The 53,457-nt window shown below is 65.4% G+C and carries 41 protein-coding genes and 2 pseudogenes; 14 read left to right on the forward strand and 29 right to left on the reverse strand.

Features of this window, described 5'->3' with window-relative positions; translation table 11 throughout:
* Positions 1-142: 142 nt before the first annotated feature.
* The 4 genes from C7C56_RS13650 to C7C56_RS13665 form a co-directional block, all read right to left on the reverse strand.
* On the reverse strand, positions 143-871 hold the full coding sequence (locus C7C56_RS13650; RefSeq protein ID WP_106757932.1) for a GntR family transcriptional regulator: 729 nt from the start codon (positions 869-871) through the stop codon (positions 143-145).
* A gap of 101 nt (positions 872-972) precedes the next feature.
* Entirely contained in the window at positions 973-2,238 is a 1,266-nt protein-coding gene (locus C7C56_RS13655; RefSeq protein ID WP_106757933.1) for a glycerate kinase type-2 family protein, read from the reverse strand.
* Positions 2,239-2,288: 50 nt separating this feature from the next.
* Positions 2,289-3,185 carry a 2-hydroxy-3-oxopropionate reductase gene (gene glxR / locus C7C56_RS13660; RefSeq protein WP_106757934.1) on the reverse strand — a complete coding sequence of 299 codons (897 nt, stop codon included), beginning with the start codon at positions 3,183-3,185 and terminating at the stop codon, positions 2,289-2,291.
* Between the two features lie 193 nt (positions 3,186-3,378).
* Entirely contained in the window at positions 3,379-4,149 is a 771-nt protein-coding gene (locus C7C56_RS13665; RefSeq protein ID WP_106757935.1) for an aldolase/citrate lyase family protein, read from the reverse strand.
* A 228-nt stretch (positions 4,150-4,377) separates the two neighbouring features.
* Here C7C56_RS13665 and C7C56_RS13670 point away from each other — a divergent pair, with 228 nt between their 5' ends.
* Together C7C56_RS13670 and C7C56_RS13675 are read left to right on the forward strand one after the other, a co-directional pair.
* Positions 4,378-4,968, forward strand: coding sequence for a ComF family protein (locus C7C56_RS13670; RefSeq protein ID WP_106757936.1), 591 nt, complete (start codon positions 4,378-4,380; stop codon positions 4,966-4,968).
* On the forward strand, positions 4,965-5,618 hold the full coding sequence (locus C7C56_RS13675; protein WP_106757966.1) for a hypothetical protein: 654 nt from the start codon (positions 4,965-4,967) through the stop codon (positions 5,616-5,618). The genes C7C56_RS13670 and C7C56_RS13675 overlap by 4 nt, the downstream gene beginning before the upstream one ends.
* A 254-nt stretch (positions 5,619-5,872) precedes the next feature.
* Here the strand turns inward: C7C56_RS13675 and C7C56_RS13680 are convergent, their stop codons facing one another.
* Entirely contained in the window at positions 5,873-7,822 is a 1,950-nt protein-coding gene (locus C7C56_RS13680) for a family 43 glycosylhydrolase (protein WP_106757937.1), read from the reverse strand.
* 301 nt (positions 7,823-8,123) lie between these two features.
* On the opposite strand from C7C56_RS13680, the gene C7C56_RS13685 reads away from it, so the two are divergent.
* Positions 8,124-10,421, forward strand: coding sequence for a TonB-dependent receptor (locus C7C56_RS13685; RefSeq protein WP_181373176.1), 2,298 nt, complete (start codon positions 8,124-8,126; stop codon positions 10,419-10,421).
* A gap of 267 nt (positions 10,422-10,688) precedes the next feature.
* Here the strand turns inward: C7C56_RS13685 and C7C56_RS13690 are convergent, their stop codons facing one another.
* Entirely contained in the window at positions 10,689-11,495 is an 807-nt protein-coding gene (locus C7C56_RS13690) for an NAD-dependent epimerase/dehydratase family protein (protein ID WP_106757939.1), read from the reverse strand.
* A gap of 383 nt (positions 11,496-11,878) precedes the next feature.
* Here C7C56_RS13690 and C7C56_RS13695 point away from each other — a divergent pair, with 383 nt between their 5' ends.
* The 3 genes from C7C56_RS13695 to C7C56_RS13705 are packed head-to-tail and all read left to right on the forward strand — an operon-like array spanning position 11,879 to position 14,836.
* On the forward strand, positions 11,879-13,171 hold the full coding sequence (locus C7C56_RS13695) for a rhamnogalacturonan acetylesterase (RefSeq protein ID WP_106757940.1): 1,293 nt from the start codon (positions 11,879-11,881) through the stop codon (positions 13,169-13,171).
* A gap of 7 nt (positions 13,172-13,178) precedes the next feature.
* Positions 13,179-14,141: a glycoside hydrolase family 43 protein gene (locus C7C56_RS13700; protein WP_229458764.1), complete on the forward strand. Its 963-nt coding sequence runs from the start codon at positions 13,179-13,181 to the stop codon at positions 14,139-14,141.
* Entirely contained in the window at positions 14,138-14,836 is a 699-nt protein-coding gene (locus C7C56_RS13705; RefSeq protein WP_106757942.1) for a GDSL-type esterase/lipase family protein, read from the forward strand. The genes C7C56_RS13700 and C7C56_RS13705 overlap by 4 nt, the downstream gene beginning before the upstream one ends.
* Before the next feature lie 184 nt (positions 14,837-15,020).
* Here the strand turns inward: C7C56_RS13705 and C7C56_RS13710 are convergent, their stop codons facing one another.
* The 7 genes and pseudogenes from C7C56_RS13710 to C7C56_RS13740 form a co-directional block, all read right to left on the reverse strand.
* Positions 15,021-16,460, reverse strand: coding sequence for a glycoside hydrolase family 88/105 protein (locus tag C7C56_RS13710; protein ID WP_229458765.1), 1,440 nt, complete (start codon positions 16,458-16,460; stop codon positions 15,021-15,023).
* A gap of 11 nt (positions 16,461-16,471) precedes the next feature.
* Entirely contained in the window at positions 16,472-17,152 is a 681-nt protein-coding gene (locus tag C7C56_RS13715) for a DUF6250 domain-containing protein (protein WP_106757943.1), read from the reverse strand.
* Between the two features lie 13 nt (positions 17,153-17,165).
* The gene (locus C7C56_RS13720; protein ID WP_106757944.1) at positions 17,166-19,967 is read right to left on the reverse strand and encodes an exo-rhamnogalacturonan lyase family protein; all 2,802 of its coding nucleotides are present in this window, start codon (positions 19,965-19,967) and stop codon (positions 17,166-17,168) included.
* A gap of 447 nt (positions 19,968-20,414) precedes the next feature.
* Positions 20,415-21,944 carry an SEL1-like repeat protein gene (locus tag C7C56_RS13725; RefSeq protein ID WP_106757945.1) on the reverse strand — a complete coding sequence of 510 codons (1,530 nt, stop codon included), beginning with the start codon at positions 21,942-21,944 and terminating at the stop codon, positions 20,415-20,417.
* Between the two features lie 118 nt (positions 21,945-22,062).
* A complete protein-coding gene (locus C7C56_RS13730; protein WP_229458766.1) occupies positions 22,063-25,767 on the reverse strand; it encodes a TonB-dependent receptor in 3,705 nt (1,234 codons plus the stop codon).
* A 297-nt stretch (positions 25,768-26,064) separates the two neighbouring features.
* Positions 26,065-27,456, reverse strand: a pseudogene (locus C7C56_RS13735) (enolase C-terminal domain-like protein).
* Between the two features lie 89 nt (positions 27,457-27,545).
* A complete protein-coding gene (locus C7C56_RS13740; protein WP_106757947.1) occupies positions 27,546-29,183 on the reverse strand; it encodes a rhamnogalacturonan acetylesterase in 1,638 nt (545 codons plus the stop codon).
* Between the two features lie 139 nt (positions 29,184-29,322).
* Between C7C56_RS13740 and C7C56_RS13745 the strand changes: the two genes are divergently transcribed.
* Both C7C56_RS13745 and C7C56_RS28895 read left to right on the forward strand, forming a co-directional pair.
* Entirely contained in the window at positions 29,323-30,219 is an 897-nt protein-coding gene (locus tag C7C56_RS13745) for an alpha/beta hydrolase (protein WP_106757948.1), read from the forward strand.
* Positions 30,220-30,800: 581 nt separating this feature from the next.
* On the forward strand, positions 30,801-31,757 hold the full coding sequence (locus C7C56_RS28895; RefSeq protein WP_181373177.1) for a hypothetical protein: 957 nt from the start codon (positions 30,801-30,803) through the stop codon (positions 31,755-31,757).
* Positions 31,758-31,996: 239 nt separating this feature from the next.
* Here the strand turns inward: C7C56_RS28895 and C7C56_RS13755 are convergent, their stop codons facing one another.
* The 5 genes from C7C56_RS13755 to C7C56_RS13770 all read right to left on the reverse strand — a co-directional run bounded on the left by C7C56_RS13755 (position 31,997) and on the right by C7C56_RS13770 (position 37,387).
* Positions 31,997-32,311 carry an L-rhamnose mutarotase gene (locus C7C56_RS13755; RefSeq protein ID WP_106757950.1) on the reverse strand — a complete coding sequence of 105 codons (315 nt, stop codon included), beginning with the start codon at positions 32,309-32,311 and terminating at the stop codon, positions 31,997-31,999.
* Positions 32,308-32,472 (reverse strand): hypothetical protein, encoded by a 165-nt coding sequence (locus tag C7C56_RS28900; protein WP_181373178.1) that lies wholly within the window; start codon positions 32,470-32,472, stop codon positions 32,308-32,310. Before C7C56_RS28900 ends, C7C56_RS13755 begins: the two co-directional genes overlap by 4 nt.
* 1 nt (position 32,473) lies before the next feature.
* Positions 32,474-33,904 carry a glycoside hydrolase family 28 protein gene (locus tag C7C56_RS13760; protein ID WP_106757951.1) on the reverse strand — a complete coding sequence of 477 codons (1,431 nt, stop codon included), beginning with the start codon at positions 33,902-33,904 and terminating at the stop codon, positions 32,474-32,476.
* A gap of 10 nt (positions 33,905-33,914) precedes the next feature.
* A complete protein-coding gene (gene rhaI, locus C7C56_RS13765; RefSeq protein ID WP_106757952.1) occupies positions 33,915-35,210 on the reverse strand; it encodes an L-rhamnose catabolism isomerase in 1,296 nt (431 codons plus the stop codon).
* Positions 35,211-35,272: 62 nt separating this feature from the next.
* Complete coding sequence (locus tag C7C56_RS13770; RefSeq protein WP_219933159.1) at positions 35,273-37,387, reverse strand: bifunctional rhamnulose-1-phosphate aldolase/short-chain dehydrogenase; 2,115 nt, start codon at positions 37,385-37,387, stop codon at positions 35,273-35,275.
* Positions 37,388-37,706: 319 nt separating this feature from the next.
* Between C7C56_RS13770 and C7C56_RS13775 the strand changes: the two genes are divergently transcribed.
* Positions 37,707-38,465, forward strand: a complete 759-nt coding sequence (locus C7C56_RS13775; RefSeq protein ID WP_106757953.1) for a sulfite exporter TauE/SafE family protein — start codon at positions 37,707-37,709, stop codon at positions 38,463-38,465.
* Positions 38,466-38,610: 145 nt separating this feature from the next.
* Here the strand turns inward: C7C56_RS13775 and C7C56_RS13780 are convergent, their stop codons facing one another.
* The 6 genes from C7C56_RS13780 to C7C56_RS13805 form a co-directional block, all read right to left on the reverse strand.
* A complete protein-coding gene (locus tag C7C56_RS13780) occupies positions 38,611-38,931 on the reverse strand; it encodes a type II toxin-antitoxin system PemK/MazF family toxin (protein ID WP_106757954.1) in 321 nt (106 codons plus the stop codon).
* Complete coding sequence (locus tag C7C56_RS13785) at positions 38,925-39,173, reverse strand: AbrB/MazE/SpoVT family DNA-binding domain-containing protein (RefSeq protein ID WP_106757955.1); 249 nt, start codon at positions 39,171-39,173, stop codon at positions 38,925-38,927. The genes C7C56_RS13780 and C7C56_RS13785 overlap by 7 nt, the downstream gene beginning before the upstream one ends.
* A 94-nt stretch (positions 39,174-39,267) precedes the next feature.
* The gene (locus C7C56_RS13790) at positions 39,268-40,101 is read right to left on the reverse strand and encodes a DODA-type extradiol aromatic ring-opening family dioxygenase (RefSeq protein WP_229458767.1); all 834 of its coding nucleotides are present in this window, start codon (positions 40,099-40,101) and stop codon (positions 39,268-39,270) included.
* A gap of 114 nt (positions 40,102-40,215) precedes the next feature.
* Positions 40,216-40,779: a substrate binding domain-containing protein gene (locus tag C7C56_RS13795; protein ID WP_106757957.1), complete on the reverse strand. Its 564-nt coding sequence runs from the start codon at positions 40,777-40,779 to the stop codon at positions 40,216-40,218.
* Entirely contained in the window at positions 40,780-41,094 is a 315-nt protein-coding gene (locus tag C7C56_RS13800) for a LysR family transcriptional regulator (protein ID WP_106757958.1), read from the reverse strand.
* Between the two features lie 105 nt (positions 41,095-41,199).
* Positions 41,200-41,790: a hypothetical protein gene (locus C7C56_RS13805; protein WP_106757959.1), complete on the reverse strand. Its 591-nt coding sequence runs from the start codon at positions 41,788-41,790 to the stop codon at positions 41,200-41,202.
* Between the two features lie 247 nt (positions 41,791-42,037).
* Between C7C56_RS13805 and C7C56_RS13810 the strand changes: the two genes are divergently transcribed.
* Entirely contained in the window at positions 42,038-43,918 is a 1,881-nt protein-coding gene (locus C7C56_RS13810; protein WP_106757960.1) for a GGDEF domain-containing protein, read from the forward strand.
* Entirely contained in the window at positions 43,897-44,316 is a 420-nt protein-coding gene (locus C7C56_RS28195) for a hypothetical protein (protein WP_146204477.1), read from the forward strand. Before C7C56_RS13810 ends, C7C56_RS28195 begins: the two co-directional genes overlap by 22 nt.
* Positions 44,317-44,391: 75 nt before the next feature.
* Here the strand turns inward: C7C56_RS28195 and C7C56_RS30490 are convergent, their stop codons facing one another.
* From C7C56_RS30490 to C7C56_RS30315, 5 genes are all read right to left on the reverse strand, one after another.
* Positions 44,392-46,041 carry a methyl-accepting chemotaxis protein gene (locus C7C56_RS30490; RefSeq protein WP_106757962.1) on the reverse strand — a complete coding sequence of 550 codons (1,650 nt, stop codon included), beginning with the start codon at positions 46,039-46,041 and terminating at the stop codon, positions 44,392-44,394.
* 144 nt (positions 46,042-46,185) lie between these two features.
* Entirely contained in the window at positions 46,186-47,349 is a 1,164-nt protein-coding gene (locus C7C56_RS13825) for an alpha/beta hydrolase fold domain-containing protein (protein ID WP_106757963.1), read from the reverse strand.
* 41 nt (positions 47,350-47,390) lie between these two features.
* The gene (locus C7C56_RS13830) at positions 47,391-48,263 is read right to left on the reverse strand and encodes a MurR/RpiR family transcriptional regulator (RefSeq protein ID WP_106757964.1); all 873 of its coding nucleotides are present in this window, start codon (positions 48,261-48,263) and stop codon (positions 47,391-47,393) included.
* 82 nt (positions 48,264-48,345) lie between these two features.
* Complete coding sequence (locus C7C56_RS13835; RefSeq protein ID WP_146204478.1) at positions 48,346-50,154, reverse strand: type 1 glutamine amidotransferase family protein; 1,809 nt, start codon at positions 50,152-50,154, stop codon at positions 48,346-48,348.
* On the reverse strand, positions 50,151-50,279 hold the full coding sequence (locus tag C7C56_RS30315; protein ID WP_267874700.1) for a hypothetical protein: 129 nt from the start codon (positions 50,277-50,279) through the stop codon (positions 50,151-50,153). The genes C7C56_RS13835 and C7C56_RS30315 overlap by 4 nt, the downstream gene beginning before the upstream one ends.
* A 406-nt stretch (positions 50,280-50,685) precedes the next feature.
* Between C7C56_RS30315 and C7C56_RS30855 the strand changes: the two genes are divergently transcribed.
* The 3 genes and pseudogenes from C7C56_RS30855 to C7C56_RS30865 form a co-directional block, all read left to right on the forward strand.
* The gene (locus C7C56_RS30855) at positions 50,686-50,985 is read left to right on the forward strand and encodes a DEAD/DEAH box helicase (RefSeq protein WP_441295173.1); all 300 of its coding nucleotides are present in this window, start codon (positions 50,686-50,688) and stop codon (positions 50,983-50,985) included.
* Positions 50,982-51,599 (forward strand): annotated as a pseudogene (locus C7C56_RS30860) (helicase-related protein); the annotation flags it as partial. The gene C7C56_RS30855 and the pseudogene C7C56_RS30860, both read left to right, overlap by 4 nt.
* Positions 51,600-51,793: 194 nt before the next feature.
* The coding region (locus C7C56_RS30865) for a DEAD/DEAH box helicase (RefSeq protein ID WP_502506511.1) at positions 51,794-53,457 on the forward strand (1,664 nt) is incomplete at its 3' end.

Consider the following 53,457-nt stretch of genomic DNA (forward strand, 5'->3'; position numbering starts at 1 on the left):
CTGAATTTTGATGCAATTGCCCTGGGCCGACCCGCGCTATCTTGATTTGCTCGCGCGCGGCGTGCTCTGGGCCACCGGGCATCTGGCCGCGGACGGCGAGGTGGAACCTGGGTACGCACACACCAAGTGACGGATGCGGCAGTTAAGCCGAATGCTCCCGGGGCGAATAATCCGCCGGCAGGACGCGGTCGAGATGCTTGTCGCGCAACGCGTTGAGGACATTGAGCGTGCCGGACAGGTGTTCGCGCACGCTGTCGCGCGCCTTGGCCGCATCGCCGTCGCCGATGCTTTGCGCGATGACGGTGTGCTGCCCCATGATCGACTGCGCCTTGCCGACGATCGGCAGATGCAGCCTGCGCAGGCGGTCGAGATTGCCGCTGCTGCTGCGCATCATCGTCCACAGATCGCCCAGTTGCGCTTCCTGGTAAAGGGTCTTGTGGAATTCCATGTCGATGCGGGTGAAGTTCTCGAGGTCGCCCGCGTCGAGGCAGCTGCGTTGGCGCGCGACCAGATCGAGCAGCTTCTTGCCGAGCGCGGGATTGGCCGGCTGCGACAGCACCGACACGATTTCGAGCTCGAGCGACATGCGCAAGAAGTGCGCCTGGCGCGCCGAGGTCAGGTCGATGTTGGCGACGAGCGTTTGATGTTGCGGGAAAATATCGACCAGCCGCTCCTCTTCGAGGCGCGCGAGGGCCTCGCGGATCGGCGTCAGTGACAGCTTGAAGTAGTCGGCCAGCTGCGTTCTCGGCAACACCGTGCCCGGCTTGATCGCCAAGGTTACGATCATCTCGCGCAGATGTTCAAAAACCTGCACCGTCGCGTTGCGCGAACGGTCGAGTTGGAACCTGCCTGGGAGTGTGTCGACGGTCATGTTTACCAAGCGAGAAGCGGCGAATTCGAATGGTAGGATACTAACACATCAGCACCCCTCCCACGCCCACGAGAGGCCCCTTCCAAGGCGCAGGCCGGCGGCTACTTTACGCCTATGTACAGCGCCCTGAAATCGTTCACATTGGTCAGCGTGGGCCCGCACACGACCGAGTCGCCCAGCGCCTGGAAGAAGCCGTGGCCGTCGTTGTCGGCCAGGCTGTCGCGCGGCTTGATGCCCAGCTCCCAGGCCCGCGCCAGCGTCTCCGGCGCCAGGTGGGCGCCGGCGATCTCCTCCTGCCCGTCGACGCCGTCGGTGTCGCAGGCGATCGCGTGGATGCCCGGTTCGCCGCCCAGCGCGATCCCCAGCGAGAGCAGGAATTCGACATTGCGCCCGCCGCGCCCCTGCCCGCGCACGGTGACCGTGGTCTCGCCGCCCGAGAGCAGGATGCACGGCGGCGCAAACGGTTGCTGGCGCCGCGCCACCTGCAGCGCGATGCCGGCCATGACGATGCCGACGTCGCGCGCCTCGCCCTCGATGCTGTCGCCCAGGATGTGCACCGGCACCCCGGCCGCGCGTCCGACCGCGGCCGCCGCCTCGAGCGCCATTTGCGGCGTGGCGATCATGCGCGCCTCGCTGGCGGCCAGGCGCGGGTCGCCCGGCTTGACCGACTCGCCGCGTCCGCTCTCGAGCAGCGCGCGCACCTTGTCGGGCACGTCGATGCGGTAGCGGCGCAAAATCGCCAACGCATCGGCGCAGGTGCTGCGATCGGCCGCGGTCGGGCCGCTCGCGATGTCGGCCGGGTCGTCGCCCGGCACGTCGGAAATAAGCAGCGTGACCACCTTGGCCGGATGGCAGGCCGCCGCCAGGCGCCCGCCCTTGATGGCCGAAAGGTGGCGCCGCACGCAGTTCATCTCGCCGATCGTCGCGCCGCTTTTGAGCAGCGCCTTGTTGATCCGCTGCTTGTCCGCCAGCGTCAGCTCGTCGCCGGGCAGCACCAGCAAAGACGAGCCGCCGCCCGAAATGAGGCAGATCACCAGGTCGTCGGCCGTCAGGCCGGACACCAGCGCCAAAATACGGCCGGCGGCGGCCAGCCCGGCCTCGTCGGGCACCGGATGGGCCGCCTCGACGATCTCGATGCGCTCGCACGGCACCGCGTAGCCGTAGCGCGTGACCACCAGCCCCGACAGCTCGCCCGGCCAGTGCCGCTCGAGCACGCGCGCCATTTCGGCCGAGGCCTTGCCGGCGCCGACCACCAGCGTGCGCCCGCGTGGCGGCGGCGGCAGATGCGGCGGCAGGCAGTGGGACGACTGCGCCGCTTCGACGGCGGCGTCGAACATCTTGCGCAACAGCAGGCGGGAATCGGTCATGGACGGCTCCGTAGGGTTATTGAGGGACTGGCGTTATTGAGGGACCGGCGTTATTGGGGGACCGGCGCGCCGATTTCGTAATTGGCCATCATCTCGAGCGCGCGCACCAGTGCCGAATGATCCCACGCCTTGCCGCCGTGGGCCGCACAGCTGTTGAACAATTCCTGCGCCGTGGCCGTGTTTGGCAGCGACAAGCCCACCGCACGCGCGGTGGTGAGCGCCAGGTTCAGGTCCTTCTGGTGCAGTTCGATCCGGAATCCCGGGTCGAAGGTGCGTTTGATCATGCGCTCGCCGTGCACCTCGAGGATGCGCGAGGCGGCGAAACCGCCCATCAGCGCCTGGCGCACCTTGCCCGGATCGGCGCCCATGCGCGAGACGAACAGCAACGCCTCGCCGACCGCCTCGATGTTGAGCGCGACGATGATCTGGTTGGCCACCTTGGTGGTCTGGCCGTCGCCGTTGCCGCCGACCAGGGTGATGTTCTTGCCCATCAACTCGAACAGCGGCTTGACGGCGCCGAAGGCCCGCTCGGTCCCGCCGACCATGATGGTCAGGCTCGCCGCGCGCGCGCCGACCTCGCCGCCCGACACCGGGGCGTCGAGGTACTCGCAACCGAGCGCGTTGACGCGCTTGGCGAACTGCTTGGTCTCCATCGGCGAGATCGAGCTCATGTCGACCACGATCTTGCCCGACGACAGGCCCTGCGCCACGCCGCCCTCGTCGAACAGCACCGAGGCCACGTGCGGCGTGTCGGGCACCATGATGAAGATGATGTCGGCCTGTTGCGCCACCTCCCGGCCCGAGGCGCAGGCGACCGCGCCCTGCCCGGCCAGGTCGGCCGGCAGCGGCTTGCGGGCGTGCGCGAACAACTGGTGCCCGCCCTTGAGGAGGTGGGCCGCCATCGGCGCGCCCATGATGCCAAGACCGATAAATCCTACTTTGCTCATGATGTTTCCCTTTTTTGGTTGTTGACGGCTGGCTTAGGGCTCGTAAGACAATAAGTTGGATTTTTAGCGGCCGCAGCCGGATGCAATGCAAGGCGCCTGTCGCGCCGCAGTGCGAGCACTGCAAGCGGCCGGCAACGCCGCAGTGCGCCGGCTTCGGCCAGCTAAAAAGTCCAACTTATTGTTTTATGAGTCCTTAGGCCGCGGCCTTGAATTTGGCGGCGAGGTTTTCGGCGCCGCGCGCCAGGATGCCGACGTCGCTGCCGACGGCGACAATGGTGCAGCCGAGCGCGATGCAGCGGCGCGCCAGCGCCTCGTCGCTGGCCAGGATGCCGGCGGCCTTGCCGCAGGCGAGGATGCGCACGATCGCGTCTTCGATAGCCGCCACCACCTCGGGGTGTTTGGTGTTGCCGATGTGGCCCATCGAGGCGGCCAGGTCGCCCGGGCCGATAAAGACGCCGTCGACCCCGTCGACCGCGGCGATGGCCTCGATGTTGGCGAGCGCCTGCGGCGTTTCGGCCTGCACCAGCACGCACAACTCGTCCTCGCACAGGGTCGGGTAGTCCTTGACCCGGCCGTAGTTGGACGCGCGCGCCGCCGCCGCGTAGCCGCGCACGCCGAGCGGCGGATAGCGGGTGGCGGCGACGGCGCTGCGCGCCTCGGCCTCGTCCTGCACGAAGGGAATGAGCAGGGTCTGCACGCCGAGGTCGAGATAACGCTTGATGACGACGGTGTCGTTCCATTGCGGGCGGACGATCGGATGCGCCTTGCCGTGCGAGATCGCCTGCAGCTGCGAGTGGACCTGCGGCAGTTCGTTCGGGGAGTGCTCGGTGTCGAGCAGCAGCCAGTCGAAGCCGGCGTTGGCCAGCACTTCGACGGTGACGTTGTTCGACAGGCCGGACCACAGGCCCAGTTGCAGTTGGCCGCTCTTAAGACCGCGCTTGAAATCGTTGATCGGTAGCTTCATTGAATTCCCCGGAAATTGATGAATCGAACACGACGCCCTTCGGCTAGCGCATGTCTTTAATTAGGTCATACGATATCGTACAACATGGATGGATAAAAAGCGAGCATCATTGCAATTTAGTCACTCTATTGAGCGTTCGCGTACTGGTCCGCTTTGCACTTGAATAACGATCGGCAGCAACTTCCAAACAACTAGAACAGGTAGTCAGGCCAACAAAGGGGGAATGTCATGCAGGTACAGTTGAAAAAAATTCAAGGCGAATGGGACGCAGGCTTTGTTTTAGACCAACATTCCACTGGCGGGAGACCCGATGGTTTTTATGCGAACGGCCATCAAAAATTCGACATGGATTACACAGAGATGGGCGCGGCGGTCAATCAGCTAAAGTACCATGGCGACTTTAGTCAAGTTCCCGATTTGGCTAAAGCGGTCTATGCCCATATCCTGCCGCTTCTTCCTGCCATCGCCCGCGTGGTGCCAATGGCCTCCAGTACACCAAGGACGAGGCAGCCAGTGAACGCGGTGGCGGCCTATATCGCGGCGATGCTGAGGGTACCTGTCGAAAAAGGCTTTTTAATCAAGGCCGCCGGTTCCAAGTCTTTAAAAGATCTCCCCACACGAGCTGAAAAGGATGCCGCTTTGCGCGGAAAGCTCAGCTTGGCGCGTGACCTCGATGGAGACGGCAACCAGAATATTCTTCTGGTCGACGATTTGTTCGAAACCGGCGCGTCTCTGGATGCAGCGTGCCGTGTCCTACGCAACTGTGAGAAAATAAGCCACATTTATGTGGCCGCATTAACGTGGAGGCGCCCAAGATGAGCACAGTCTTTGTTGCAGGATCGATAGCCATAAAGAAATTGGACCCGGTGGCGCAGGTGCGATTGGTGAACATCATCGAACTGGGCCATCATGTGCTTGTGGGCGACGCCGACGGCGCCGACACTGCCATACAGCAGTTCCTGCATGAAAGTGGCGCCAGAAACGTCACCGTATACTGCGTAGGCGGCCGGCCGCGTAACAACCTTGGCGACTGGCCTATCAATAGCGTGGCCACCTATCACAAGCCCGGATCCCGCGCTTACTTCACGGCCAAGGACATCGAGATGGCCAAGGACGCCGACGTCGGCCTGATGATCTGGGATGCCAAGAGCACCGGCACGCTGAGCAACGTGATTGAATTGCTGACGCGTAAGCGAAATTCCACCGTTTTCATCAATAAAGACAAGGCATTCCACAAGGTGGTCAAGGTCGCCGACCTAGAGTCGTTAGTGGCACATATGGCCGACGCTTCCCGCCTGAAGGCCGACACCAAGATCGGTCTGCTCGACAAGATTGCCACGCTACGCTCGCGCGAGTTACAGTCGCGAATCCTGCTATGCAAGGAGGAGGCGGCGGCATTGGCCAACCAGGCAACCGCGACTTCGGCAAAGCAAAGTGTTGATTCGGCGATTGAGCCAGCCGCAACTTAACGAATCAAATATGCCGTGATTCGGAGGCGGTGTCGCCCCATCATGAGCCGTTGAAAATATCTGTAACAATTGGATCGAGTCGGGCCGGCGTGTTGCCGCCTCGGCGTTCTTGCAGACCGCCCTCGTCGGCGCCATAGCGCGTTATGACGCCCCTTCGCGCCGTGAATCGCTGCGAATAATTTGCGGTGCCCGGATTGCTTTGCAATCCGTCCGACCAAAGCCTCCCGGCAAAAACTGGACATTCCGTGACGCGGTCAGTTGGCGCGCAAAAGCACGTTGGTCGGCTGGTCGCGCTCGACGTGCAGCCACTCTCCCGCCGGCAGCAGCTCGGTAACCTGGATCGCGCTGCGGCGCTGCTCGAGACCGTCCTTCTTGGCATCGGCGCCGCGCCGGCCCGGATGCGTGAAGTAGAACAGGAAGGCGCGCCCGCCGCTGACGACCACGTCGGCGTGGCCGCCGATGACCTGGTCGTCTTTGCCCTGCCCCGGCCGCTGCAGCAGGTTGTCGGGCTGGCGCGTCCAGTTGCGCGCGTCGGCGGAGCGGTACACCGCCAGCCCGCGCCACACGTCGCTGATCATCCACCACGCGCCCCGCCATTGGAACACCTTCGGGCCCTCCCCGCTCTGGTCGGCCACCGCGCGGCCCTGGTCTTCCCAATGCGACAGGTCGGCGCTGTCGGCGTAATAGATCGACTTGCGGTCGCGCTCGTTGTTGTACCACATGCGCCAGCGGCCGTCGGGCAGGCGGGCGACGCCGGCGTCGATCACGCGGTCGGCCGCCAGCTTGAGCGTTTCGGCGTTGCGCCAAGCGCGCAGGTCGGTGCTGGTCAGGTGCACCATGTGGCGCGGATGCTTCCAGTCGGTGAACACGCCCGGCACCACGGTCAGGAACATGTGGTAAGTTCCGTCGTCGGCGCGCACGATGTCGGGCGCCCAATGGGTCGCGTCCCGCCCGCCCAGTTCGGGCGGCAGCGCGATGTCGGCGGTGCCCAGATACTGCCAGCTCGCGCCCTCGTCGTTCGACTCGGCGATGCCAAGGCGCGTGCCGTGCACCCACGCCACCCCGGGCAAACCGGTGGCCGTGGCGCGGCGGTTGGTGTAGAACATCCACCAATTGCCGCGTTCGACGTTGCGCACCACGACCGGATCGGCCGCGCCGTCGAACACGGGGTCGCGGAACAAGGGCTTGGCGGCGACGTGCCCGCGGTCGGCGACCGGGGCGCCAAAGTCGGGGCTGCCGTCGGCGCGCCAGTCGATCACCTGGGCGCGCGTGTGGCGGTTCGGGTCGCGCAAGGAGTCGCCCTTGATGTCAAGGTAGTTGCGCGCGTGGTAGAGCAGGACATCGGTCTTGCCGTCCAGCGTGGTGGTGAAGGCGTTGTGGCCCGGCCCGAACTGGCCGTTGGCATCGCTGGAGCGGAACACCGGCTCGGCCGACTTGTGCCACGAAGCGGGGTCGAGCAGGTCGGCCCCGGCGCCGGCCGTGAGCAGTCCCATGCTGTAGCTGGCGTCGGTCGCGCTGGCCGAATAGGTCAGGAACACCCTGCCGTTCTTGACCAGCACGGCGGGCGCCTCGTTGACCTGGTACTTGACCTTCTCCCACGCGTGCTGCGGCGTCGACAGCAGCACCGGCGCGCCGCTGATCGAGGTCGGCGAGTCCATTTTTGCGATGTAGATGTTGGTCGCCTTTTGGTCCTTGCCGGCCGGGCGCTGGGTCCAGACCAGATAGCGCTGGCCGGCGTGCGCGAAGGTGGTGGCGTCGAGCGCGAAGCTCTCCCAGCCGGTCTTGAGCTGGCCGCGCTCGGTCCACTCGCCCTCGAGCGGATTGGCGGCGCCGTTGACGAGCGTGTAAAGACGTATCTCCCAGATCGCGTCGGCGCGCCCGGCGGTGAAATAGATATGCCATTTGCCGTCGATGAAATGAAGCTCGGGCGCCCAGATGTGGGCGCTCATCGGACCGCCCGCGTGCTTGCGCCACACCACGCGCGCCTCGGCCTTGCCCAGTTCGTCGAGCGTGCGCGCGCGCCGCAGTTCGATGCGGTCGTACTCGGGGACGGTGGCGGTGAAGTAGTAGTAGCCGTCGGTGTGCAGCACGACATGGGGGTCGGCCCGCTGGCGCACCAGCGGATTGGCGAAGTCGGTTGCGAGCGCGGCCGCGCTGCTTACCAGTATGAGCGCGCAGGCCAGCGCGCGCAGCAATGCTTTCATCGATCAGGCTCCCGTGCGTGTCGGCCAAATATTCGGCCTGTGCTTGTCGCTTCAACCACCGCGATATTTTACGCATCGAAGGCGGCTGGCCGGATGCCCGACACCAAAGAATCAATTACTTGACCAAAGGCGCGCGCGACAAACCGGTGTATTGATTATTCTCAAATGGCTGATTATTCTGCGTTTTCTTCCGTCGCGGACAGTTTCACCGTATACATGGCGAACTGTTCTGTTTATCCTCCTTGCGATGAACCCTGACCTGCTTGCGCCCCACTCCCCCCTCCCTTTCTCGCGCGCCGTCGTGACCCTCGCCGTCACCGGCGCGCTGGCCTGCCTGGCGCTGCCGGTGGCCGCGCAAACGGGCGCGCTGCCGGTTGTCGTGGCCAAGCCCGTCGTCGTGGCCAAACCCGACAAGAAGGACGCCGCGACTGCCGTGAAGGCCGAGGACAAGGTCGAAGCCAAGCCCGAGGCCCCGGCAGTGCCGGTGGCGGCCGAGGTGGCTTCCGATGCGACGGTGACGGTGTCGGCCAACCGCCCCAGCAACCGCATCGACCGCCAGGTCTACGACGTCAAGACCGACGTAGGCGCCAGCAACGGCTCGGCCGCCGACGCGCTCAACAATGTGCCCTCGGTCGCGGTCGACCCGGATGGCACGGTGACGCTGCGCGGCAGCACCAACGTCCAGGTGTTCGTCGACGGCAAACGATCGGCGATGATGCAAGGCGATAACCGCGGCGCGACCCTGAACTCGCTGCCGGCCGAGGACATCGAGTCGGTCGAGGTGATCAACAATCCGGGCGCCCAGTTCGGCAACGACGGCGGCGGCGGCCCGATCGTCAACCTGGTCATGCGGCGCACCCGCAGGGCGGGCGGATTCGGTTCCGTCAGCGCCAATGGCGGCACGAACGGCCGCTACAATTCGTTCTTGTCGGGCAGTTACAACACGGGCCGCTTCGGCGTGCAGGGCGCCGCCTACCTGCGCCACGAGGTGCGCACCCCGGACAGCTTTGCCGACCGCCTGCGCATCGACCCGGTCAAGGGCACATCGACCCGCAGCACCCAGGAAAGCAAGGGCGACGAAGCGCACGACACGGCCGGATTCAACACCTCGCTCACCTACAACCTCGGCGACAAGGACACCTTCGGCGCGGGCCTGAGCTACTCGCGCAACAGCAACGAGCGCGACGGGACCGACCGCTACGTCAGCTACGGCACCGACGGCGCGGCCTACCGCGACTACGTGCGCAGCACCCGGCGCGACGGCGGGAACGACAACCTGGGCTTGAGCGTGCGCTTCGAGCACAGGGGGGACTCGCGCGGCGAGGTCGGTAAGATGGACCTGCGCGTGTCGTCGGCGAACAACGAAAACGACAACGCGTTCGCGAATTTGTACGCGATCGGAAGCGCCACGGGGGCCCAGCAAAGCCGCCAGGCCAACGCGTCGGAAACGCGCCTCGTCGACCTGACCGGCGACTACGAGCTGCCGGGCGAGAGCGGCATCTTCAAAATCGGCTACAAGGCCGGCAGCGACCGCAACACCATCGACACCCGCCTGGCCGACATCGATCCGGTGACCGGCGCCGAGCGCCCCAACGCGCTGCGCAGCAACAGCTTTGCGCTGCACCAGACCAATCTGGCCCTGTATGGCTCGTATGAGCTGCGCATCAGCCCGAAATGGGGCGTGCAGGCCGGCCTGCGCGCCGAGCACACCACTATGGATGTCAAGCAGCTCACCAGTGGGACCGAGGCGAGCAACAACTATCTCAATTTCATCCCGAGCATGTTTGTCTCCTACGTGGCATCCGAGGATACCGACATCCGCTTCACCTACGCCCACCGGATCCGCCGTCCGGGCGCGAACGACCTCAATCCCTTCGTCGTGTACCGGGACGAATTCAACGTCTCGTCGGGCAACCCGAACCTGAAATCGACCCGCACCGATTCCTTCGAACTGGCCTTCGAGAGCAAATTCGGCGCGATCGACACCAACCTGCGCGGCTACTACCGCAAGGACAGCGGGATCATCTCCGAGCGTAAGGTGTTCATCAGCGACACCGTGCTTCTGACCACGCGCGACAACGCCGGCAGCAACCAGTCCGGCGGACTCGAATTCAACGTGCGCGGCAAGCTCACGCCGCAACTGACGCTCAACGCCTCGGGCAATCTGGTCTACACCGAGCAGCGCATTTTTAACGCGACGGCCGACTCGGACGCCAAGCGCAGCACGCCATCGCAGAGCGGGCGCTTGCGCCTGAACTACCAGCATCCGACGATTGGCCAGATGCAGTTCGCGCTAAACGCGCAAGGCAAGACGCTGGCGCGCCAGGGCTACCGCCAAGCCACCACGACGGGCAACTTCAGCTACCGCCGGCCATTGACGCCGGCGCTCAGCCTGGTGGCCAACGTGACCGATGTTTTCGACTCCGGCAAATCGGAGACGGTCACCGACACCGACACGATCAAGGACACCACGATCTCGCGTTCGAACGGGCGGGTGATGTATCTGGGGCTGATGTACAGGTTTGGTGGCGTGGGCGCCGGCCAGGGCTTCGGCCGGCGCGGTCCGGGTGGCGGGCCAGGCGGTGGTGGCCTTCCGTAAGCCAGAGAGACCGAAAACCCGATCTCCATCGATAAGACAGCCAAAGTCATCGTCGCGTAAGCGCACTGCTGCCCGGGATAATTTCCTTGACATCGCACCGCGAGAAAACTGCTGTTCAACGCGGTAGTAGTCGAGCTGCTGATCTTCATAGATAAAATAGTTAACGTCATCCCCGCGAAAGCGGGGCCCCATGCTGAGCTTGTCTATACGTGCCGTTCGAACCTTCAGTGCCGGAAACTGCGCATTCGCGAGGAAGACGGGGGCCTCCTAGTTGTACTGCGGCCCATTGAGCAAAAACGGCCCACCCTGATACATCGACCCAATGTCGTCCGCCGCCGGGTAATTGCCATCCGGAGGGAATTTTCCGTTGAATTTGGTCGAACTGTCCTTGGCGACAAAACCCAGATGCGCCGCCTTGCGGTTGTCCCACCATTTGCCCGGATTGTCCGACATGCCGAACATGATCGTGTGCCCGACGCGCGCCGCCATGAGCGAGCAGCGCAGCGCCTCCACCAGGTCGTCGTAGCTGAAATAGGTCACCAGCATGCGCGCGCTGAGCGGCTCCGGGAACGAGGAGCCAATGCGCAGGCACACGGTCTCGACGCCGAAACGGTCGTAGTAATAGCGCGACAGCGATTCGCCAAAACACTTGGAGACGCCGTACATCGTGTCGGGCCGGGTCGGATCGTCGGCGTCGATCATGTCGGTGGTCTTGTAAAAGCCGATCGCGTGGTTCGAGCTCGCGAACACGACGCGCCGCACGCCCATCTTGTGCACCGCCTCGTACAGATTGGCTGTGCCGAGTATGTTCGCCTGCAAAATGGCGTCGAACGGCGCCTCGACCGAGATGCCCCCAAAATGCAGCACCGCGTCCACACCCTCCATCATGGCCAGCACGGCGGCCTTGTCGGCCAGGTCGCACTGGACGACCTCCTCGCCCTCGCCCGCCGGCCCCATATCGGCCAGGTCGGACAGGCGCACGATGTCGGCCCAAGGCTTGATACGCTCGCGTAGCACCTTGCCCAGGCCGCCGGCGGCGCCGGTGAGCAAAATGCGTTTGAATGGTTTTGTCATGGCTTGCTCTCGTTGTGTGCTCGTTGGTTGATCGGCGCCGGATCGCACAAGCAGGTGCGTGCTTGCGTGGGCAAAGCGGCGCGCCCCCGATTGCCGGGGCGACATTTTGAGTCATCGTACAACTGTTGATTGCCGATGACTGATTAAAAACAAAAATAATCACAAACTTGATCCGTCGTGATTGCCGGCGCGGATCGGCCCCCGCCGCATGGCCGCGCGCATCGATCAAGACCCTGATTGTTTCCCGTCGCGACGCGCGAGCCATTCCCGCCTCACCTAGAATACAGCGGAGCTTTCCACACCTATAAAAATACGCACGAGACAATATGACACCATTCCATCGCGCAGCCGCGTGCCGTCCCCATCCCACTTCTGGCGCGGCAATGACGTACCCGAGACGCGCTCTGCCCCTGGCGCTTGCGCTCGCGCTGTCCCTGGCCGCGTGCGCGCATGGTGGCGCCACACGCGGCTTCACCTTCAGTTCGGGCCAGCCAGGCGCGGTGGCAAGCGAGGTCGCGCCCGGCATGGCCTACAACGCCGCACGCGGATTCGGTTTCGAGGCCGGACCCGAGGGTGCCGGCAAGCCCTTCTTCTTCAGCAGCGACCTGGAGGAAGGCAACTACAACGTGACCATCACCTTTGGCGCCCCGCACGCCGCCTCGACCACCACGGTCAAGGCCGAACTGCGCCGCCTGATGCTCGAGAACGTGCGCACCCTGCCCGGCCAGTACGTCACGCGCACCTTCACCGTCAATGTGCGCACGCCGCAGATCAAGGCCGCCCGCGGCATCGCCCCGGGCGTGGTCGCGCTCAAGGTGCCGCGCGAGTCGGTCGGCGAGGCCAGGTCGTGGGACAAGCGGCTGACGCTCGAATTCACCGGCGTCAATCCGTCGGTGCGCGCGATCGCGATCGTGCCGGTCAAGACGCCGACATTGTTCCTGCTCGGTGACTCGACCGTATGCGACCAGTCGAACGAGCCATACGCGAGCTGGGGCCAGATGCTGCCGCGCTTTCTCAAGCCGGGCATCGGCGTGGCCAACCTCGGCCAATCGGGCGAGACCTACCGCGAGTCGATCAGCCGGCGCAGGCTCGACAAGATCCTCAGCGTGATGCAGGCGGGCGACACCGTGCTGATGCAGTACGGCCACAACGACCAGAAGCAGATCAAGGATGGCAAGGGCGGCCCGTTCACGACCTACAAGGCCGAGATCCGCACCCATGTGGCCGGCGTGCGCGCGCACGGCGGCGTGCCGGTCATCATCTCGCCGATGGAGCGCCGCAGTTTTGACGAACGCGGCAAGGTGCGCCCGTCGCTGATCGATTACGCCGACGCCGCGCGCCAGGTGGCGCAGGAGCTGGGCGTGGCCTTCATCGACCTGAACGCGATGAGCAAGCCGTTCTACGAGGCGCTCGGCCCCGAAAAATCGAAGCGCGCGTTCGCCGAGCCAAGGCCCGGGCACACCGACAACACCCACCACAACAACTACGGCAGCTACCAGTTGGCCAAGGCAGTGGTGTCGGGCCTGCGCGCGAACCAACTGGCGGTGGCCGCCTTCGTGGCCGACGACGCGGGCAGCTTCGATCCATCCCGTCCCGATCCGGTCGAGAGTTTCGCCGTGCCGGCCAGCCCCGGCTTTACCACAGTGCGCCCGCTCGGCGACGAATCCAACAAATGAGATGAAAATGCGCCTACTTCCCCTGATGTTCCTGCTCGCCTGCGGGGCCGCCCAAGCCACCGACGGCTATCTGTTCACCTACTTCACCGGAAACGGCCAGGACGGCTTGCACCTCGCCGCCAGCGACGACGGCTACCATTGGGAGAAGCTCGGTGGCGGCAAAAGCTACCTCGCGCCCAAGGTCGGCAAGTCGCGCCTGATGCGCGACCCGTGCATCGTGCGCGGCCCCGACGGCGTCTATCACATGGTCTGGACCTCGGGCTGGAACGAGAACAACATCGGCTACGCATCGTCGAAGGACCTGGTCAATTGGTCCGAGCAGAAGGAACTGCCCGTCATGGGGCACGAGCCGACGGTGCTCAACGCCTGGGCGCCGGAAATCACCTACGACGAAAAGCGCGGCGAATTCCTGATCTTCTGGGCCTCCACTGTACCGGGAAAATTCCCGCTGACCGAGGGATCATCCGAAGAAAAGTACAACCACCGGATGTACTTCACGACCACCAAGGATTTTGCACATTTTGCGCCGACCAAGCTGTTTTACGATCCGGGCTTTAGCGTGATCGACGCCACCTTCCTGCGCGCCGGCGGCAAGTCGACCCTGCTGGTCAAGGACGAGACGCGCCATCCGCCGCGCAAATACCTGCAACTGGCGGCCGCTGCCGACCTGCAAGGCCCGTTCGGCACACTCGGCAAACCCTTCACCAAGCGGGGGCTGTGGGTCGAGGGGCCCACCGCGCTGCAAATCGGCGGTGACGTGCTCGTGTACTACGACGCCTATACGGCCAAACGCTACGGCGCGTTGCGCTCGCGCGACCTGGAAAACTGGGAGGACGTCAGCGAGAAAATGCATTTCCCGGACGAAGGCACGGCGCAGCGCATGCGCCACGGCACCGCAATCGCCGTTCCGGCGGCGCTGCTTGCCGCGCTGCGCGCCAACCCGACAAATCAAACGAAAGAGGCACCATGAAACGACTCCTGATAACCGCGCTGCTTGCGGCGTCCCTTAACACGGCATGGGCGGGGCCAGAGACCACCGTCGCCAGTGACCGCAACTATCAAGCGCGCGTGCCCTACCAGACCTATTTCGGCGACTATGTGGCGCTCAAAAAGGGGCAAGCGTTCGACCTCATTTTCATTGGCGACTCGATCACCGAACAATGGCGCTGGGGCGCCGGTTCACCGGTTTGGAAACAACACTACGAGCACCGCGCGTTCAACTTCGGCCTTGGCGCGGACAAGGTGCAGCACGCGCTGTGGCGCCTCGAGAATCTCCCCGTGGCGGGCTTGGCGCCCAAGGTCGCGGTACTCATGATCGGCACCAACAATATGTCGGATTCGCCCGAGGACATCAGCGCCGGGGTGAAGGTGCTGATCGGCGCGGTGCAAAATAAATACCCGGGCATCAAGGTGGTTTTGATGGGCGTGCTGCCGAGCCGGCGCGGTGTGGACAAGATGACGCCGACGAACGCCCAGCTGGCGCCGCTGGCGGACAATAAGTCGATATTCTTCCTCGACATCAGCGCCAAGTTCTCACGGGGTGAGGACAATTGGAAGGGTTTGAGCAAGGACCAGCTACACCTGACGGCCGAGGGCTATGAGATGTGGGCGGCCGAGCTGAATGCCCTGCTTGCCTCGATTGCTGCCGCTCCGGCGAAGAAGTAACAAATTAGGTGGTATAAAAATCACAGAAATCGTCCAACGTCATCCTCGCGAAAGCGGGGACCCATGCTGAACTTGCCTATACGCGAAGTGCAAACCTTCAGGCCAGCGAACTGTGCGTCCAAACTTCTGATGCGTCGGTCTGGCGAAAAACGGCCCGGTTTGACACCGGGCCGCCAGCTGCCAATTAACGCTCGCCCTGATACATCAAACCACTGTCGTTGATGCCGAACTTGAACTTCTTGTTCATCTCGATGATCTCGGCGCCGGCCAGCAGCACCGGGCCGTAGCCGTGCGCCGCGCGCACGCTGGTCGGACGATAGTAGTAGAAGGCCGGATCGAACGCCATGCCGGTGCCGACGCAGATGCCCTCGACCTCGCCCTTGGCGTTGACCTTGCCCGACACCGCGTTCCAGGCCAGGTTGGCCATCGGACCGAACATGTCCTTGTCGAGGTGGCCGCGGTTGACCGCGCGCGCGATCGCGTAGGTGTAGATCGCGCTGGCCGAGGTCTCCAGGTAGGAGTCGTTGCGGTCGATCAGCTGGTGCCACAGGCCGTCCTTGTGCTGGAACGAGGCCAGTCCGTCGGCGTGCGCGCGCAATTGCGCCGCCACCGCCTTGTAGCCCTTGTGCGTCTTGGGCAGCACGTCGAGCACCTCGACCATCGCCATGATGGCCCAGCCGTTGGCACGCGCCCAGTGCATTTCCGGATGCGAGCTCGCGCCTTCGACGTAACCGTGCATGTAGATGCCCAGCGCCGGGTTGAACATGCGCTTGGAGAACTGCAGCACCTGCTTGACCGCGTCGTCGTAATGCTTGGCCTTGCCGGTGTACTTGCCCATCAGCGCGATGGTCGGCACGCCCATGAACATGTCGTCGAGCCACAGCGTGTTGGGCAGCGGACGCATCTTGATGCCGCCCTTGCCGTCCGGCCCGCCGCGCGCCAGGGTGCCGTCCTTGAGGCGGTACTCTTTCTCGGTCACGAAGCTGCCGCAAATATCGATCAGCTGGCCGTAGTCGACCTTCGAGCCCATGTTCTTGGCCTTCATGAAGCTCATGCACAAGGCGCCGGCGTCGTCGAGCGCGTGCGGGTTCAGGAAGCTCTTGATCGGCGCCTGCGCGTTGGCCGGATCGGCCTTGACCGCCGGCGCGTACAGGCGCGTCAGGTCGGCCAGCAACTGGTGGCGTTTGACCGTGTAGTTGGTGTAGCGGGCGTCGCCGGTGGCGGCGCCGGCGGCCAGCATGCCGGCGTAGGTCACGCCCCATTCATAGCTGGTCAGGCGGAAGTCGCCCGGCTTGAGCACCGTGTCGGGATCGGCGCGCGACAGATCGGTGACCGCGGCGCCGGTGGTCTTGTTGATCAGTTCGGCCGGGGTGACCCGGTCCAGGTAGGTGAAAACGCGGTCCAGCACCGACTTCACCGAGGCCGTGTCCATCGCCCGGTAGGGGTGCAAATACTGCACCTGCAGCGCATGGAGCATGGCGTCGGCGGCGGCCGGCCCCTTTTCCTGGGCGACCGGCGCCTCCTGGGCAGATACGTTGAGCGCCACCGGGAACAGGCCGGCCACGAGCGCAGCTGTCAGGCGGCGGCGCAGCTTTGAGGCATTCATCAAATTCGTCTCATTCATTTTAGTTTCCTCTATTCGAGTTGATAGATCTTCAAGTTGTCGATGGTCTGGCGTGACCACGTCGTGCGAAATCCGAAATAGCCGCCGGTGAACGGCTGCGGATCCCGGTATGAAAAGTACTCGTCGCCATCGACCAGCATGCGCGTGCAGCCTTCGTAGACGGCGATTTCGACCTTGTAGTCGCGATTCGGCTTGAGCAGGTGGGCGGCGTCGAGATGCTCGCCCAATATCACGCGCTGGCCGTTGCCATAACGGCGGAAACGCGTGCTCGAATTGGTGTTGCCGCCAACCCCGGCATAGTACATATTCAGATTGTCGTAGTCCTCGAACTTGCCGCTGCGGGTGAACAGGTTCGCATTTTGTGGGTCCTGCGCCATCCAGAAGTGGTTGAAGTCGGACAGGCGGTCGTTCTTCGCGCCGCCCATCACCACGCGCCGAGTGTACGTGATCAGCACATTGCCGGACAAACGTTTGTCGAGCCAGACGGTCGCGCCCGAATCGACGTCGATCAGCAATCGCCCGTCCCGGTTGGCGACCACGTTGCCGGGCTTTTTGGCGTACTCGCTCACATAGCCGGCGAGCGGGCCGCTGAAGTCGTCCCGGTGGAGCGGCGCGCCGCGCTGTCCCCACGCGGTGCAGGCGGCGGGCGCGGCGTGCGCCATGGCGGCGGCGGCCAACAGCGAAATCAGCATGGCGGCTCCCCCCTCACTTTTTGGTGGCCGCGGCCGGCGCGGACTGGCGGCGGCGCTCGGACTGCGGCGGCGGCGGCAAGGCGTGGGGCAGCGCGTCGCCCAGCAAGGCGAGCGACTCGATCATCGTCAGCCCCGACTGCGCCGCATCGTTGGTCGATACCCCAATCGCTTCGGTGGTCGCACTTAGCACGTCGGGCCCCTGCAAAGGCAGCGGCGCGGCGCCGCGCCAGCGGATCATGTTGTCGATGGCGATTTTGGCAAACGCCGGGTTCCCGGTCTGCGCGTAGGCGTAGGCGGCCAGCCGCGGGCCGCCCTGGGCTTTTTCGACGTATTTGCCATCCGCGCCCTCGGTGCCGGTCGTCTTGTCTTTGATGAGCACGTCGCCGGGCGCCTCGCCCAGGCGCGCGAATTGCAGCCAGGCGGCGGCGAAATCCTCGCGCCCCAGCAGCGGCACCAGCTCGAACATCACCTGCGCCCCGCCCTGGATCGTGGCCAGGTTGTACAGCACCGGCACCTGCTGCTTGGCGATCGGGTCGGGGATCGGGAACAGCTTGCCGGTCGCCGGATCGTAGCCGACGGTCATGCTGCCGCGCCCTTTGAGCGGGCCGATCCTGCCGCCCAGGTCGGGGTTGAGGCCGTTGAGCACGCCCGAACGCAGCCAGTAAGGCATCTGCAGGATCGAATCGACGCCGGCGTTGATGCGGTCGCGCCATTTGGGGTCGCCGCTGCGCTCCCACTCGGTCATCCAGTTCCCGGCCAGCACGTACCAGTCGGGGCCGATGCGGATCCGGCCCGGATACTTGGGATCCTGCGGCAGCACCGGCTGCGCCAGGCGCATCGGGTCGAACTTGACCATGCCCTTGTCCGATTCGAGCTGATCGCGCATCACGTCGCCGATGCGCTCGTCGGTCGTCAGGTAGTAGAACGGGCGCCAGTGCGCCGCCTGGCTGATGCGCGCCTCCTTCGAACCGTCGCCCCACTTGACCACGTTGTGGCGCGAGCCGAGTCCCTTCATCGGGCCTAGGTGGTAGACATTGGTCTCGCTGGTGTTGCGGGCCATCGCCTCGGCCATGCGGAACACTTCCGGGCTGCCGCTGCGCAGGTAGCTGGTCCAGAGCCACAGTACGCTGCCCAGTTCGGTGCTGTCCCAGGCGAAGCCGCCATGGTCGTAGTTCCACACGTGGCGTTTGAAGTTATAACTGTGCATCACGTCGCCGTAGGTCCAAAAGCCGTACCAGTGGCGCTCGTGCTGCTGCCGCCGGTAGAACGCCAGCACCGAGTCGAGCCGGTCCTCGATCGTCGCGCGCGCCGGCGTCGAACGGTCGACCGGGCTCCACACGCCGAACACCTTGGCCGATTGCAGATATGCCGGGCTGGCGGCCAGCAGCGCGCGGGCGCTGCCCGCCTTGGCCATCGCCGCCAGCTGCGCGCGGGCCGGCACCGAGGCCGACGGGTACAGCGTGAACGCGCTGGTCCTGGCCACGCCATAGGCTTGCGACATCCCCTCCTGCACGTCCTCGTAGGTCGCCGACAGGCCGTAGGCTCGGGTGGCGTAGTGGCGCATGTCCATCGCCGGCGCTTCGGGCGACCAGAGCCAGGCCGTCAGCTCGGCCGCTTTGCCGGCGGCGTTGCGCACGTCGAAGGCGGTCGGGAAGCTCTGCCAGAAGTCCTTGACGCTCACGCCCAGGCCGCCCGAGACGTCGCCCACAAAGGCCAGGCCCGAGGCGTGCGTGCCGGCGTCGGAGAACACCCAGGTGCTCTTGGCGCCGGTGCGCTTGACGATGTTGAAGCCGTTCGGCGAGGGCTGGACCAGCTTGTAGTCGTTCCAGATCGCCAGTTGCTCCTTCTCCTTGACGCCGTAGAAGCGGCCGCCCTCGATCTTCTGGCCGGCCACCTGGCGCAGGTCGGCGTTCAGGTCTCCCGGCTGCAGCGATTCCATCCACAGCCCGCCGTCCCGGCCGCTGAAGGCGACGTGGCGGTTGTAGACCTCTTCACGCATCGGAACCGTGAAGCGCAGGCCGAGGCCGCGGATGAAGTCCTTTTGCTGGTTGCCGTCGTAGATGAAGGTGTGGACCACGTGGATCGCCGCGTCGCCGGCGTAGAAGTACAGGCGCAGCGAGAACGGCAGCCATGCGCGCCCGCCCTTGGCCAGCTTGTGCTTGCCCTCGACCTTGATCACGGCGCGCACCGGCCCGCGTTGCTCGATCGTGAATTTGTCGATCGTCGATGCGAATGCCTGGCGCGCCGGCATGGCGCCCTCCTCCGGGTCCGGCCCCTGCTGCACCAGGCCGACCAAGCGGCCGGCGCGGGCCACCTCGCGGCCATCGACAAAAATCGTCTGGATCAAATCGGTGCCGCGCGTTCCCACGCGCACCTTCGTCGCGCCGGTGTTGATATCGACGAAGCCGTCGCCCTGTTGCACGCTCAACGCCGGGGCAGGCGCGGCGGGCGCGGCTTCGGATGCCGCCGAGATCACATACGGCCCGGCCGCCTGCGCGACCGTGGCAAAGCCGCTGAACTTGAGCGAGCCGTCCGGCCAAAAGGCCAGTGGCCAGGTCTGCACGGGCAAGGCTTTGCCATCCGGTCCGGTGAGCGCGAACGCCTGGCTCTTTGGCACCGCGCCCTGCGGCCACGGCACGCCCCAGCTCACGCCGGTGGCCAGCGGCGGCGCATCGCCGACCCAGTTGACTGTTACCTGGGCACGCCCCCCGGCGGCGCCACCGACGGCGGGCGCAAGCGCTTGTTGCGCCAGGACGGGGGTGGTAATGATCAGCGCGGCGGCACAGGCGCGCAGCGCTAGGGACAGGAACGACATGACGGACTCTTGGACTAGTTCTCGTGGAGAATTGATTGTATGCGAGCGCTCTGCCCGTCGAATCCCCTACCCGGAAAGAATCAGCTGACTGATTGATTCCGGGCGTGACTTGACGCGGATGATCAACAAACCCCGTTGACAGCGCGAATGCGCAATCAAAATCCACGTCACTCCCGCGTACGCGGGAACCCAGGAGGCGAGCGAGCGCCCGACCAAGCTGCTCGACCGTCATTCCCGCGTACGCGGGAACCCAGGAGGCGAGCAACCGCCCGACCAAGCTGCTCAACCGTCATTCCCGCGTACGCGGGAACCCATGATGAACATGCAATCACGGGGCTTCACAAAATCTAATCCCCGTTTTGAACTGCGGGAATTAAAACAATTCCTGCCGTGCCCTACCCTGAAATCACAAATTCACAATGCTCGACACGCAATCCGGCAGCATGGTTACTTCGCACCGCCCTTAAACACCGCCTCCGCGCGCGCCACATCCTCCGGCGTCATCCGCTTCTCGACGATCCTGGCCGTGTTTGCGGCCTGCTCATTGCCCAACTTGGCGCTAAGGCGCAGCCACGCCAGCGCTTGCACCGGATCCTTCGCGCCCCCTTCGCCGAGATACAACATGGCCCCGGCGCTGGACATGGCGGTGTCCGACCCCTGCACGGCGGCCGCCAGAAACAATTTGCGCGCCAGCGGCAGATCCCTGGCCACCTGCTCGCCCTTGTAAAAATAGGTGGCGAGCGCGTTCTGCGCGCCGGCGTGGCCGGCGACCGCGGCCACCTTGTAAAACGCCAGCGCGCGCGTCGGCTCGGCCTTGACGCCGATGCCCTCGTCGTAGGCCTGGGCCAGCGCGAACTCGGCGTGGATCTTCCGGTTTCCCGCCCGCGGATTGACGGCCACCTGCTGGAACAAGTCGAAGGCGGCCTGCGCGTCCTGCGGCACCAGCTGCCCCGCCTGGTGCAGGCGCGCCATCACATACTGCGCCGGCAGATATCCGGCCTTGGCCGCCCCGGCATACAGCTTGGCCGCCTTGGCCGGCTCCTTGGCGCCGCCATAGCCGCTTTGCAGCATGCGCGCGAGCGTGAACATCGCCGGCACGTGGTCCAGGTCGGCCGCCTCCTGGTACCAGGCGCGCGCGCGCGCAGGGTCGCGCGGCACGTCGACGCCCTCCATGTACATTTGCGCCAGATGCAGCTGCGACTGGATGCGCGGATTCGCGTATTCGGGATTCGACGGATTGAACCTGCTGTAATGGGTGCCCAGCCGCCTGGCCTCGGCCACCTTGATGTACCAGGCGATCGCCTCCTTCGGGTCGCGCGCGGTGCCCTGCCCCGCCAGGTACATGGAGCCGAGCATCAGGGCCGCCTCGTCCCAGCCGACCTTGTTGTACGAGACCTTGAAGGTGCGCAGCGCGAGCGCGTAGTCGCGCGCGTCGTACGCCGCATACGCCTGGTCGAGCGTCTTGTCCTTGCGCGCTATCTGGTTGCGCGCGCCGGCCTCGTTGTACGCGGACTGGGTGCATGCACCGCCGCGGCCATCGGCGTCGATTCCATCTAGCCTGGGGCCATCGCGGCTTGCGTCCCCGTACGGGCTGGCGTCATTGAAGGCGGTGCCGTTGGGCACAAACTCGCCTTCGAGCGAGACGCCCATCTCGCCAAAGTCGCCGCTCCTGCCACTGCTATGGAAGCTGTCCAGATAACTGTCGATCAACTCGTCGCCAGCCGACGAAAAATCGTAGGCGCACGATGAGGCCGACGCGCGGTCGAGGCGCAGCAACTCCGGCGCGCGGCGCGCGGGCATGCGTCCGAGCACCGTCACCACCGATATTTCGGGCGTGGCAGGCGGGGCGGCGGCTGGCGCGGCGCCGGCCGGTGCCAGCGACGCCAGTGATGCCAGAGATGCCAGCGCGAGGGCCGAGCAGGCCGCGAGCTTTAACGATGGGCGACCATTATCACAAACAGTACGGCGATCTTTCATTGACTGCCTCTCAAGGGAGTTGAACTTCTGTGTCTCTTAAACCGAAAAATCCCCCGAACCGGCAAAACCGATTCGGGGGCTGTGAAAGCGACCCCGCTTGCACGGGGCCCGGGGGACATCAGTTCCTGAAGTTCATGCCAATCATGATGCGGCGGCCGGCGTAAGCGTAGTCGAGCAGGTTCGGCGTGCCATCGGCGAACGGCGAGTAGACGCCCTGGCTGTTCGAGGTGGTCGACAGGCCCAGGTTGCGGGCCTCGGCGAAGAACTCGAGGTTCTTGCTGTACTTGTAGGAGATCTTGGCGTCGATGAAGCGGGTCGCGTCGCGGAAGTTCGGCGAACCGGGGTTGTACGGCAACACCGTGACGCGGCCACCGCCTGCGTTCGGGTAGTTGTTGACCGTGTTGCCGCCGCAACCGGCGATGCAGGTGAAATACGAATCGACTGCCTGCAACGCCACGCGCGCCGAGAACTTGCCGTCGTCATACCACAGCGAGGCGTTGTACGAGTACTTCGACTCGCGCGCCGGCGGCAGCGGGTCGCCGGTGATCAGGTCGACGATGTTGACCGACGACACGGCCGAGCGCAGCTTCGTGTAGTTCATGTCGAAACCGGTGTAGCGCAGCTTCCATGGCAGGAAGGTGAACGCCGTCTTGGTCGCCAACTCGAAACCCTTGCGGGTGGTCACGGGGCCGTTTTCGCGGGTTGAATGGTCGAACTCGAGGTCCGACAGCTTGGCGCCGGTGGCCGGATCGACGTAGTCGGAACCTTCGAAAATCTTGATGTTGGTCCTTCCGACGACGACCGCCGGGCCGACGATGCCGACCTGCTTGAAGGCGGCGATCGAGAACATGGTGTCCTTGTTCGGGTACCACTCCAAGCTCAGGTTTTTGTTGACGTTGCGCTGAGCCTGCAGCGCCGGGTTGCCGAGTGTGCCGCTGCAGGTCATGCTCGATTCTGCCCCGCCCGCCTCCTCGGCCAGGATCTTGCGCTGGTCGTAGGTGCAGGTGCCGGCCGGAAGCAGCGCCGATATCGGAGGCCGCGCCACGGTCTTGGCATGGTTGAAGCGCGTCACGAGGCGGTCCGGGATCAGCCACAGCGCCGTGTTAAAGATCGGCAGGATGTCGGTGCTGCTGGCATCGAGCGAGGTAGCCTTGATCACCGTGTTGCTGGTGAAGCCGCCGGCGACGGTCGGGCGCAGCGGATCGTAGGACGGGGTCACCAGGATCGAGGTGAAGCCCATGTTGCCGGTCGCGTGGACGCGGGTGCGGATGTAGCGGAAGCCGAAGTTACCATCGAACTCCATGCCAAACGGCAAAGCGCGGTCGGTGAACGGAATCTGGTCGAGGGCGAAATCGGTCATCAGGTAGCCCGAGGCGACGCGCTCGCTGAACTTGCCCACCGGTTGTTCGTACACCTTGCCGTCGTTGGCCATGCACTCTTTGACGCAGTCGTAATTGACGTTTGGCGAGCCGACCAGGCCGAACACCTTCTCGACGTCGATCTGGTTCCAACCGTTGAGCAAGTCGGCCGGACGGTCCTTGGCGCCGCCGAAAAATTGCGAGCTCGGGCCCTGGGTCATCGAATGGGTCAGGATGTCCTGGAATTGCGCCTGGGTCATGACGGTCTGGCCCGACAGCACGTTGAGCGGGTTACTGCTCGGAACGAAGCCGGTCGCGCACGGATTGCCGCCCGCGCCGAGCGAGCCGGGCGTGTTGGTGCAGCCGACGAAGGAGCCGCGGATATTGGCCGTCGGCACGATGATCGGCGCAACATAGTTGGCTTGTCCGAAGGTTCCCGACTGGGATTGGTAGGTGTAGCCGCCGCCGCCCCAGCTGTTGCCGGACGAGTCGCGCAGGTTGATGCCGCCTTTGACGCGGGTCAGGAAGGGCACCTTCTCGCTGAGCTTGTAGGTCAGGTCGAGCTTGGCGGTGCTTTCGCGGGTGTCCTTGATCTGCGGCGAGAAGCTGATTTGCGGCGCCTGGGTCAGCCTCGCCTGCTGGGCGATGGTGTAGGCCGGGACCGCGACCGTGTTGTTGGGGCCGAGCGCGACCGCCGCGGTATTCACGGTGGCCGGACGCGTGTCGGCGTACAGCGCGGCGTTGGTCTGGTCGAACGAGCTGCCCGCCGGGAAGGAGTAACCCCACAAGCCGTTCGGCAGCACGGCCAGCGTCGCCTCGCCGTAGTTGTAGCTCCACGCCGTGCGCTTGTCGCCGCGCTTGAAGTCCGACTTGGCGTCGCCGACGAAGAACTCGGCGAGCAGGCCGCCGCTCTTGTACGTGCCGCCGGTCTGGAAGTAGGTCGAGCTCGTTTCGATCACGTTGTGGATCTGGTCGGTCGCCGCGCTGCCGTCGGTGATCGTGAACTTGGTGACGTGGTGGTTGGCGTCCACCACGGCCGAGCCGGGCACCACGTTGGCCACCGCGCCCTTGGCCGGAAACGCGTTCGTCCTGAAGCTCATGTTGTCGTACACATAGTAGCCGGAACCTGGCACGGCCGAGCGCACCCCGCTCGCCGAATCGGTGAAGGTCGGTCCCAGGTAGCTCGGGCTGTTGGCCACGGCGGTGTTGACGTTCAGGCCACCGAGGCCGTAGGTCAGCTGGTTGTCGTCGATGCGGCGCTTGTTGTGGCTGCCCTTGGCGTACACCGTCAGCGCGTTGTTGACCTTGAAATCGAAACGCAGGTCGATGTTCTTGCGCTTGTCCTCCTGGCGCTTGACGAAATTGCGCAGATTCGACGGGGTGTAGTCGTTCCACTGGTTCAGGCACGTCATCAACTCGTTGCCGCGGTGGTTGATGGCGCCGTTGCGGTTGGTGCCGGCGCTGATCGACGCCTGCTCCGCCGCCGTCAGGTTGGGGAAGGCGGCGTAGCAATCGGCCTTGCTCTGCGCGGCGGCCGAACGGGTCACCAACTCGAGCGGGGTGGCGGCATTGAAAAATCCGCCGGCGATCATCGGCGTGGCCCGCGTGGTCGTGGTCGAGGCCGGGTCGTCCGCAGACACGGTCGACGGATTGAAGGCGAAGGTCTTGTCGGGCGAGTTGTCAAAATCGATGTTGCGCGAATAGCCCGAAATGGCGGTGGTGGCGACCTGCGATGAATGGCCCTCGTTGACATTGGCCGACATCGAACCATTGACCAGCACGCCGAGGCGGCCGTCGATGAATTTTTGCGAGGCGATGACGTTGAAGTCGGGCGACCACTTCTTGTTGAGCGAGCCTTGCGAGCCGGCCGCGCGCAGCGAGAAGAACGGCTTTTTGAAATCGAGCGCGGTGCGCGTCTTGATGATGACGCCGCCGCCGAGCGAGCCTTCGGTCATGTCGGCGGTCGAACCCTTGACCACATCGACGCTCTTGATCAGGTCGGCCGACATTTCGCGCAGCTCGACGCCGCGCCCGCTGCCGCCGCCGTTGAGGTCGGTGCCGCCGGCCGCCTGCACGCCCTGGCCGTCGATCTCGACGCGGGTCAGGTCGGCCGAGTTGCCGCGCACGGCGACGCTGACGCCCTCGCCGAAGTCGCCGCGTTCGAGCGCGATGCCGGCGATGCGCGAGATCGCCTCGCCCACGTTACGGTCCGGGAAGGCGCCCACGTCCTCGGCCACGATCGAGTCCATCGCGGTGGCCGCGTTCTTTTTGCGGGCGATGCCCGATTGTTGCGAGGCCCGTGTGGCGACCACCGTCACTTGCTGGATTTCGCCCTCCGGCGCGGGGGGCGGCGCCGGCTTGGTTTCCTGCGCCATCGCGATGTTGTTGGCCATCAACGCGAGCGCCACCGAGACGGCGTAGCTCAGACGGTTGGGGCGCATCGGCTGTTGTGTGTTCTCTCGCATTCTCTATCTCCAATTGTCGGTCTCGAATCGGACCTATTGATCATTTCTTATTAACCAGCTTGGCTGCACGTCCTCTTGGGTACGTGTGGAACTGCTTACAGTCTATTGCGGGAAAACATCGATGGAGCATCTTGCGGAAAACACTCACAGGAGTGAGCGGAAACTGTGCGAAATATGCGCGGACGATAACTTTTTTTGTGCGATTTGGCGATTCAAGGGATATAAAGTTATCGCGGCGCCATCGGGACCGGTCGATTTCCTTCGCGCGCCGGCGTTTCAATCAAATCGGTGATTGGTTCAGGCGGCCCGCACCATGCTCGGCCGCTTGGGCCAATAGCGCCAGCCCGGCCGCAGGAACTGCATCGCCATCGCGTCGTCGCGCGCCGTCGATCCGACCTTTTTGTACAGTTCGTGGGCGGCGTCGATGCGCCCCATGTCGGGCGCGATTCCCAGTCCCGGCGCCTGCGGCACCAACACCTCGCCGCCCCTGATCTCGAACGGCGCGCGGGTCAAGCGCTCCTGGCCCTCCTGCCAGATCCAGTGGGTGTCGATGGCGGTGATGTTTCCCGGGGCGGCGGCGGCGACATGGGTAAACATGGCCAACGAGACGTCGAAATGGTTGTTTGAATGCGAACCCCAGGTCAGCCCCCATTCGGCACACAATTGGGCCAGCCGCACCGATCCCTGCATGGTCCAGAAATGCGGATCGGCAAGTGGGATGTCGACCGCGCCGAGCGCATGGGAGTGCGCCATCTGGCGCCAGTCGGTCGCCACCATGTTGGTCGCGGTGGGAATGCCGGTGGCGCGGCGGAATTCGGCCATGGTCTCGCGGCCCGAGTAGCCGTCCTCCGGTCCGCACGGGTCCTCCGCGTAGGCCAGCACGTGGCCCTGGCCGCGGCACAGCGCGACCGCCTCGGACAGCGACCAGGCACCGTTCGGGTCGATCGTCACGCGCGCCTGCGGAAAGCGCGCCTTGATGCCGGCCACCGCCGCCATTTCTTCGGCGCCGTGCATGACGCCGCCTTTGAGCTTGAAGTCGCGAAAGCCGTAGCGCGCCACCACGGCCTCGGCCTGCGCCACGATGGACGCCGGCGTGAGCGCCTCGGCGTGGCGCAGGGCGTACCAGTCGGCGGCGGCGCCGCTGCCGGAAAGATAGGGCAGATTGGTGCGTTTGCGATCGCCGATGTAGAACAGGTAGGCCAGCATGGGCACGCTGTCGCGCTGCTGCCCCGCACCCAGCAGCTCGCACACCGGCACGCCGAGGTGCTGGCCCATCAGGTCGAGCAGCGCCGCCTCGACCGCGGTGACGACGTTCTCGAGGCGCAGATTTATTTCGTGCGGCTGCAGCAGCACGGCCTGTTCGGCGGCGGAGCTGACTTGGTGCTACGGACCGTTGCCGGCCTTGCCGGCGAGCGCCCCGCGCACCCGGTTGAGGGTGCGGTTGTAGCGGCCGATCTCTGTGCCCACGACCAGCGGCACGGCGTTTTGCAGCGCGCGCAGGATGCCGGCGCCGCCCGGCACCTCGCCCATGCCGGTGTGGCCGCCGCTGTCGGTCAGCAGCACCAGGTTGCGGGTGAAGTAAGGCGCGTGGGCGCCGCACAGGTTGAGCAGCATGCTGTCTTGCCCGGCGACCGGGATGACCCGCATGGAGATGATGAGCGGCGTTGCTGGGGTGGAGATGGTTGGCATCGGGTTTCCCATTGTGGCCGGTGAGGCGCGGCCGTGGGCGCTGCCGCGAGGCAGCCAACGGCTCGCGTGCTGTCTACAGATCGTCTGGTTTAACGGAGCAGGTAGGCGCCCAGCGGATCGCCCGGCAATCGCTTCAGGCCGGCGACCACCTGCGCCGCGTTGAAGGTGGCGCCGGCGTCGTTGGTGTGGGTGCGCGCGTCGGAAAAGAAGCCGTTCACCGTCTGCGCGCCCGCGACGCGGTAAGCGTCGCTGACGAGCATTGTCAGGTCGATGAAGCGCGCGCCGCCCGCTTGCGCCACCTGCTCGCCCCACTGGGCGAAGTTGGCGAAATCGCGGCCCTGCTCCCAGCGGTCGCGGTGCGGCACCGGTGACAAGACAATGACGGTGGCGCCCTTGGCGCGCGCGTCGGCCACGTACTTGGCCATGTACCAGCCGAAGGTATGGACCATCTCCTTGCTGCCGTCGGGGCGCGTGTCCTCGACGGTGCCGGGGCCGGTGCCGGGGCCGGAGGCGCGGTTCTTGTTGGACGGGTCGCCGATGCGGCCACCGTCGTTGTGGCCGAACTGGATCAGCACGAAGTCGCCCGCCTTCAGTTGCGCCAGCAGCTTGCCCCAGCGGCCCTCGGTGTAATAGGTGCGGCTGCTGCGCCCGCCGATGGCGTGGTTGACCACGTTCAGCTTGCGCGTGTCGAAATGGGTGGCGATGCGCTCGCCCCAGCCGATGGCGCCGTTCTGGCCGCCGCTCTTGACGGTCGAGTCGCCGGCGATGAACAGGGTAGGCAGGCTTGGGTTGCGCACCGCCTCGTCGGGCACCTTGGACGCGTCGACCACGGGCCGCGCGTCGTCGACCGCGCGCACGAAGGCGCGCAGCGGCCGCCCTGGCAGCGTGTTCAGGCCGGCCACCAAGGTGCGCGCATTGAGTTCGGCGCCGGCCAGGTTGGTGTGGGTGTGCTCGTCAGGCACGGTCTGCGGGAACAGTTTCATGACGGCCTCGCGGCCGAGTTGGTCGTACTGGCGCGCGACCAGCTCGTTGAGGTCGATGAAGCCGGCGCCCTCCTGGCGCGCCACTTCGCCGGCCCAGCCGGCGTGGCTGTTCTTGCTGCGCGCGACCTTGCCGTTGGCGTCCCCGCCGGCATTCCATTTCTTGCGCGGCACGGGCGAGGCGACGATCGGCAGCGCGCCCTTGGCGCGGGCCTCGGCGATGTACTTGCGCAGGTACCAGCCGTAGGTGTGCACGGTCTCGCGCTGCCCGGTGAGCATGTTGTCGATTTCTTCGGTCTGTTCGCCGGTGCCGGCGAGCGTGGCGCGCGCGCGCTTGTTGTCGTTGATGGCGCCACTGTCGTTGTGCCCGAACTGCATGATGACGACGTCGCCTGGCTTGATCAGGGCGAGCGTGCGCTCCCAGTGTCCGCCGCTCAGGTAGGTTCTGCTGCTGAGCCCGCCAATGGCGCGGTTGACCACGTTCAACCTGCTGGTGTCGAACAACGCGGCGATCGGATTGCCCCAACCCCACTGCCCTTCGGCGCCCTTGTTCTGGCCGTCGTCGCGGCCGTTGCGCACGGTGGAGTCGCCGATCAGGAACAACGACGGCAGCTTGGCGTTGGCCGGTTCGGGCAGCACGATCTTCAGGCCCTGGCGCGGGTCGGTGTTGACGGCCGGGGGAGCGAGCGGCGCCTGGGAGCAGGCGGTTAGCAAGCCAAGTAAGGCGAGGATGAGGAGTTTATTCATAGTCGTATTTTATGTGCCCCCTATTTGTGCGCAAGCCTTTGATCAGAAAGAATCAACAATGTGAGCAATGCGCGAGATGGCGCGATGCGGCCGCCGAAACGGCCGACAATGGCGGGATCAACCAACTCGGGCCACCATAATGAAAAGACTGTTCTCCATCGCGCTGATGTCAATCTGCTCCTATAGCCAGGCGGCGCCGTCCGTGATCCCGCTCTGGCCCGAGGGCGTGCCGGGCGCGAAGTCGATCGGCGTTGAGCAAGTCACCGATGGCCGGATCGCCAACGTGAGCGAACCGACACTGACAGTTTATGGACCCGCGTTGAACAAGGCGAACGGCACCGCCGTGATTATTTGTCCGGGAGGCGGCTATGTGCGTTTGTCGGCCGACAAAGAAGGTGTCAAGTACGCGAACTGGCTTGCGACCCTTGGCGTGACCAGCTTTGTGCTCAAGTACCGCATGAAGGAATTCGGCCATCCGGCACCGTTGCAGGACGTGCTGCGGGCGGTGCGGCTGGTGCGCTCTCGGGCGGCCGAGCTTGGCATCGACCCGGCGCGCATCGGAGTGATGGGGAGTTCGGCGGGCGGACACCTGGCGGCGAGCGCGGGGACGTTGTTTGAGCATCCGCTCGGGCGCACCGGCGCCGCGCTCGACGCGACCAGTGCGCGGCCGGATTTTTTGATGCTGCTGTATCCGGTGATTACGATGGAAGGCGCGGCTGCGCACGCCGGGTCGCGCGAGTCGCTGTTGGGGGCCGCGCCGGATGCCGCCCTGGTGCGCCTGATGTCGCTGGAGAACCAGGTCAACCCGGCGACGCCGCCGACGCTGCTGGTGCATACGCAGGCCGATAAGGCGGTGCCGGTTGAGAACAGCATTTTGTTCTATCAGGCGCTGACAAGGGCCAATGTGCCGGCCGAGTTGTATTTATTTGCGCAAGGTGGGCACGGGGTCGGCATTCGCCCGGACCTGGGAACGACCTCGGACTGGCCGCTCCGGGCGGAGGAATGGCTGCGTGATCAGAAGCTGTTGATCAAGTAATCCGGGTTCGCTTCAAAAATCGATATCCAGGTTCATCATCGCCCCCCCAACGTCATCCTCGCCCCCTCCCAACGGCATCCTCGCGCCACCGTCATCCTCGCGAATGCGGGGACCCATACTGAATGTGCGCCAATGCGGCGTCGATAATTTCATCCTCCCCAACGCCAAGATACCAGCCGCTGAAGGTTCCCCAGCGAACTTGTTTTCCGGAGGATTCGCAGCCATTCGGCAATCGACTTCGCCCGGCGTGCACCCCCTCCAGAATGTGCCGCCTCCCCAAAAGGCCCTATTTCATCCGGTTCGACCCGGCATAGGCCTATAGCGTCGCGAACTCCGGTGATAGTGACTTGAAACCGCCCGCCCGCCATGCGATCTCTCCTGCCTCAAGTCTGAAACTGAACGATGCGCGGTCTGCGTGTCTAACAAAGTACACGCCAGCGTTGTCGTAAAAAAGTCGTGCAATTGCCGGACCGAGTCGCGCAGTTGTCAGGCCGATTCGCGCAGAAATCGTCCAGGCGCGTGCCTGTCTCGTGCAATGCCGGGCCAATATGCAGTCAAATCGGAATAAAAGGAGAAAAGCCATGAAACGCCATCACCCAGCCATCTACGCCGAGATCCCCATTTCGCAACATATCCAAAAGCAACTAAGCCATGCCTCGGTCAGAAGCTTCTTCGAAAAGGAGGACTGGGAAATCGTCGCCGAGGCGGTCGAGGAGTGGGTCTGGCGCCACCATCCTGATGCGCTGCCCAAGTCGGCAAATTCTGGTTACCAATGGAAGCATTTGTTCCTGCCCGATGGCACGCTGCTGCGCACCGTATTCAACGGGAAAAACCATCACGGCTTGGTCGAGGGCGATGCCATACTTTACGAAGGACAGGCCGTCTCGCCGAGCGGTTTTGCCAACGCCGTGGGTGGAATCCGGCGCAACGCCTGGACCAGCATCTGGATCCGCTTTCCGAATACAAGCGACTGGAAGCTGGCCGAGACGCTGCGCACAAGCAAGCAGCCCCAACGTGAACGCCGACCGCAAGTGGCTGCGCAATCTGCGCCCTCGGCCACACCCCGCGCGCAGCTTACCGCCCCTGCAACCGCCCCTGCGACTGCCCCTGCGACTGCCCCTGCAACTGTTCCTGCGACTGCCCCTGCGACTGCCCCTGTAACTGTCCCTGAATCTATCCCTGCGACCGCCTCTGCGACTGTCCCTGCAACCGCCCGGCAAGGACATCACGCATTTGCCGCACACGAAGTGCGCCCACCCCAGCGCACGGTCGATGCTGGCACGCCCGATGCCGGTCCAAACCTTGCAGCACCACCTGCACGGGACGTTCAACGGATAGGACGATTCATGGGCCTTGCGAGGAGGATTGCTGGCCGGCTGCCCAAGCGCGCCCCGGTTTCGATCATCGATATGGTGGACGCGCTTCGGCTCGCCGAAGCGCGCCTGAAGGCCACGTTGCCGGACAAAAAAGGAAAGCCCGGCGGTTTTTTTGTGGTGTGGTTCAGCAATGACGAAGGTTTACCGCTTCCGGCATCGTGACCGCCTGATTTTAGGGCTGGTCTTCGGCACGATTGTTCGGGACTGTTCCAAGCCTGAAGATTTAAACTGAGCGTTCATGCACGCTCAGCATGGGTCCTCGCTTCCGCGAGGATGACGCATCTTAACGGGCTCCCTCGGCGACGGGCTTGCTCGGCGACGGGCTTGCTCGGCGACGGGTTGCGCGGATGATCGGCCTGCTCGGGTGACGGGCCTGATCGGCGACGTGTTTACCCGGACGCCTACTCGAAGTGGAACATCGGCGTCAGTGGCCATTCGCGCGGGCGGTTGCCAGGTTCGGTTTCCATCAGATCGGCCATGCTGTCCCACCAGCGCTGCATCACCGGTTGTGCCGGCAGGGACGCGCTGCTGTCGTCGGGGCGCAGCTTGAGCACGGCGAACAGGTGCAGCGTTTCCTCGTCGAGAAATATCGAATAGTCATAGATGCCGGCGCCACGCAACGCATCGGCCAGTTCCGGCCACAAGGTGTCGTGCCGACGCCGGTACTCGTCGACGGTGCCGGGTTTTAACTTCATGCGGAAGGCGTGGTTGATCATTTCGGTTTCCTTGTCATCGTATCAAGTGAGGCGGCGGTCTGCACGAAGCCGCCCACGCCATTGTTGTAACTCGGCGTCGGCAGCGGATAGCCTCGGGCCAGAAGCGACCCGGCGCTCGGTGCCAACGCTGCGAACAAGCCGGTCTTGCGCGGCATCGTCATGTCAGCTTTTGTCCTGTTCTTCGAAACTCTTCTTCGAAGGGTCTGCCCGCGGCGCATCGGCTTTGATGACCACCGACTCCGCCGGCAGACCGACGACACCGGTCGTGTTTTCGAGTACCACCGGGGTGCCGACCTTGAGCTTCAGGCTGGTGAACTTCCAGTTCTTGGCATCGTAGAGATGACCGCCCTTGCTGGCCTCGATCTCGATATTATCGAGATGGAAGCGCTCGAGCGGCGCCGCCTTGAAACCGTCGACCTCGAACGCCGTCGTCGCCCCGCTGGCATCGATGTTCCAGATCTTCACGTCCCGGAAGCGCGCCATACCCCGTTCCTTCGGCACCGGCGTCGCCAGCACTTTCCAAACCGGGGGATTATCGGTGATATTTTCCGGTATCTTGGCATAGCTGTAGCTCGGATTCCAGTTCATGGTGATGCGCAGGACCACCGGGACGCCGGTCATCTTGAAGTCGTGGATGCGCAGGTTTTCGCCAAAGCCGCCACGCGTATGCGCCGACTTGAACAATATCCCAACCGGCACATTGCCCAAGACCGTGATGTGATACGCCTCGATATTGCGGAACCCGCCCGAGGTCTCGCTGCCGAAGGTCAGGCCGGCCGCGGCCGAGCGCACGATCGAGTCGCGGATGATGACGTCTTCGGTCGGGCGCGCCACGCGCAAGCCGTCCGAATCGCGCCCCGCCTTCAGGCACAGGGCGTCGTCGTTGACGTCGATGTCGGCGTTTTGCACCAGTATCTTACGTGACGAGTCGATGTCGATGCCGTCGGTGGACGGTCCAAGCCCGCCCTCGTTGTTGCGGATGACGACACCGTCGACCGTGACGTCCTCAGAAAAACAGATATGCAGCGTCCAAAAGCCCGAACGGCGCAGCAGCAGGCCGCCACCAACCTTGACGTTCGACGATTTGTAGACCTGGATCAGGCGCGGACGCTGGGCGTCGTAGTCCGAGGCCCAGCGCAGGCCACGCGGCTCGTACGCCTTGCGCAACGTCCAGTAGCTGTCCCAGAACACCTTGCCGTCGCCGTCGATGGTGCCGTCGCCGGTGATCGCGGCGTTTTTTTGCTCATAGATGTTGACCAGCGCGGCCGGCCAGCGCATCTCGATGCCGGCGATGCGGGTCTGCATGACCGGATAGTCGGCGATGTTTTGCGAACCGAGCAAGGTGACGCCCTTGTCGACTTGCAGCGTGACGCCGCTCTTGACGAAGTTCGACCCGATGCGGAAGGTCCCGGCCGGGAACACCACCGTGCCGCCTGTCTTGGCCGCGGCGTCGATGGCGCGTTGAATGGCGGCCGTCTCGAGCGTGGTGCCGTCGCCCCTGGCGCCGTACTTGCCGACACTGAAGGTGGCCTTGGCGCTGGCCGAGGCCATGATCAACAGGAGCAGCGCTCCGGCCAGTGTGCGCGCGATCATGGCCGCTGTTTCAGACGATGCCGCTGCTGCTGGCGCCGGCCTTGGCCGGACGCAGTTCCGCTTGTTTGGCGCGATAGCCGCTGGCGCGGTAGCAGCCGACCGGATCGGCCGGCGCGCCCGAACGCAGGCGCGCCATCGCCAAAATCGGGCTCACATCGGTGCGGAAGGCGTGCTTGAGCGCCTGCGCCGACTGCAGCACGTCGTTGTCCTGCTGGTACTGCGCCAGCGCGGCGCGGTCCACCAGCGCCGACTGCACAAAGGCGCGCTGCACCTCGACCGCGCTGTTCATCAGGCTCTCGATCGGATCGGTCACGTTGTGCGACTGGTCGAGCATATACGAGGGCTTGAAGGCTTCGCCGTCGCGCGCGCTGGCGTCGGCGAGCTCGTTAAAGATCAGGAACAGCTGGAACGGGTTGATGCTGCCCGAGTCCAGGTCGTCGTCGCCATATTTGCTGTCGTTGAAATGGAAGCCGCCCAGTTTGCCAAATTGCGCCAGGCGCGCGACGATCATCTCGATGTTGGTGTTGGGCGCGTGGTGGCCAAGGTCGACCAGGCACTTGGCCTTTGGACCGAGCTCGGTGGCGCAAGCGAAGCTGGTGCCCCAGTCAGCGATGGTGGTTGCGTAGAACGCCGGCTCGAACAGCTTGTGCTCGATGTACACCTGCCAGTCGTCGGGCAGCGCCGCGTACACGCCGCGCATGCTGTCGAGGTAGCGCTCGAGCGCGCCGCGCAGGTTTTGCTGCCCCGGGAAGTTGGCGCCGTCGCCGACCCACACGGTCAGGCCCTTGGAGCCGAGCGCGCGGCCCAGCTCAATGCATTCGACATTGTGCTGCACGGCCTGGGCACGCGATTCGGCCGACAGCGCCGTCAGGCTGCCGTATTTGTAGGTGTGGGCCTGCCCAAGCTGGTCCTGGAAGGTGTTCGAATTGACGCTGTCGAAGCCCAGCTTGTAGCGGTCCGCATATTCGCGCAGCGCGGCCACATCGGTCGGCTTATCCCACGGAAAATGCAGCGACACGAGCGGCGTGGCGCGCGTCAACTGGTTGATCACGGCGCAGTCGTCGATCTTTTCAAACACGTTGCGCGGCTCGCCCGGGCCCGGAAAACGCGCGAAGCGCGTGCCGCCGGTGCCCACGCCCCAGCTCGGCAGCGCGACCGCGAAGGTCTGCGCCAGCGCCGTCAGTTGCTCAATGTCCTTGCCGCGGCGCGCCAGCATGCCGCCCAAGGCGGCATAGTCGGCCTCCAGATTGGCCATTGCCTTGGCGTTATGTTGTTCTACGATGCCGCTGTCGATGACTGTGTTCATTTATCTTTGTCTCCAAAAAGTTGGCGGCCGCCGTGGCGCGCCGCCTCTTGTTCTTATTTTTGTTAGCGGGTGAACGCGGCGGCGTTGCCCGCGTCGACATTGAGGATGTTACCAGTGCTCTTGCCCGCCTTGCTGCTCGACAGGAAATAAACGGCCTCGGCGATGTCCTCGGGCAGCACGCTCAGCTTGAGCATGCTGCGCTTGCGGTAGAACTCCTCGACATCGTCGGACTCGATCTTGTTCGATGCGGCGCGCTCCTCCTTCCACTTGCCGTCCCAGATGCGCGAGCCGCGGATCACCGCGTCCGGATTGACGACGTTGACGCGGATGCCGTGCGGGGCGCCCTCGAGCGCGATGCAGCGGGCCAGGTGGATCTCGGCCGCCTTGGCGGTGCAGTAGGCCGCGGCGCCGGCCGACGCCACCAGGCCGTTTTTGCTGGCCACAAACACCATGCTGCCGCCGAGCTTTTGCTGCTTCATGACGCGGAAGGCGCTGCGCCCAACCAGGAAGTAACCCGTGACCAGGATGTCCTGGTTGCGCTGCCAGATCGCCAGCGTGGTTTCCTCGAGCGGCGCCGAGGAGGCGATGCCGGCGTTCGAGACCAGCAGGTCGACGCCTCCGAAGCACAGCGCGGTCTCGTTCAGGATGGCCTCGACGTCCTGCTCGTTCGTGATGTTGGCGCGGAACGCCTTGACGCTGTCCTTGCCGGCCACCTTGACGAGTGACTGGCAGGCCTGCTCGAGCGCCTCGCTGTCGATATCGGTGAGCATCACGCAGGCGCCCTCCTGGATCAACTGGCGCGCCACGGCCTGGCCGATGCCCCCCGCCCCGCCCGTCACGAGCGCGATGCGGCCCGCCAGGCTTTTTGGCTTCGGCATGCGTTGCAGCTTGGCCTCCTCGAGCAGCCAGTATTCGATGTCGAAGGCCTCTTGTTCGGGCAGGCCGACATAGGTGTCGACGCCGTTGGCGCCGCGCATCACATTGATCGCATTGACGTAGAACTCGCCGGCGATGCGCGCCGTGGCCTTGTCCTTGGCGAACGAGAGCATGCCCACGCCGGGGATCAGGTAGATGATGGGGTTGGCGTCGCGCACCGCCGGGCTGTTGTCGCGCTTGCAGCGGGTGTGGTACGCGACATAATCGGCGCGGTATTGTTCCAGCGCCACGTCGAGGCCGGCCACCATGCCGTCGAAATCGGGGGCGGTCGGATCGAAATCGATCACGAATGGACGGATTTTGGTGCGCAGGAAATGGTCGGGGCAGGACGTGCCGAGCGCGGCCAGCGCGTCGAGGTCCTCGCTGCAGACGAATTCCAACACCGCCGCGCTGTCGTCAAAATGGCCGAGCTTGTATTCGTCCTGACTGATCTTCCCGCGCAGCAAAGGCATCAGGCGTGCGGCCAGCGCGCTGCGCTCGGTGGCCGGCAATTCGGCGATCCTGGCGCCGCCGAACGCCGGCTGCTTGCTGTTTTGCCCGAGCCAGTCGCCGGCGCGCTTGATGATCGCCAACGTCGTCTCGTAGCAGGACTTGGCGCAATCGCCCCAGGTGAACAGGCCGTGGCCCTCGAGGATGATGCCTTTCAATCCGGGCTGCGCCTTCGACAGCGCCTCGAGCTTGAGGCCGAGGTCGTAACCGGGGCGCTGCCACGGCAGCCAGCCCAGTTCGCCACCGAAAATGGTGGCTGTCAGCGACTCGCTGTTCTTGCAGGCGGCGATCGCGATCACCGAGTCCGGGTGCATGTGGTCGACATGCTTGCGCGCGATGTAGGCGTGCAGCGGGGTGTCGATGCTGGCCGCGCGCGGGTTGAGGTTGAAGGTGCAATGCGGCAGGTAGGCCACCATCTCGTCCTCGTCCTCGAGCGCGAGGCCGCGGTAGCGCTGCTTGAGCGCGTGCAGCTTGTCCATGTAAAGGGTCGAGAAACCGTCGAGCTTAATGCTGCCAAGGTCGCCGCCCGAGCCTTTGACCCACAGCACCTCGACCGGCAGGCCGGTGAGGGTGTCGTCCATCTCGATCTTGGCCGAGGTGTTGCCGCCGCCGAAGTTTGTGATGCGCAGGTCCGAGCCGAGCAGGTTGGAGCGGTACAGCAGCAACTCCGGCTCGCTCAGGGTCGCGGCGTGCGCCTCGTCCCACAGGGATGCGATCGGTTGTTGCTCGGTGTTGTGGTGCATTGCGGTCATTCGGGTCTCCGTCTGTGAATGGAATATTGCTAAGCCGCTCTGTTGACCAAGGCACGAAAGGGATCAGGGCGGCGATGTCGTTCAGTAGAAGACACGGCGCCGTTTCAGTCAACGATCAATCAATCAGTTGAGTGATCGAAGCGGAAATAATCAGTATGTTGATTGCTTCCGAAGGCCGCCTCGAGCACGGCACTGTCGCCAGAATTCTGGCCGTCCATGCAAAGCGGCCATCATGCCCGACGATCGTTTTCCGCTACACTGGGCGATTCAGGAAAGCAAAGTTCCAACCGAAAGCAGGCCGGACATAAAAAAGCGAAGCATGATTATTGTCGATCCGGTGTTCTACGCGGTGGCCATCCCGGCGGTGCTGTTGTCGGGCATTTCAAAGGGCGGATTCGGGAGCGCCCTTGGCGGCATCGGCGTGCCGCTCATGGCGCTGGCGATCTCGCCGCTGCAAGCTGCCGCGATCCTGCTGCCGGTGCTGTGCTTCATGGATTTGGTGGGCCTGCGCGTGTATTACAAAAAATGGGACAGCGCCAATTTGCGGATCATGCTGCCCGGCGCGCTGCTGGGCATCGCGCTCGGCACGGTCACCTTCGGCATGCTCAGCGAAAACGCGGTCCGCATCCTGATCGGCACCATCGCCGTCGCATTCACGCTCAACACCTGGTTCGGCTTTGGCGCCCGGCAAAGTCCGGCCGGCCGCTCGCTCGCCAAGGGGACGTTCTGGTCGGCCGTGTCGGGCCTGACGAGCTTTCTCGCGCACGCGGGCGGGCCGCCGGCCATGGTCTACATGCTGCCGCAACGTCTCGACAAAACCACCTATGTGGCCACGATCAGCCTGTTCTTCACGGCCGTCAACGCCGTCAAACTGGTCCCGTACGCGTGGCTCGGCCAATTGTCGCTCGCCAACCTGAGCACCTCGCTGATGCTGGCGCCGCTGGTGCCGCTTGGCGTCTGGCTCGGTCTGTGGCTGCAGAACCGCATCAACCTCACATGGTTCTACCGGATCGCGCAAACGTGCCTGCTGGCGACCGGACTGCAACTGGTCTACCAAGGGTTGGGCATGATCGTCTGAGGCACCTGACCTCCGGTACGAACGGACTGGACGGCGGCACTGCAATACTCGAAGAGCAGTTTGTGAACGAGGTGAAAAGGTGCGCAAGCAAAAGTCGCACCACTGGTGCGACTAATTCTGGAGCCAAAAGACCGGAAAACGCGGGCTATCTCGTAAAGACTTCTTGCAATGTTTGCAGGGTCAAATCCAGTGAAATTTTGTTCAAAGCGCCGAGCTTCGAAATTAGTCTCACCTTGTCAATTGCGCGCATCTGGTCAAGCAAAATCAGACCCTTCTTCCCACCATGGATCACCGGTATACGAAACGGCGCAGCGCGACTGCCGGTCGTCATTGGCGCGATGATCGCTGTACGCAAAAAATCGTGAATTTCAGGTGGCGAAATGATCACGCAGGGACGCGCTTTCTTTATCTCGCTGCCAACTGTCGGATCGAGATTGACAAGCCAAATATCGCCGCGGACTACCACTGGAGTTCCGCATCGTCAACGTTGCTAAAATCAGGCATGACGAGCGCGTCGTCTCCATGCTTAGCGAGTTCTTCGCTTGCCTCCGCCCAACCGCTACGCACAGGTTTGGACGGCGCACGCACGATGAGCGCGCCGTCTTGGATGCTAACTTCGGCCTCAGTGTCCAGTCCAAGCTGCTGAAGCATGGAAGTGGGGATAATCATTCCTTTCGAATTGCCAATACGGCGGATTGCAATACGCATTGTGTACCTCCATCTACGGCGTACGCCGCGCAATCAAAAACAATGTTATAACACGTTTTTGAATGCCGGATATTTGCGCGAACGAACGAAACGCCTAGCCCCCAAAGGCATAGGAAGCCATTGGCACCTTCATAACGTGGTCGACAAAGACGGCCGTTCCCTTGTCGGCGCCGGCAGCGCCCGCGACCACCATGAGCGGAATGAGATGGTCTTCGCGCGGGTGCGCCAGCCGCGCGCCGGGGGCGGACTCCCACTCGGCCAGCATCCGGTCCCGCACGGCGCCGTCGGACTGTTCGATCGCGCTATCAAGATAGTTCCCGAACGCCTCGGCGACCGGCGTCGATTCATCGCGGCCGAACCCGCGCATATTGTGGTACGTGAGCCCGCTGCCGATGATCAGCACGCCTTCGTCGCGCAGCGGCTGCAGTGCCTGGCCGACGCGAATGTGCTCCCGCGGGTCGTAACTCGACTTCATCGACAACAACACGACCGGCACGTCGGCATCGGGATACATGAGTCCCAAGGGGACAAACGTGCCGTGGTCAAAGCCGCGCCGGGCGTCCTCGCCCGTCTCGATGCCCGCCCCCTCCAGCAGCGCGCGCACGCGCTGCGCCAGCTGTGGCGAGCCAGGCGCCGGATATTGGATGCGGTAGGTGTGCGAGGGAAATCCCGAATAATCGTACTCCATCGGCGGACGCTCCGCCGTGGAGACGGTGAACACATCGGACTCCCAATGTCCCGTGATGACCAGCACCGCCTTCGGCCGCGCGGGCAAGCGCGCGGGAAGCGCCTTGAACTCGCGTTCGGTCGTTGCATATTGCTGCTTCATGTCGTCGACATACGGCCATGGGCCGCCGCCGTGGGACAGGAAAAAAACCGGCATCCTGCCTGCGCTGTCTTGGGTGCTAAGGGTGGTGTGGCTAGTCATGATCGGCCTCGCTCCTGGAATGATAAATCAACGTCACTTACCCACTATAAAGGCGCGCCGCGCAAACCACTAGACGGTTGAATATGCAATCACTATCCATCACGATGCACAATCCTAGCGAGCGTTCACCAGGTCCAGGGCGATCCGGATGAAGGACTGTACTTTTGGCGAGGCATACTTTTTTCCAGGATAGACAAAATGGAAGTCGCCGACGGTTTTCGTCGTCCATTTCGGCAGGACGGAAACCAGTGTGCCGGTGGCCGCCGGGTCGGCGCCCAGAAAGTCGGGCAGCCATCCGATGCCCTCGCCGAGCAGCAGCATCGCACGGATGGTTTCAAAATCGTCGGTCACAACCCGGCTCGCGACCGGAATCTGTTCCTCGGTCTTGCCATCGGTCATGGTCATCGTCTTCAACACCGACAGTCCAAGCAGGCGATGCTTGGCCAAGTCACGCGGATGGCGCACCGCACCCGCGTCCTTAAGATACGACGGCGAGGCCCACAAATTGGTCTTGAGCGCGAAGAACCGCTTGGCGATCAGGGTGGAATCCTTGAGCCTGCCTGCCCGGATAGCCAGGTCGATGCCTTCGCCGACCAGATCCGTGACACTGTTCGAGAGCAGCAATTCGACGCTGGTGCCCGGGTATTGCTGGAGATAGGCACGGGTGATCTTTGGCAGCTAAGTGTGCCCCAGGTCGACCGGCGCCGTTACACGAAGCAAACCTGAGGGACTGTCTCTGGCCGACAGCAGCGCGGACTCGCCCAGTTCGATCTCACGGACCGCATTGGCGCAGTGGCGGAAGTACTGCTCGCCGGCCTCGGTCACATACAGCTTGCGCGTGGTGCGCTGGATCAGGATCACGCCGAGTCGCTTTTCGAGTGCGGCCACTTTCGCGCTGACCGTCGTCTTCGGCATACCCAACAATCTCGCCGCGCCAGAAAAACTGCCCGCCTCCACCACTTTCACATAGACAGCAATCGCATCGAGGTCCATCGCATTATCCCGTATCTGGCACAGTAATTTCCAACTTTACCATCCAGCCCACACGATTGGGCGACCGAAGCGGTCAATGCCTTGGCCTTGCGTTGGCGAGCGCGTTCAAGCCTGCAGCCGCATCCCGGCATCGGCTTGCAGCGCGCGCTTGACATGCTCGAGATGCTCCGCGGCCAGCGGCGCGCCCCGGCGCGAGTCCTGCAAGGCCATGTGCCAGTGGCCGACCACGGCCATCAGCTCGGCCGCGTCCGCGGCGCGCCCGACGCGTTCGATCACGCCGGCGCCGAGCAGCCCGAGGTGGGTCTGTGCGGTCGTGGTCATGAACTCCTTGACCTGGCCGATCACGCGCGCATCCTGCGTCAGGCCATGGCCGGCACGCACCTGCGCAGCCGGCTTGGCTTGCTGCGGCGGCGCCTTCGGAACGAGTTGCAAGGCGGCCACCATCGCGCCTTGCGGCGTCAAGGGTGCGACCAGCGCCAGTTTCAACAGCGCACCGAGCATTTCGTCCAACTGCTGGCGCATCGGCGCTCCGCCATTCAACGCCGCGAGCGTGGCGACATCTTTTTTCCCATCGATGTGAATCAACACGCTGCGCTCGCGCAGGGACAACTGGTGGTGCCGTCCGCTCACTTCGGCACGCCCTTTTTCGGTTTTGACAAATACCATGCCGTCACTGCGGGTTGCCGGTTTTTGCATCGCACACTCCATTCGATTCGATGATGTGCAACTTAAACGATTGTTGTGACGCCAGCATGTCGCGGCACGTTTTGTCCGCATTTCGCCATGCTCCAAGACAAGTTTTCAAACATTCATCATCGCGTCACAATGTTCCATTAAGCTCAAGGCTTCGCCGACGGGGGCTCCCGCCAAACCTGTGCGCGCTTGGGTCTGCTTGTTTTGGTTTCATCAGGGATTCACCATCGGCAACCGCCAAAGGGCATTCATGATGTTGCAGTCACGGTTAAGAAAAATAATCGATCAACAAAATCTCACCGCGTTATTTCAACCGATCATCCATATGCAATCGGGCGAGATCATCGGTTACGAAGGACTCATCAGGGGCCCCTCCGACAGCCCCCTGCATTCGCCGCTGAACCTGTTCAAGGTCGCGCTGGCGGCGAACCTGAGCGTCGAGGTCGAGCATCTGTGCCGCAAGGTGGTGATCGAACACTTCGCGCAGATGAACCTGCCGGGCAAGCTGTTCCTCAATGTCAGCCCGGAATGCCTGCTGTATCCAAATATGAAGCATGGCGAGACGCTCGACTACATCCAGCAGTTCGGCATCAGCCCCGAGCGTGTCATCATCGAATTGACGGAAAGCCAGCCGACCTACGACTACGAACTGCTCGGCAAGGCCGTGGCGCACTACAGCGCGATGGGTTTCGAGATCGCCATCGACGACCTCGGCGAGGGGTTCTCCAGCCTGCGCCTGTGGTCCGAGTTGCGCCCGGCCTACGTCAAAATCGACATGCACTTCATCCAGGGGATCAACCTGGACAAGGTCAAGCTGCAATTCGTGCGCTCCATCCAGCAAATCGCGGAGGCCACGGGCACCCTCGTCATTGCCGAGGGAATCGAGACGCAGGCCGAGTTGTTGATGGTCCGCGACCTCGGCATCGCGTGCGGCCAGGGCTACCACATCGGGCGGCCATGCAACGAACCGGCCACGCAGGTGTCGCGCGAGATCGCACAGACGCTCGGCTACCACGGGGTCGCCGTCTACCCGCAGGAAAAGATCAGCCGTCAAGGCGACGCCACGGCCCTGCGCCTGCTGCGCGTCGTGGCGCCGCTGTCGCCACAAATGAGCAACAACGAGGTCCTCGACATTTTTGTGCACGCGCCCGAACTGGAGGTCATTCCCGTGGTTGAAAACGGCTTTCCACTGGGCCTGATCACGCGGCGCAACCTGGTCGACCGCTTCGCCTTGCAATTCATGCGCGAACTCCATGGCAAAAAACCGTGCGACATGTTCATGGACCGGGCGCCCCTGATCACCGACAAACACACCAAGCTGCAGGACCTGAGCCGCCTGGTGGCCAAGGCGGACCGCCACCATCTGTTCAATGGCTTCATCATCACCGACCAGGGGCAGTATCTCGGCATGGGAACGGGCCACGACCTGATGGGCGAGATCACCGAAATGCACATGAACGCGGCGCGCTACGCCAATCCGCTGACGCAATTGCCAGGCAATGTGCCGATCAACGAACACATCGAGCGACTGCTCGAGAACGGCGCGCGTTTTTCCGCCTGCTATGTCGACCTCGATTTTTTCAAGCCGTTCAACGACGCCTTTGGCTACCGCAAGGGCGACGACGTCATCCAACGCACCGGCAAGATCCTGGAACGGCACTGCGACGGCGCGCGCGACTTTGTCGGCCATATCGGCGGCGACGACTTCTTGCTGCTGCTGCAAAGCGAGGATTGCGAGGAGCGCTACCGGGCCATCATCGCCGCGTTCGCGGCCGACATCGCCCTCCAGTTCAGCGGCAGCGACCGCGAGCGCGGCGGCTACCTCAGCGAGAACCGCTTGGGGCAAACGGTGTTAAATCCGCTGGTGACGATCTCGCTCGGCGCGCTCAGGGTCGAGCCGGGTCAATTTTGCTCGCACCACCAGATCGCGACCGCAGCCGCCGAGGCCAAACGGCAGGCCAAGCGGATCACGGGCAACAGCTTGTTCATCGACAGGCGCGCCGGTCCGTGCGCAACGGCCACGCCGGCCGTCGACGAGCGCAAGCGCGCTGCAACCGTGGCCTGCGCGCATGCCGCCGCACCACTCACCCACCACCCCTTAGGACAGATATGGCCCAGTCTCCAAAACTGAAAAAACTTGCGGCAACGCCCGCCTTGCCGCTCGCGGCACATGGCACACCAAGCGTCGCGGCAAGCCGACCGCGCAGGCGCGCGAAAGCCGTGCCGATTGCGCCACAGGTTGATGTCGCGGAAACGTGCGCGATGCCGACGGCGCAACCGGCACCCGCGGCCAAGCAAGCCGGTACCGGCAAGCTGCGCCTTGTCAGCCGCAACGTCGCCATGTCGGCGGCCGAGTACGCGGTGCTGGCGGAGGTGAAAGAGGCTTGCGGCGCCGCCGGCTTCCCCGTCAAGAAGGGCGAGTTGCTGCGCATCGGCATCGCCTTGCTCACGTCGCTGCCGCTGGCAAGTCTTCAAACCGCCATGGCAGACCTGCCAACGCTCAAGTCCCGAACCGCGAAGAAAAAATAGGCAAGATGCCGGGTGGAGACCCCACCCGCTTCGCCGGCGCGCGGGCGGCTCCCGGCGCCGGCGGCGTGTGCACCATCAGGCCGCGCGGGCCGACGAAAACGCCAGCGCGGTTTGCCTTGCCCGGCGCGGCCTGACAGCCGATATTGACGCCGGCGCGACGTTGCGGGCCGACGCCGGCGCGCTTGCGATGCTGAAAAAACTGATCGTGTCGGCAAGTTCCGCCGCCTGCACCTGCATCGCCGCCGCCGCGGCCGCCGCCTGCTCGACCAGGGCCGCGTTTTGCTGGGTGACCGTGTCCATGTCGGCGATGGCGGCGTTCACTTGCGTGATGCTGCGTTCCTGCTCGCCGCTGGCGGCGCTGATGCCGGCCATGATCGCCGTGACCTCCGTGACGCTGCGCAATATTTCGGCCATCGTGGTGCCGGCCGCCTCGGCCAGCACGGCGCCGTGCGCGATCTTGAGGGTCGAGTCGGCGATGAGCTGTTTGATCTCGCGCGCCGCGCCCGCCGAGCGCTGGGCCAGCGCCCTCACCTCGGCCGCGACGACGGCGAAACCGCGGCCGTGCTCGCCCGCCCGCGCGGCCTCGACGGCGGCGTTGAGCGCGAGGATGTTCGTCTGGAAGGCGATGCCGTCGATCACGCTGGTGATTTCGCCGATTTCCTTGCCGTACACGTGGATGGTCGCCATGGTGCTCACCACCTCCGAGACGGCCTGCCCGCCCTTGCGCGCGACGGCCGACGCCGACAGCGCCAGCGTGTTGCCGGCGCGCGCGCTGGCGCTGTTGCTCGCCACCACGCCGGTCAGCTCCTCCATCGAGGCGGCGGTCTGCTGCAGCGCGCTGGCCTGGCATTCGGTGCGTCCCGACAGGTCGTTGTTGCCGGCGGCGATTTCGCGCGACGCCAGGTCGACCGCATGGGCGCCCTCGTGCACCGTGCCCACAATGGTGGCCAGGCGGGCCGTCATCGCGCTCAGGGCGTCGAACAACTGGCCGATCTCGTCGCCCCTGCCGTGCACGATCGCCGCGCCCAGCTTGCCCCGGGCGACATCCTTGGCGAGCCGGACCGCGCGCCGCAACGGAACCGCGATGCTCGACGTCAGGCGCCACGACAGCAGCGCGCCGATGGCGACCGCGCCCAGCCCCATGCCAAGCAACAGCGCGCGGCTGTAACCGAACTGGCTCGCCGCGTTGGCGGCCAGCCCCTGCGCCTGCTGCGACTGGAACTTGAGCGACGCCTGCATCGCCCCGGCATAGGCCGAGAACGCCGGCTGCAGGCGTTTGTCGACCAGCGCCTCGACCTCGATCGTGCGTCCCTGGTCCTTCCACATGATTGCCTGCCCGCGCAGCGGCAGATAGGCGTTGCGGCGCTCGGCCACGGTGCGCATCAACGCCCTCTCTTGCTGGGAGTGCGGCATCCGCGCCAGCGCCGCCTCGATCCGCGCCTGCGCCGATTCCCCCTCGGCCAGCCGGGCCTTGAGGTAGTCCCCCAGCTCGACGCTGTCGCTGCGCGCGATTGCGACGGCGTAGACGCCATTGAGCCTGGCCGCGCCGAGTTGCTCGGAGATGAGCAACTGTTTGGCCAGGCTATCGTTGACCAGCACCGACATGGCGCCCTCGGCGCTGTGCTGGCGCCACAGCGCGATCGTGGTCATGGCCACCATGATCAGCAGGACGACGGAGAACGAGGCGAACACGCGGACGCCGGTGGTGATGCGCGGGATTTTCATTATGTGGGCAAGGCCAAAGGAGGATTGTTTGAAACGAACTCAACAGACCCATTTTGCCTGCCGCGCGTGACCGCTTCGTGACAGCGAGGCGACGCATGGCCGTGCCGGGCCTGCCGGAGTCGCGCTTCAAGGGTTGAGCCGTTGTCAGCGCGCCCCGCCCGCGCGCTTGGCCTGCGAGGCGCCGATGGCCGCGTCGAGAAACTTGCCGATCTCGGCGAGCGCCTCGCGCGCCTCGGGCAGCTCCGGATTGAAGAGGTGCCAGACGTGCAAGGTGTTGTTCCAGGTCTGCAGCTCGACGGGCGAGCCCGCCGCCCTGGCGCGATTGGTGTAGCGCACCGCGTCGTCGAACAGCATCTCGGTCTCGCTGGCATGCACCAGCGTCGGCGGCAGCTTGGACAGGTCGCCGAACACCGGCGAGATCACCGGATCGCGCGGATTGATCCCCGTCTGGAGGTAGGTCCCCCACAGCGTGACGGCCTGCGGCAGCTTGGCGACGATGCCGAACGCCGGTCCCAGCATGGCGTCGCTGTGGACGTTCCTTGACATGCTCGGGCTCGAGAGGGTGGCGTCGGTCGACGGCGACAGGACGACGGCGGCGTCGGCCGCGCGCAGCCCCTGGTCGCGCGTCCAGGCCAGCAGCGCCAGGGCCAGCGAGGCGCCGGCCGAATCGCCGGCGACGAACACCGTCTGCGCCGGCCCCGCGCCACCGGGTCCGTTGTCGAGCATCCAGCGGTAGGCCGCCCGGCTGTCCTCGATGCCCGCCATGCGCGGGTGCTCGGGCATCAGGCGGTAGTCGAGCGCCAGCACGGCGCCGCCGGTCAACTCCGAAAAACGCTCGGTCAGGGTGCGGTGGCTGGCCGGGCTGCCGACCGTGAACGCGCCGCCGTGGAGGTACAAGGTGCGGCGCGCGGGGTCGGCGCCGGGGGCCAGCACCCATTCGCCCGCCACCGGGCCGCCCGCCAGCCTGGTGATGGTCGCGCGCGGCGTCCGGTCGGCGAACATGCGGTCGATCTGTTTGCGCATCGCGGCCAGGCGACGTTCCTTGGGCAGCTCCCTGACCGCCTCGCCGATCTTGCCCAACCTGGCCAGCGCGGCCGGCAGTTCGGCGCTGGGCGCGCGGGCCGAGGCGAAGCGCTCGCCCTTGTCGGTGTCGAATTGCGCCAGGCTGGGGCCGCGCATGAACAGCATCGGGATCGCCCACAGCGCGACGATAATGGCGAGCACCGCCAGCACGAAGGCGATCAGGGCGGTCCGGTTGGACTGGCGACCGGAGGCGCCGGGCGGGCGGTGCGGCTGGGTGTTTTTCATGGCTTCCCTCGGGGGATGGATGCGGCGGCGGTCGGGCGAACCTAAACCAGGCCGACGCTCAATTGCGAGGCGACCGACTCGGTCAGTTCGGCGGCCATCGCGACCGCCTCCGGGTTGTTGCGCATGACTTCGGCGACCAGCATCTCGCACAGCATCTGCACGGCCACATAGCTGGCCGGCAGCACCGGGTGGACGGCGGACGCGAACAGGCGCAGGTCGGCCTCGCTCGCCAGCGGCGCCGCCTGCGAATCGACGATGACGAGCACCTTGGCGCCGCGCTCGCGCGCGTAGCGCGCCAAATCGACGGTCGCGATCGAGTAGCGCGGCAGGCTGATGGCGATCAGGACGTCGCCCTTGCCGATGGTGCTCATCCGGCTGGCGCTTTGCTCGGTGCCGCCGCTGGCGCTGAGCGCGCTGACGCTGTGGCTGTAAGGGATAAGCGCATCGACCAGCCAGCCGCACACATAGCTGGTCAGCCCGAATCCGAGCACATAAATGCGTCCGCGCGTGGCCAGCAGTTTGGCCGCCGCCTCGATGTCCTGGCGCGTGTTTGCCGTCGCCAGTTGCTCCAGGTTGGCATGTGCCATGGCCAGGTACTGCGGCGGCGCCGACTCGGCGCCGCGTCCCTGCTCGTCACGCAGCTTTTGCACCGGATCGATGGCGGCGCGCATGACCAGGGCCAGCGCGTTTTTCATCTCGGTGAAGCCGGCGAATCCGGCCGTGCGGGCAAACCGGTTGACGCTGGCGGCCGAGGTGCCGCATTCGCGCGCGATCTCCTCGATGCCGAGCATGGCCGCCTGCGCGGGATGGCGCAGCAGCCACTCGGCCACCGCGGCCAGCGCGGGCGGCGCGCCGCGCGCGGCCTCGCGTATCCGTTCGTAGGGGTGTGCCGGTGCGGCGGTGGGTGTGGACATGGTCGTCTATCTACTCGTTGCTGGTTCCCGGGTCCCAGATTGTGGGGCAACAAGCTGGGCAGCGCAAGCTGGCGCGCCCATCCTACATTGCCGCGCAGGCCTGCGCGCAAGGCAGTATGTCCATCTTCAGCCCGGAATAGCTGGTCCGCCCGCGCGCGGTGCGCACCATGCGCCCCGCGGCTGGCCGCGATACCCTCACCTCAAACCGACCAATCGTTCCCCTGCCCCCGGCCGTCCCGCGCCTGGCCATGTCGTCGACCAGGCCAGCGAGGTTGAATTGCCCGCCGCGCGGCGCGGCGGCCGGAGCGTCGGCGGCGCCCTTGGCCAGCGCCACCACCAAAGCTCCCTGGCGGTCCACGTGCAAAGTGTCGCCCGCATGCAGGTAGTGGATGCGCGCGCCGCGCACGCTGAATGCGCCGTCGGCAGCGCCGTCCGCGCTCGCAACGCGCAGGTCGACCACCCAGACGCCGCCCTCGCCGAGCACTCCCATCATGGTGCCGCCATCGGGACCGGGCCTGCCCACCACCAGCGCGGTGTTCTCGTCGACGCCAAAGCCGTAGTCCATGCCGCTGTCGGCCGCCAGCCGGGTCAGCCGGCCTTCGCGCCCGCGCTGCGAAAAATGCGAATCGAGCGGCCCGAATGGGAACAGCCCCAGGCCGCCGCCCGGATAATAGCTGCCCCTGCGTTCGGCGCCCTCTTCGACCGGAACGCCGGCCACCGCCAATCCGGTGGCGAGCGTCAGCGCCGATTCGCCGCCGGCGATCATCGGGACCGCCCGCCCGCGCCACTGCCCGCCGGCCTGCACCGCGTCGCCGGCGCTGCTGCCGGCGACCACCAGTTGGCCGGCGGCGTGGCGCCGCCGCAAGATCTGGAGCTGCACGCTCGGCCCATGGCGCCCCACCAGGCTGTCGAGGTGGCGCGCCTGGTTGCCGCCGCTGAAAAATATGCCGTCGATGCGTTCGAGGTCCCGGTTCAAGCCGGCCGCCTGGTCGGCGCAGGCCTGGCGCCGCCGCGCGTCGAGGTCGGGGAAGATCTGGTCCATGTGCAGGTATTGGCGGCCCGAGCCGACCTGCGCGTAGGCGCTGTAGTCGATCGCCAGGTGCGCGCAATCGCCGGCGTCGAGCGCGCGCCGCAGGCCGCCGTCGAGCGGCAGCCATACCACCTCGGCGCCGGCCGAGCGCAGCGCGCTGACATTGAGATCGTGGTCGTTGTACGGGTTGTCCGCCGAGGCGGTGACCACGCCGACCGTGGGCCGGGGCTTGCCCGACACCGCCGCCGCGGCCGCCACGAAGGCGCGGTAGATCGCCGCCGTGTCGGCGTTGGCGGCGTAGGCGGTGCTGCGCAGCTGGCGCTTGCGCGGACCGGCGGCCTGGCGTTCGACGAACACCTCGCTGGCCGCGGCCAGCAGCGGGCCGTCCGCGCCGGCGAGCACGGCGCTAAATTGCGCGGCCGAGAGCGGCCCCGCGCCCGCCTGCCGCGCCAGCGCCGGCGCCAGGCGCAGCTTGTCGGCGCGCGCCACCAGCCGTTCGGGCAGGGCGTCGAAGGCGCGCAGCGCCGCCGGCGTGACCAGATAGGTGAACGCGCGCGCCGGCACCGGGCCGAACAACACGTCCTGTTCGCGCACGCCGGCGAACGCCGGATCGCTCTGCAAGATCTCGCGCCAGGGCGCGGCGCACTGGCGCGACGGATCGGCCAGGGTGCTCGAACAATTGACCATGCCGCCGCCGATGATGATGTTGCCCACCCGGCCGATGGGGGCGCTTTGCGGCGGCGCCAACGCGCAGCCGGCCAGCGCCGCCATCACGGCCAACGTTCCCGCGGCGGCCCTCATGGCGCCACCTTTCATGGCGCCACCTTTCATGGCGCCACCTTTCATCGCGCCACCTTTCATGGCTCCACCTTAAGTGAGGATTCGTCCTCGCGGAAGATGCGGGTATGCGCCGGCGCGCCGGTGCGCAGCCAGCCGTCGCCGGCGAGCGCGCCGGCCCCGCCATGTACAGCCAAAACATAGGTCATAGAGAATTCTTTGTCATGTTAAGAAATGGAGAAAGCGGCTAAGGCCGCCCCATCGTTCGCTTGCGTAGTGTAAACGTAAATTTTCACAAATTACATTTTATGGACAAATATTTCTACCGCCAAACAAGGGTGGCGCTAGCGTCCTGCGCATTCTCGCCGAAATATTTCTGCCGAGATCTCCGCATCCCGGGATGCGGGTCGACATCGCGGGCTCAACATGGCGCCCAGGCTTGCCATTGGTGCCCTCGCCGCCATATGCTTAGGCATGATCAAACGCGCGCCCTTCGACAGCACGTGGAACAACTTCCACCCCGCCGTCGCAGCCTGGTTCGGTGCGGCCTTCCCGGCCGCGACCGAGGCGCAGTCGCGCGCCTGACCGCTGATCAAGGCCGGCCGCCCGACGCTGGTGGCCGCGCCCACCGGCTCCGGCAAGACGCTGACCGCCTTCCTGGCCGCGATCGACGCGCTGGTGGCCGAGAGCGGCGCCGCCGCCCTCCCCGACGCAACCCAGGTGCTCTATGTGTCGCCGCTCAAGGCGCTGTCGAACGACATCCGGCTCAACCTGCAAGCCCCGCTAGAGGGCATCGACCGCCAGCTCGCCGCGATGGGCCTGCCCGCGCACGGCATCCGCGCCGCCGTGCGCACCGGCGACAGCACCACCGCCGAGCGCAACGCCATGCGCAAGCGCGCCCCGCACACCTCGTGACGACGCCCGAATCGTTGTATGTGCTGCTCGGCTCAGGCAGCGGGCGCGCCATGCTCTCGACGGTGCGCACGGTGATCGTCGACGAGATCCACGCGGTGGCCGGCAGCAAGCGCGGCAGCCATCTGGCGCTCAGCCTCGAGCGGCTCGACGCCCTGTGCCCGCGGCGCCCGGTGCGGGTGGGCCTGTCGGCGACCCAAAAGCCGCTGTCGGCCGTCGCCGCCTTTTTGGTCGGCGGCGGCGGGGTCGGCCAAGACTGCGCGTTGGTCGACGTCGGCCACGCCCGCGCGCGCGACCTGGCGCTCGAACTGCCGCCGGTGCCGCTCGAGGCGGTCATGCCGAACGAGGTGTGGGAGCGCGTCTACGACCGCATGGCCGAACTGGTGGCGCTGCACCGGACCACGCTCATCTTCGTCAACACGCGCCGCATGGCCGAGCGGGTGGCGCGCCACCTGGCCGACCGGCTCGGCACGGAGCACGTGGCGGCGCACCACGGCAGCCTGGCCAAGGAGTACCGGCTGGCCGCCGAACAGCGCCTCAAGCGCGGCGAACTGCGGGTGCTGGTGGCCACCGCCTCGCTCGAACTGGGCATCGACATCGGCGACGTCGACCTGGTGTGCCAGGTCGGCTCGCCGCGCAACATCGCAGCCCTGCTGCAGCGCGTGGGCCGCTCGGGCCACCAGGTTGGCGGCATGCCCAAGGGCCGCCTGTTCCCGACCTCGCGCGACGACTTGGTCGAATGCGCCGCCCTGCTCGACTGCGTGCGGCGCGGCGAGCTCGACGCCCTGCGCATCCCAGTCGCCCGCTCGACGTGCTGGCCCAGCAGATCGTGGCAGAAGTGGCCTGCCGCGAATGGGGCGAGGACGAACTGTTCGACCTGCTGCGCCGCGCCCAGCCCTACGCGCGGCTCGAGCGGGCCAGCTACGAGGCCGTCCTGCGCATGCTCGCCGAAGGCTACAACACCCGCTTCGGCGCGCGCGGCGCCTACCTGCACCGCGACGCCGCGACACGCTCGCTGCGCGGCCGGCGCGGCGCCGCGCTCACCGCGGTCACCTCCGGCGGCACAATACCGGACAACGCCGACTACACCGTGCTGCTCGAACCGCAGGGCCACTCGGTCGGCACCGTCAACGAGGACTTCGCCATCGAGAGCCTGGCGGGCGACGTTTTCCAACTTGGCAACACGTCCTACCGCATCCTGCGGGTCGACGCCGGCAAGGTGCGGGTCGAGGACGCGCGCGGCGCCGCGCCCAACATCCCGTTCTGGCTGGGCGAGGCGCCGGGCCGCAGCGACGAACTGTCGGCCGGCGTGGCGCGCCTGCGCGCCGAGCTCGAGCAGCAGCTGTCCGCGCCGCCGGCGGCCGGCGCGGACAACGGCGCCGCCCTCGAGCGCGCCGTGGCGTGGCTCGGCGGGCACCTCGGCCTGGGCGAGGACGCCGCCCGGCAAATCACCGACTACCTGGCCCGCGCGCGCGCCGCGCTGGGCTTTCTTCCGACCCAAGACACGCTGGTCATGGAGCGCTTCTTCGACGAATCTGGCGGCATGCAACTGGTGCTGCACACGCCCTTTGGCAGCCGCATCAACCGGGCCTGGGGGCTGGCGCTGCGCAAGCGCTTCTGCCGCAGCTTCAACTTTGAATTGCAGGCCGCCGCCACCGAGGACGCGATCATCCTGTCGCTCTCGACCAGCCACAGTTTTCCGCTCGACGAGGTGTGGCGCTACCTGCGCGCGGCGAGCGCCGAGCAGGTGCTGGTGCAGGCCCTGCTCGACGCGCCATTGTTCAACGTGCGGTGGCGCTGGAACGCCACCACCGCGCTGGCCCTGCCGCGCTTTAGCGGCGGGCGCAAGGTCGCGCCCCAGTTGCAGCGCATGAAGAGCGACGACCTGCTGGCCTCGGTCTTCCCCGAGCAGGCGGCCTGCCTCGAGAACATCGTCGGCGAACGCGAACTGCCCAGCCACCCGCTGGTCGACCAGACCCTCGACGACTGCCTGCACGAGGCAATGGACAGCGAAGGCTGGCTGGCCCTGCTGCGCCGCATCGAGGCGGGCCAGGTCCGGCTGGTGGCGCGCGACCTGCCCGCGCCCTCGCCGCTGGCCGCCGAGATCCTCAACGCCCGGCCCTACGCCTTCCTCGACGACGCCCCGCTCGAGGAGCGCCGCACCCAGGCCGTCATGAGCCGGCGCTGGAGCGACCCGGCCAGCACCGACGACCTTGGCGCGCTCGACGCCGACGCCATCGCCGCGGTGGCAGACGAGGCCTGGCCGCGCGCGCGCAACGCCGACGAGGTGCAGGAGGCGCTGGTGGCGCTGGCCTGCGTCACGCACGCCGAGGCGGCGGCGCAGGACGGATGGCCCGGCTGGCTCGAAGCGCTGGCCGCGGCCGGGCGCGCCACCCGCCTGCGCGGCGCCGGCGGCGCCGACTTCTGGGTCGCGCTCGAGCGCCTCGACTGCCTGCGCGCGGCCTACCCGCAGGC

The organism is Massilia glaciei (assembly GCF_003011895.2).
GTDB lineage: Bacteria > Pseudomonadota > Gammaproteobacteria > Burkholderiales > Burkholderiaceae_D > Telluria_A > Telluria_A glaciei.

Excerpts from the sequence above, each read along its gene's own strand:
- C7C56_RS13650 (WP_106757932.1), bottom strand. The coding sequence starts at position 871 with ATGACCGTCGACACACTCCCAGGCAGGTTCCAACTCGACCGTTCGCGC.
- C7C56_RS13655 (WP_106757933.1), bottom strand. The coding sequence starts at position 2,238 with ATGACCGATTCCCGCCTGCTGTTGCGCAAGATGTTCGACGCCGCCGTC.
- glxR (WP_106757934.1), bottom strand. The coding sequence starts at position 3,185 with ATGAGCAAAGTAGGATTTATCGGTCTTGGCATCATGGGCGCGCCGATG.
- C7C56_RS13665 (WP_106757935.1), bottom strand. The coding sequence starts at position 4,149 with ATGAAGCTACCGATCAACGATTTCAAGCGCGGTCTTAAGAGCGGCCAA.
- C7C56_RS13670 (WP_106757936.1), top strand. The coding sequence starts at position 4,378 with ATGCAGGTACAGTTGAAAAAAATTCAAGGCGAATGGGACGCAGGCTTT.
- C7C56_RS13675 (WP_106757966.1), top strand. The coding sequence starts at position 4,965 with ATGAGCACAGTCTTTGTTGCAGGATCGATAGCCATAAAGAAATTGGAC.
- C7C56_RS13680 (WP_106757937.1), bottom strand. The coding sequence starts at position 7,822 with ATGAAAGCATTGCTGCGCGCGCTGGCCTGCGCGCTCATACTGGTAAGC.
- C7C56_RS13690 (WP_106757939.1), bottom strand. The coding sequence starts at position 11,495 with ATGACAAAACCATTCAAACGCATTTTGCTCACCGGCGCCGCCGGCGGC.
- C7C56_RS13695 (WP_106757940.1), top strand. The coding sequence starts at position 11,879 with ATGACGTACCCGAGACGCGCTCTGCCCCTGGCGCTTGCGCTCGCGCTG.
- C7C56_RS13700 (WP_229458764.1), top strand. The coding sequence starts at position 13,179 with ATGCGCCTACTTCCCCTGATGTTCCTGCTCGCCTGCGGGGCCGCCCAA.
- C7C56_RS13705 (WP_106757942.1), top strand. The coding sequence starts at position 14,138 with ATGAAACGACTCCTGATAACCGCGCTGCTTGCGGCGTCCCTTAACACG.
- C7C56_RS13710 (WP_229458765.1), bottom strand. The coding sequence starts at position 16,460 with ATGAATGAGACGAATTTGATGAATGCCTCAAAGCTGCGCCGCCGCCTG.
- C7C56_RS13715 (WP_106757943.1), bottom strand. The coding sequence starts at position 17,152 with ATGCTGATTTCGCTGTTGGCCGCCGCCGCCATGGCGCACGCCGCGCCC.
- C7C56_RS13720 (WP_106757944.1), bottom strand. The coding sequence starts at position 19,967 with ATGTCGTTCCTGTCCCTAGCGCTGCGCGCCTGTGCCGCCGCGCTGATC.
- C7C56_RS13725 (WP_106757945.1), bottom strand. The coding sequence starts at position 21,944 with ATGAAAGATCGCCGTACTGTTTGTGATAATGGTCGCCCATCGTTAAAG.
- C7C56_RS13730 (WP_229458766.1), bottom strand. The coding sequence starts at position 25,767 with ATGCGAGAGAACACACAACAGCCGATGCGCCCCAACCGTCTGAGCTAC.
- C7C56_RS13740 (WP_106757947.1), bottom strand. The coding sequence starts at position 29,183 with ATGAATAAACTCCTCATCCTCGCCTTACTTGGCTTGCTAACCGCCTGC.
- C7C56_RS13745 (WP_106757948.1), top strand. The coding sequence starts at position 29,323 with ATGAAAAGACTGTTCTCCATCGCGCTGATGTCAATCTGCTCCTATAGC.
- C7C56_RS28895 (WP_181373177.1), top strand. The coding sequence starts at position 30,801 with ATGAAACGCCATCACCCAGCCATCTACGCCGAGATCCCCATTTCGCAA.
- C7C56_RS13755 (WP_106757950.1), bottom strand. The coding sequence starts at position 32,311 with ATGATCAACCACGCCTTCCGCATGAAGTTAAAACCCGGCACCGTCGAC.
- C7C56_RS28900 (WP_181373178.1), bottom strand. The coding sequence starts at position 32,472 with ATGACGATGCCGCGCAAGACCGGCTTGTTCGCAGCGTTGGCACCGAGC.
- C7C56_RS13760 (WP_106757951.1), bottom strand. The coding sequence starts at position 33,904 with ATGATCGCGCGCACACTGGCCGGAGCGCTGCTCCTGTTGATCATGGCC.
- rhaI (WP_106757952.1), bottom strand. The coding sequence starts at position 35,210 with ATGAACACAGTCATCGACAGCGGCATCGTAGAACAACATAACGCCAAG.
- C7C56_RS13770 (WP_219933159.1), bottom strand. The coding sequence starts at position 37,387 with ATGACCGCAATGCACCACAACACCGAGCAACAACCGATCGCATCCCTG.
- C7C56_RS13775 (WP_106757953.1), top strand. The coding sequence starts at position 37,707 with ATGATTATTGTCGATCCGGTGTTCTACGCGGTGGCCATCCCGGCGGTG.
- C7C56_RS13785 (WP_106757955.1), bottom strand. The coding sequence starts at position 39,173 with ATGCGTATTGCAATCCGCCGTATTGGCAATTCGAAAGGAATGATTATC.
- C7C56_RS13790 (WP_229458767.1), bottom strand. The coding sequence starts at position 40,101 with ATGACTAGCCACACCACCCTTAGCACCCAAGACAGCGCAGGCAGGATG.
- C7C56_RS13800 (WP_106757958.1), bottom strand. The coding sequence starts at position 41,094 with ATGGACCTCGATGCGATTGCTGTCTATGTGAAAGTGGTGGAGGCGGGC.
- C7C56_RS13805 (WP_106757959.1), bottom strand. The coding sequence starts at position 41,790 with ATGCAAAAACCGGCAACCCGCAGTGACGGCATGGTATTTGTCAAAACC.
- C7C56_RS13810 (WP_106757960.1), top strand. The coding sequence starts at position 42,038 with ATGATGTTGCAGTCACGGTTAAGAAAAATAATCGATCAACAAAATCTC.
- C7C56_RS28195 (WP_146204477.1), top strand. The coding sequence starts at position 43,897 with ATGGCCCAGTCTCCAAAACTGAAAAAACTTGCGGCAACGCCCGCCTTG.
- C7C56_RS30490 (WP_106757962.1), bottom strand. The coding sequence starts at position 46,041 with ATGAAAATCCCGCGCATCACCACCGGCGTCCGCGTGTTCGCCTCGTTC.
- C7C56_RS13825 (WP_106757963.1), bottom strand. The coding sequence starts at position 47,349 with ATGAAAAACACCCAGCCGCACCGCCCGCCCGGCGCCTCCGGTCGCCAG.
- C7C56_RS13830 (WP_106757964.1), bottom strand. The coding sequence starts at position 48,263 with ATGTCCACACCCACCGCCGCACCGGCACACCCCTACGAACGGATACGC.
- C7C56_RS13835 (WP_146204478.1), bottom strand. The coding sequence starts at position 50,154 with ATGAAAGGTGGCGCGATGAAAGGTGGCGCCATGAAAGGTGGCGCCATG.
- C7C56_RS30315 (WP_267874700.1), bottom strand. The coding sequence starts at position 50,279 with ATGACCTATGTTTTGGCTGTACATGGCGGGGCCGGCGCGCTCGCCGGC.